Origin of the sequence: Microbacterium sp. LWH12-1.2 (assembly GCF_040675825.1) — a bacterium.
GTDB lineage: Bacteria > Actinomycetota > Actinomycetes > Actinomycetales > Microbacteriaceae > Microbacterium.
Genome location: NZ_JBEGIJ010000001.1, coordinates 3,835,641 through 3,890,540, shown reverse-complemented (window position 1 = coordinate 3,890,540; position 54,900 = coordinate 3,835,641). Strand labels below are relative to the sequence as shown.

The window sequence follows — 54,900 nt, the reverse complement described above, 5'->3', positions numbered from 1 at the left end:
CGGCTATTGCCCGGTTACGAACATATGGGCACGTCGAGGTTTCAGGTTCTGTCGAATCTGGGTTCTGCGAATCGTCGGGCCTGGGTAAACCATCTACGCAACCATGAGTCGGATCCTTGAGGATGTCGATTGCGTCTCGCTGGTGCTGGTTACAAGATTGGCTCTCCGAGGGCAGACGTTCTGGGCACCTTGCATCCGCTCTGTCTTCGGTTCGGTATTGAAAGCGGAGGCTGGCGGTATTCGGCATTCGAATGTTCAATGATCGACATTGCTTTCTTCTGTGGATTCGGGCGGCGACCGTCTGAGATGTTCGCGAGGGATGGCGGGCGTTTTCGGCCGACGCTCTTCAGAACGTGAAAGTCGGACACGGCTGCTGCGCTGTCCTGTTCTGTGAAGGGCTGTCCTAACGCGGAGGCTCAGGGGTCTTCGTACGATCAGGCGTTTGACCGAGCTGGGTATCACTGAGGTGCGGATGCGTGAAGCACTGTTGCGTTTTCTGCCGTGCGACGACTTCTACAAAGGCGATGGCTGATGGCAAACGGCATTGATGAGAACAACGCCTCTGACGCTTGAGGCGTACGCGGTACGAAACCGTGGGCGTCGAAGATCGCGATGCTGGCAAACGCGGTTGCGGGATGCGGCGATCGACCCCCCTTTCCCCTTTCCCCCTCCCTCCCCCCCCCCCCCCTCTCCCTCTCTCCCTTCCCCCCTCGTACTTCGGTAGGTGTTCCTTCTGAGTTGGCCGTGCTTCGGATGCGGTGACTGAGTTTGCCGGGTTCATGGGCGATCTTCTCCGACCGGTGCAGGGGATCAATTTGGATCTCGCGAACTCGTAGTGGTGCGATTGCTCTCACTGGCGGTGGCGGCTCTTCTGCGGTCCACGAAGATCGCAGAGTTCAAGATCGCGTTGCGGACTCTAACATTTCTATGCAGAAGGATGGCTGGGTCGGTGGCGGTGCGATCCTAGCGTGACGCGATGGTTACCGCGATTGGCGCAGCTGTGGCTTCAGCCCAGGCGGAAAGCTCGAGGCCAGGGCTGAGGGTATGGGACACGCTGAGGAGGGCACGCATCGAGTCATGAGGCGTCACGTGAAACTCATTGCACTACGCGATCACGACAAGGAAGAAAGACGTCTCAAACCTTGCGGGCTACGCCGTCGGAGTGGCGGGTCAAACAATCTGCTTGACTAAGCTCGCGGTATCTCCTCTGGCGTGCCTTGTGCGGAAGGCAAATCGAGGGATGACACGCGAACGCACCCTCGAGGAAACTGGACCGCCGAAGACTCAGCATGGCTCTCATCGTCGCCTACAACCGCTCTGCCGACCACAATTCAGCCAGCATCTCTGCGCGCTGTCGTCCGGCATCACGTCCCGCTTCGCCCAGCCGAGGTAGAGAAGGGAGACTGGCCCGCTCGTGGGTCAGGCCGCACACAGCTCGCTCGCGAGAGAGGCCGGCGAGGCCCCACATCGTGATTAGTTCGGACGGGAAAATGCCGGCTGGAATCCGCGGCTGAGGCGAACGTCATCAGGATGAGGCCGACTCGGTCAATGAACTGCACGACGAGCTGTCCATCACTGATTGACACGATCAATGAGGCGAACGGTGGTCGGCAGGATGCGATCTCTGCGAACGCCGGGTATCAGTCCGCGCTTGCTGGCATCTCGGACGAGGTTCAGCGACAGAGGAACGCCTACGAGGAAGCCAACGGAACCCTTGAGGGCTTACAGCAATCTCGCGGGACAGGACAACAGGACATCCGGTATCCGCCAATGAGGACATGCTGTCAGGTGTTGCCAGTGCGGCCAGGATGCTGCTGCTGCTCAGCTATCGAGCAGGACAAGGCAACGATGTTCATCCAAGGATGCGGCAGACAAGTCACTACGCGCACGTTGCAGAGTCAACGTGAGGCGTTCATCGAGTCTGCTACTGCGGCCGGGTTCAACCGTGAAGAGGTTTGTGAAGCTGGCGGATGAAGTCTTCAATTTGCCTGACGCAGAAGACGATGAAGATCATCGCCGAAACGGACACCGCTGAGGAGAAGCTGCGGCTACTGAAGCAGCGTCTTGACGCGATCCCCGACAACACCTATAAGCGGGTGACGTTGGAGTCGTTCACGGTGGGCAACAAGGACGTCTCTATTGCTCAGGCAAATGGCGGTGATGTACTCGAATGGCTGTGAAGGCGTTTGCGAACTCGGGATTTGAGCCGGGGATCTACTCGCACACGCCGGGTGGCATTCACAAGTTCGCTGAGGAGTACGGCGAGGCTTACATCTCTATGGACCCGGCACGTAGGCAACGGTCTGTGGGCGTATGGATGAAGTCGGGTCAGGAGCTTGGAATGTTCTCGGGGTCTGCGAAGTCTGCGGAACCCGTAAGCGTTTCGCTTGCTGGGGCCGTGTTCACGTTGATGGTTGATGGCAATCCGGTTCGTGCGATTGTTCAGAGAGCAGATTGTTGCTCACGACAATTCCGCCAATGCGTGGTCGAAGTATGGTGCACGGTCCTGACGGAGAAGCATATGGCTTTTGGTGCTTTCCGTCAGGACCGGTACTACCCGGATTTGTTTTCGCCGGGGCGTGACGCGATTCCGGCTGGTGATCAGTTGTATGAGGTTCAGGATCTCGTTGAAGCCGAACCGCTTCTGTATGCCTTCGATGCTGTCGCTTATGCGATCGGTTACGTGACGATCATTCCTTACAACGCGGAGGCTATCTGATGGCGATTACGTTGCTGACGAATGTGACCGCTGCACCGTTTGTTGAGGTGTTGATTGATGATCTGATTCCTGAGGCTGCAACGCTGGACGGTTTATCGCCTTGCGGCTGGCCGCGAGTTTCAGATGCGTGGTGCGGTTCGTGCGGCCACGGCAGGTGCGTTTACTCGGATCGACTTTGAGATTCCTTTCAACATCCTGGTGACGTATCGTGCCGAGTTGTTTGATGAGGCGGGTAATTCACTTGGGTTCACGGACTCGGCATCAGTGACGATCATCTGTGCGGATACGTGGATGCATAACCCGTTGAATCCGGCTGGTGGGGTGAAGGTGCAACTGGGTGGTGATTCTGCCGCGGTGATCCGTCGCCCGACTCCTGGTGTCGTGTCCAGGCCGCTGGGCCGTCGAGTTGGCGTGGTTCTGTCGGAGCCGCGTCATGGCGTCGTCGGTTTGAAGTTGGATGTTCGCACTGTTGATGACGAGGGCGCAGATGCCATTCAGGCAATGTGTGGCGATCTGAGTATGCCGCCAGTGGTGTGCATCCGGCTGGGGTCGACGCATCAGAAGATGCGCGTACCACAGCCGTTGTTCCTGTCGGTGCTTGACGTGGCCGAGGTTGACATCAATCACCAGTGGGGCGGCGGGGAGATTTCACACCAAGTTGACGGGGATGAAGTAGATCCCCCCGCGCCCGGTCTGTTCATCCCCCTGTTGACGAGGGCGGATATAAACGCTTTCTTCGCTACTCGAGCGGCCGTAAATGCTGGTGGGCTTACCCGCCTTGACATCAATCGTAGGTACGACCTCGCGGGCACTGCGGGATAAGAGGGGGCCACATGAGGCAGCACAGCGAGGCTCTTGAGGATGTGCTGACTGGTTCGTTTGAGCGCGAGCTGACGGTGAATGTGTTCAATGGTCCCGATCGGATGCTTGAGGGCATCCGGTTTGAGTCGTGGCAGTCGGATTCGGATCTTGGCCGGCGCGTGTGTTCGTCGGGGTCTGGTGCCGTGGTTCATGCGCCAGTAGACGGTTCGTCTCTTGTTCCCGTGGGTACGGAAGGGTTCCTGTCCCCGTTCCGCGCACGCGTCGAGCCGGTTATGACGATACGGGCGGGCGGGTTTTCTGAGTCCGTTTCATTGGGCATGTTCCGGGTCACGTCGGTCCCTTATGCGTCCGATTCGGTAGCGGCCGTTCAGGGCCGCGAGGTTGTGGTGGCTTCTCGCGTTGGGCTGAAGTTTGATTCCCTGGAAGCCGACATTGACCGTTGGGGTTTCAGTTCCCAGAACAGTCAGCGGCGGGCGCTTCGGCGTTTGATGAGATCCGCCGGCTGACCGGTATGCCGGTTGAGCAATCCGTTGCGGATGTGCCGTTGCCGTCTCTTAAGGTTTGGGAAGCGAAGCAGGGTGGCCGCTTGGATGCGGTGCTTGAGCTTGGGCGCGTCCTGGGTGGTTCGGCTGTGGTGAACAGTCGCGGCGCGTGGGTGATCATCTCGGATGTCGTAGGTGAGCCTGTTGCGACGCTGCGACTGGGGACGTCGGGGACTGTGCTTGATGTGGCAGACGAGATCGACACGGACACGGTTTACAACGAGGTGGTCGGGTCATTTGAGGATGAGGCTGGCCAGCCGTTCTATTCGGTGGCCCGCGTGACTACGGGGCCGCTTCGTGTTGATGGGCCTTATGGGGCGAACACTCGCTACTACTCGTCTGATCTCGTGACGACGCAGGGCCAGGGAGACACGGCGGTTCAGTCTGTTCTGGATCAGTCGATTGGTTCTCAGCAGTATGACGTACAGATTCAGTGCCACGTCAACCCGCTTGTTGAGGTGGGTGACGTGGTGGCGTTGGATGGCTGGAAGCGTCCACTGGTTGGCCAGCTTCGCAAGGTCGCCCTCTCGGGTGGCGCGTACATGAACGTGACGATGCGGGTTTCTCGGGAGCTGTCATGAGCAACGCTGAGACAGTTGCCCGACAGTTGGCGGCACGTGGGTCGGTGCGTTCGGAGACGGCGATCTTCGTCCGCATGGAGGGCCGGTTTGCGGTCGTCAACATTGGGACTTCAACGGTGACGATTCCGTGTGTCGGTTTCTACCCGCCTGCTGTGGGTATGGCGGTGCGCGTTGACTGGGTGAACGGTTCGCCTGCCGTCTCGGGGCCAGTGACACCCCTGAGTCCTTTGGGCACAATCACGGGCACAGGTTCACCCAAGGCGACCGTTTTGGTGGATGGCGTTGAGTACATGTTGTACTACCGCGATGGGTACACGCCCGTCGTTGGTGACCCGGTGGAAGTCAACTGGGCAACAGGTGTCATTCAGGGCAAGGTCACCGGGACTGATGCACCGGTCCCGCCCGGGACTGGCGGGGTCGGTTCGGGTCCATTTCAGGTGACGGTGCGGGCTACCAACAGTGGCCGTTACGAGTCTTCATGGTGGGGCAACGACCCTGGGCTTCTGCTCACAACGACGGCATCTGGGTGTATGGCGACACGGTTCGCGATGCGGTCGGGTCGGGGACGGTGACGGGCATCCAGATATATCTGCCGCTGGTGCAGCAGGTTGGCTCGGCGTCCATTGGTGTGCATCCGCATTGGGCCATTCCGGGCGGTCCCCCTTCTATCTCTTCCTTGATCGATCTCCCGCAGGGTAGCCGTGCCGGGTGGGTTTGGCTTCCGGTTGGGTTTGGAACCTATGTCGCGGCTGGCGGTCGCGGTATTGGGGTTGCGGATGGCGGTTACAACATCTGGCGCGGTACGGCCGGGGATGCGCTCTCCGGTGCCCTCCTGATCAGCGGTACGCGCTGAACCATTCCTATTTCTTGAACGCTCGCCTAAAGGGTGGGCGTTTTGTGTTTCTAAGGGGGCCGCATGGCTGTTGATTCTTATGATGCTACGACCGGGAGGCCCATCTTTCTGGATACGGGCGCGCCTGATACCGGTGTGGACCCGACCGCTGCTGGCATTTATGCCGCCGATGTGGGTAACCGTATTGTGCGGGCGAACCTGGCGGGTCTAGATGCGTACCCGTATGAGCGTGCGGGGCTTGCTGGCCACGCCTTGGACACCGACACGGATTATGTGCATGACGGTTCGGGCTGGCTTCGCATTCAGCGGGTACATGCGTTTTCTGCTGGGTCGGCTGCGATTGCCGCGTCGGGGATTACGACGGTGCCGCTTCCCGCGGGCAGGTTCTCTGTGCCTCCTGTCATCGTGGCGACGGTTATTGGTCACCCGAATGTGTGCGTTGTCCACTATGGGTCTCGGACAACGACGGGCTTCGATGTTCGGGTTTACACGCTTGGTGGCGGTCAGGTCGCGGCGGACATTCACTGGACGGCCGTGCAAATGCTGTCCGGTGCGGCGGCGGGATAGGGGTAACCGGCATGAGCTACCTAATTCCGGGGCCGTATACCGGCACGTCTTCTCGCGACGCGCACCTTCGCCGCAATCCGCCGTCGAGTGAGCCGGGGACGGATTACTACATGCCGACTGGGACGCCTCTGGGTGCACCAACGTATTGCCGGGTTGTTGACATTGGCGGCAACGTCGATTGGGCGACCGGGCGGTACATCACCCTTGACGATGGCACCCGTTGGATTCGCTACCTGCACAACTCGCGCATCGTCGCGTCGATTGGTCAGCAACTGGACCCCGGCGAAGTCTTTGCCATTTCGGGCGCGTCCGGTTACGGCTCCGAGTTCTTCGGTGAGCCGTACCGCAATGACGCTTTCTGGTCGAACACGGGCGGCGATCACGTACATGTGACCGCATTCCGTGGGCGCGGCTACACATTCGGATCGTCCGGGACGGTCGATTTCCATGCACTGACTGGCGGCACTGCTGCTGGTGGTTTCGCGTCTGAGGAGGACGACATGACACCTGAACAGGATCGGCGGCTCGAGGCCGTATACCAGGCGCTTTTTGGCCCGGCGAACGTCCCGGCCAACACGACGGGAAAGATCACGTGGGCTAAGCCGTATGGCGAGAAGCCTGGCGAGGCGTTCTACGGCCTTCTCGATGTCGCGATCTACTCGCAGCAGCTTTCTTCCCAGGTCGCGGGAGTCCTTGCCGCGTTGCAGGCCGCGGTTGCGCAGCTTTCCGCGGGGTCTGGTGTCGCTCTTGACATGAAGGCGATCGAGGATGCGGCCGAGCGGGGCGCGAGGGATGCCCTTGATGGCCTGACGCTCACCGCAAACACTGACGGCTGATGCCTCCGGAGGCGTGGGGCGCGTTGGGTGTCCTGGGTGGTGCTGTCATGACCGCGATAGTGGCGTGGGCGAATAGCAACCGTACATCGAAGGCTGATGCTGGCACGTTGGCGTTGTCGATGGTGACCCGGTTGGATGCGCGGGTTGAGGTTTTGGAGCGTGAACGGAATGCGTACCGGTCTTGGTCGCATGTTCTGTGGGCGCACATTTATGACGAGCAGGTGCCTCGTCTTCCTGGTCCTACTTGGCCGGAAGATTTGGCGCGTTGAAGGAGAAGCAAATGAGCAAGTACGCAAGCAAGGGTTTCTGGGTTGACGCGTTCGATCGGGCAGTGTCCACGGTCGCACAGGCGGCGGCGGCTGTTCTCACCGCGAACGTGACGGGCCTCCTGGATGTTGATTGGCCACAGATCGCATCCGTGGCTGGACTCGCTGGCCTGGTTTCTGTTCTCACTTCGGTCGCATTCCGAGGCAAGACTGATGAGCCTGCTGTTGAAGAGGTGCCGTACAGCGACATCAAGGATGCAGTCCTGTTCGCACACGCACAGCTCGGCCCGGATGAGCAGAACGCGGACATTCAGGCGGCAATCTCCCGCACCCATTGACACCAACAACATGAGAGGCGGGAGACGCGATGGCTAATCGTCTTGTTGCTGTAGATGACGCGGACTACCGCCTGCCGGAACCCGTGATCAACGCGCTCACTACCACGCTCGGAGGAACCTTCGTTGCGAGCATCATTATGGTCGGCGCGGGGATCGATACAACCGGAGTCGCAGACTCAACTACTGCCATCCAAAACCTGCTCAACGCCGCGCCATCTGGATCTACCGTCCACTTCCCGGCTGGTCACTACAAACTGACGGATGCCCTAGTGGCCAGTAAGCCTCTCACGATCACCGGATTCGGTGCCCGCATCACCCAGAGCGTGGGCGGAAAAGCGGGTCTCGAGATTACATCGAGTGATGTCACAGTGCGCGGCATCCGGTTCACGGGTGCACAGTTTGCGTCGCTTGTCTCTGGCGAAAGGGCGATCTACCCACACGGAAGCACGTCAGCGGCCCCAATCGAGAACGTCACAATCGAGCAGTGCGTGTTTGACACGTGGGGGCAGGGGGCACTGTGGGCACAGTACTGCGATGACATCCAGGTCACACGGTGTGTGGCATATGACATTCGGTACGCCGGCTTGATGTTCTTGTCCTGCACGGATGGGAAGGTCACGAAGAACAAGATCTCAAACGTGACCGCGACCCCGAACGCATACGGAATTGCGGTCAGCCATCTTGAAGTTGGGACACTGGCGGATAACCCCCGATCTACGGATTTCGTGATCGAGGGAAACGCGATCGATGGCGTACCGTTCTGGGAGGGCATTGACACCCACTCGGGTGAGCGCATCACTATCGCCAACAACACTGTGCGTAACGCGATGATTGGTATCGCTGCGGTCGGCTCCGGGTGGGGCGGCAACAAGTACGGCCCCCATGATGTGCAGATCGTGAGCAACACGATTACCCACCCGTCCACATCAGGATCGGGCGGCAGCGGAATCCTTTTCGCTGGCGAGAACACGTCGACGGGCGTTTCGGCCGACGCCGCGACCGGATCGATTATCGGGAACACTGTTCGCGGCATGGGGGTGGACACATTCGGGCTGGGTGGCATCCGGTTCAATGACACCGTGGGGTTGGTCGTCACGGGCAATACGATCGTGGAACCGACCCGCGAGGGCATTTCGATCTATCACGACAACCGCGGATTTGTTGTCACGGGTAACACGATCGTTGACCCGTGGACAAGCACGGCAGGACGCGCCGTTGGCGTTTTCGTCCAGTCGTCACACAATTACGGTGTCGTCATCGGAAACCATGTGCGGCGCGAGTCGAAGACTGCGACCAACGTTCTCAACTATGGCGTCGAGGTCACGAACGTCACCCCGAACACGATCACGATGCTGGGTAACGACTGGTCTGCTGGGGTTGACGGGACGATTCTGGATTCCGGCAACATCACCGCCGTTTCTTTTGACGCGTCACTGGTCACGGTGGGCAAGACTGGGGAGAAGGTGGGATTCTGGGGCGTCACCCCCGTGGTTCGCCCGACCGCTTACACGCAGACCTATTCAACGGCAAGCAAGACCCACGCGGCGTACACCGCTAATGACAAGTCTGCCGCCTTCACGGCAACCCCTGCGGCACTGGGGGACGCGGCCACGCTTGCCGACTTGAACGCCTTGCGTGTTGCAGTGGAGAATCTGCGACTTCACCACGAGTCGACAGCGAAAGTTGTGAACTCGGTCGTCGACGACCTACAGGCTACTGGTCTTGTCCAGTGACTCTTGAAACGCCCCCACCCGGGTTTCGGGTGGGGGCGTTTCTGCGTTGGGCGTGCGCGCAGAGATCACCCAGGCCGCGACGAGCAGCACCCACATCAGGCGGTTGTCGTTCACGTCGCCAGAGACCAACGAGTTCAGGAGAGTGAACACGAACAGAACCAGAAACGTCGCAGACTGCGCCGTACCGGAAACCTTCACGTACCGAGTGATTGCCATGCTCGCCAAAATGATGAAGGTGAGGCCCGCAGCCCAACCCGCCTCAAGCGTGATTTCAATGATGCTGTTGTGTGGGTAGGTTGCGGTAGTCGCAGTCGCGCCATCCCCGGCGAAAGCTTTGCCGAAGTAGCCCCACCCGCCACCAAGGGGGAGATTTGTCGCATGGGACACTGCAACGTCCCAGAAAGTTCCCCTCGCGCCAGCCGACGTATCCGTCTCCCCCTCAAGGAACGTCACAATGCGGGTTATCCCACCCGCGCCCCCCTGAGCGGCCAGGAGTACACCCCCAGTCGCCACCCCGGCCAACAACGTAATGGACCGGAGCCGGCGACGCCCAAAGGCGGGCGTTACCAGAAGTGCCACCGCCACGCCCGCGGCCGCAGCAATCGCGGGTCCACGCGAACCCGTGTTGAGCGCTGTGATGATCATGAACCCCGCTAGCACAAAAAGGCCGATACGGGTGGCTAGATTCCGATTTCCGATCATCGAGTAGAGAGCAACGGCGATGACCCCGGCAAGGATCATTCGCGAGGTGGCGATTGTGTTCGTTCCCGGGAGCATGACTACTGCACTCCACTCCGCGGGGCGCGCAGGCGACACGAAAACAAGGATGGCGACCACTGCGCCGATGGCACCGAGGGTGATCAGAAATGCGTTGCGTCGTCGCGGGGTGTCAAGCAGAAAGACTGCTGCGCACATGCCAAGCAGCGTGAGGGTGTAAAAGTAAGACGATTTGCTTTCGCCATACCCGGTTGACATGAGCGCCACGCCCGGAAGGGTGGACACGGCGAGCAACACCGGAACACCAATCGCTTTGGGGATGAAGCTTGATCGCAATGCGGTAGCCATCGAAACCAACGCCAGCAGGATGGCCAACGCAAAGGTGAGATCGAGTGGGAGCCACGCGAGCAACGGGTGTGACTTCAGCGACCCCGCGTTTACGAAAAGACCAAGCGCGACGGGGCCGATAACGCTCGAGCGGCTGTCCGATGTTGCGCTCGAGTTAGTCACGGGCGGCTAGTGCTCCGAGAAGAACCGACGCGGCTAGTGAGACCGCTGCACCAGATAAGCCAATGATGATCGTGAAGTCGTCACGTCCGAACACGGCGTGGAGCGCGAAGAAAGCGACCGAGACTGCCGCCACCCCGGCCCATTGGTTCATACCGCTCCGCATGTTCATAGCATACAGGGCGCATATCTCCGTGTCGGTGGCCTGGCGCACGCTAGATCACATGACTCCCGCCACGCTTCTCGCGTTCGAACGAGACAACCCCGGACACGCGACCACCAAATGGTTACGGATCCGCGATCAGCTCGGACTCACCGAAACGCGCTACTACCTCCTGTTGACCCGTGCTGCATCATCTGAGGCCGGAATAGCAGCAGACCCGGTGACCGCACGACTGGTACGCGATAGGGCTGCACGGAGGCGTGTGGAGCGTGAGAAGCGCATGTCCTCCACTCCCCCGGGCGGCTAGTTTTGACCGTGGGATACACCTGGGGATACACCTAGATGTCGTATTCTGTAGCAGGAGCGGGGCTTGAACCCGCGACCTCACGATTATGAGTCGTGCGCTCTAACCAGCTGAGCTACCCTGCCGCGAGGCATCCATCACGTGAGACGATGCTTTGCGAGCCCCGAGTCAGGATTGAACTGACGACCTCTTCCTTACCAAGGAAGTGCTCTACCACTGAGCTATCGGAGCGTGCTGCCCTCGCGGGGCAACCACACGAGACTACCATCACTGCGGCGTTCTCATGAAACCGAGGCGGTCAATACGAGGATCGACCCGCGTTCTCCTTCATCCACGGCATCGGGTCGATGGTGGACCCGTTGACGATGAGTTCGAAGTGCAAGTGCGCGCCGTAGGAGTTGCCGGTATCGCCGGTGAGACCGACGATGTCGCCGACCTTCACGGTGTCACCGGCCTTCACGCGCAGCGAGCCGTACTGCATGTGCGCGTAGTGGCTGGTGATGACGGCACCATCGATGATGTGGTCGATGTAGACGGTGACTCCATAGCCGCCGCCCTGCTCGGTCGCGGTGCGCACGGTGCCGTCGGCGATCGCCTGGATCGGAGCGCCGTTGCCGGGCACGAAGTCGATACCGGCGTGCAGCCGGCCGTCGCGCATGCCGTAGCCGTAGGTCATGCCGACGCCGACCAGGAAGGGCCACTGGATCGCCGCATCCGGATCGTTCGTGTAGACCTCGCCGGAGTACCGGATGCCCTGCTCGGCAGCGATGTCGAGATACGACACCGTCGAGAAGTCCTCTGCGCGCTCGAGCGATTCGTTCTGCACATCGGACGAAGCGACGTACGCCTGGATCTCGCCCTCGGGGGCGTCGTCCTTAGCCGTCTTGGAGGCGGTGACGAGCGACGTCACGGCTGCGGCCTGCGGAGCCTGAGCGGCGGCGACGGCCTCGGTCGGAAGCGTCATCGAGACGGCGAGGAGACCGGCGAGGCTCATCACGCCGACGGTCGCGCCGATCGTCACGAAACGACGGACCGAGTACGAACGGCGGGGCGCGACGTGGGGGATCGTCGGCTCTGCGAGGTGCTCTTCGGTGGCGCGAGGGACGGATGCCGCGGCATCCGCCGTCTGCTCACCGATACGGAAAGCGCGAGTCGCCTGCTCGAAGACGTCGACGTCCTCGTCGGACATCGTCTCGTCGGTGGGCGATTCGGCGGTGGGCGATTCGGCGGGCGACTCGACCGGAGCAGCGGGGGCGAGAAGCGGGGTGCTGGACGCGTCGACGCTCTGAACACTCACCTGCTGCCGCGCTGCGCGACGAGAGGTCAGAACGGTTGCCGACGGCGCTGTCGTGGCGGGAAGACTGTTCGGCGCGGCGAAGGCGGCTGCCGTCGTTCCCACCGCGGGGGCCTCGACGGCCTCGTTGCGGAGTCGGCTGGAACGGCGCGTGGGCGCAGGGGCAGCCTGGGGAGTTTCGAAGGGCAAAGCGGATTCTCTCGGGTCGTGCGTCAAGCTCGGGGGCGCTTACTCAACTCTCACCCGTTCGGGCGGATGAAAGTAACGATCGCATAAACACTATCCTGCTCCGCCTGAGAATGCCATGAGTTCGTCACCTTTTCGCCTGCGAAGACGGGTCGCCGATCAGGGCCAGCAGGCGGTCGTGCACACCAACGCCGCCGGCGATCACCATCGGCCGCGACGAGTCGGCGTCGATCCGGGAGAACTTTCCGCCCGCTTCGGTGACGAGCAGGGCACCTGCGGCGATGTCCCAGGGCGCCAGCCCTCGCTCGAAGTATCCGTCGAGTCGACCGGCGGCCACGTAGGCGAGATCGAGCGCGGCAGCCCCCATGCGCCGGAGGTCGCGCGCCATGGGCATGACGCTGCGTACCGTCGCCAGATCTCCTTCGTGCGTCGCCGGGTCGTAGCCGAACCCCGTGCCGAGCAGTGCGCCGGCTGCTGCCGAATCGGTCGTGACCGCGAGACGTGTGGAGCCCAACCAGGCGCCGTGTCCGCGCACGGCGGTGAAGAGCTCGTCGTGCACCGGTGCGAACACCGCTCCGGCGAGCGCCTCCCACGCGTCAGGATCGGCGCTGCCGCGGACGGCGGCGATGCTCACGTTGTACGCGGGAATGCCGTAGGCGTAGTTCACCGTTCCGTCGATCGGATCGACGACCCACGTGATGTCCGTGTCGCCGATCTCGGCCCCGGATTCCTCGCCGAGGAAGCCATCACCCGGGCGCTCGGCGCGCAATCGGGCGCGGATCAGCGCTTCGACCTCACGATCGGCGTCGGTGACGATGTCGGCCAGCGTCGACTTCGTCGCCGCGAGATGCACGCCCTCCTGGCGACGGCGCCGCGCGAGACCGCCGGCCTCGCGGGCGATGTCGGCGGCGAGCTCGCCGAGGTCGCGTTCCAGGCTCACTGCGGAGCCTGGGGACCCTGCGGAGCCGAGGGAGGAGGAGGCGGAAAAGCCATGTGATCGCCGGGAGCCGCCGGAGCCGGGGGCACCGGCGGAGTGGGAGGCACCGGCGGTGCCGGCGGAACCTCAGGGGCTGCCGGCACCTCGGGCGCTGCCGGCACCTCGGGCACCGACGGAGCCTGGACGCTCGGCGCCACTGCCGGCACGACGGGGAACTGCTCGGCCGATGCGAGGGCGAACGGCTGCTGCTGCGGCTGCTGAGCGGTCGGGTAGCCGGTGTAGTACGCGTTCCAGTCGGGCTGACCGTCGGCGAGAACGGGAAGCGGGGTGATGCCGTCTGCATAGGTCGGCCATGCCGGCGCCTGAGCCGGAGCGGCCGCGGCGAACGCCGGGCGCTTCTTCGGCGCGAACAGTGCGTTGAGCAGCGGAATGAGCGTGGTGCCCACGGCCGCCAGGATCGTGAGCGCCACGACGATGCGCCAGTACAGCTCGACGTAGTCGAACGAGTGCGGGAAGGTGAGGAAGAAGACGAGCATGCCGACCAGAGCCGTGAGGAAGACGACCGTCAGGATGTAGATCACGCGGGTGAATGTCGTCACGTGGCGCTGCGCGGCAGGCGTGAAGATGCGCACGTGCAGCAGCGCCAGCTGCAGGATGCCGACCACCAGCAGCAACTGGAAGAACCGCTCCGCTCCCCCGAAGTCGTCGCCATCTTCGGGGAGCCAGATCTTCACGGCGCCGACGAGAAGCGCGACGATCCACGTGACCATGCTGGACAGCGCCAGCCAGTCCGGCCGGTTCGGCGCGAGTCCTGCCTCGAGGATCGCGATCCCGGCGAAGCCGGCGAGCAGGAGGATCGTCAGGAATGCGCGGCCGATCAGACCGTCCTGATCTCCGATCAGCACCCAGATGACGCAGACGATGGCCGCAGCGATCAACGCGCCGATCGCGATCCAGATGGCGCCCCTGATGAGCAGGGACGTGTTCTTCTTCTCGGCCTTCGCGGTATCCGACTGGGACATGGCGATCCTCTCGTTGAGCGGCGGTGCCTTCATCCTCGCACGCACGGGCCGCGGAACCGAGGTCGCCGTCCCGCCTGTGGAAAGTTCCCCTGCGGCCGGATCAGCCCTGCCGGCTCAGCGGGCCTTGGCCGACGCCGCCGCGAAGGCGGTGATCCGCGCCTGCGCGTCGGCCGTCTCCATGAAGGCCCCGATCGATCGAGCCTCCTCGCTCAGCTGCTCGGCGAAGGTCCGCTGCGGCTGCGAGCGCACGAGCCACTTCGCCTGCCCGTAGGCATCGGCCGCGCCGGCCAGCCAGAATCGGGTGATCTCCTCAGCGCGCGCACGCACCTGCTCGGCCTCTGCCGCGGCATCCGTACCCGTGATGACCTCGGCGATCAGGCCCCACTGCTGCGCCTCGTCGGCGGTGAGGAGCCGGTCCTGCAGCACGAGCTGGAGTGCACGGCGCTCGCCAACGGCCCTCGCGAGCTGCGCGGAGACCGAGAGGTCGGGCGTCAGGCCGATGTTCGCGTACAGACTGCCGAGGCGGGAGCGCGAGCCGACAACGGCGTAGTCGCTGCAGAGCAGGATGCCGAGTCCGCCACCCGCGGTCGTGCCGTGTGCCGCCGCGACGACCGGGATCGTCGATTCGGTGAGCGAACGGATTCCGGCATTGATCACCTCGGCGAGCGCGGTGATGTCGGCGCCGGAGCCCATCGAGGTCGCCATGTCGATGACGTCGCCACCCGCGCAGAACGCGGGACCGGCGGCGTCGAGCAGGATCGCCTTGACGTCCGTCCTCGATGTCGCCTCGGCGGTGACGTCGCGCCAGGCATGTGCGAGATCTGCGTTGAACGCATTGAGCCGGGACGGACGGTTCAGCGTCAGTCGCGCCATCCCATCGGTCACCGAGAACAGGATGGCATCGCTCATGGCGTCTCCTTCGAGCACAGGACGGATGCCTCCAGCGTAACCGCGCTCACTCCTGCTCGAGCACGCGGGAGATGAACGCCTCCATCCGGCGTCGGGTGCCGTCGAGGCGGATGTCGACCTGGCCCGCCGCCCGGATCTCGTTCGGAGCGAGCGGATGCGCAAGCCGAACGCTCTCGTGGCAGGACAGGTCGGCGCAGAGATAGGTGCCGACGGAGTCGCCGCGTGCGCCCGCGTCACCGGCGCGGCCGGCGGAGAACAGCGCCACCTGGTTGCCCGGCTGCATCGTGTGACAGATATTGCACATGCCGGAGCGCCCGCGCCCGGGATCGGAGGCGCGCAGCACCACACCGACAACACGCCCCTCGTGCTCGATCAGCACGTATCCGCGGCGGACGGCGGCCGGATCACGCCACGCGAAGAAGTCGAGATAGTCCCAGTCGACGAGCATGAAGTCGTGCGGCATCGCCATGACGCGCAATTCGTCGGCATCCGCATTGACGAACGACGCACGGACGTCGGCTTCGGTGAGCGCTCGCATCGCTCCAGTCTAGGAACCCGGTCACCCTGACGTCGCCGCGGCGTCAACGGCCGCAGTCGAGCGATCGCGGATGAGGAAGCCGAACCCGAAGGCGATGAAGAACATGAGCACGCCGTAGACCGCGGCGGGAAGACTCAGCTCGACCGACCCGAGCACGGATTGGGCGATGACGATCGCGAGCGTGGCGTTGTGGATGCCGATCTCGAACGATGTGGCCACGGCCTGGCGTCTGCCGACCTTCAGCCAACGCGGGACGAAGAACCCGATCGACAGGCTGATCAGGCAGAAGAGCACCGTGATGAGCGCCAGCTGCGTGAAATTCGCGACGAGCAGCGCCCAGTTCGATGCCACGGCACCGGCGATCACGACGATGAGGATGACCACGGAGGCGATCCGCACCGGTTTGTCCATGCCGTCCGCGAAGGAGGGCCACAGGCGACGGATCAGCATTCCGACCGCAACCGGGAGCAGGACGATGGCGAAGACCTCGAGCGCCTTCGCCCACTGCAGCCCGAGCTGGTTGTCGAACGGCTGGAAGTACGCGATCGCGAAGTTCGTGATCAGCGGCAGGGTGATCACCGCGATCACCGAGTTCACCGCGGTCAGGGAGATGTTCAGCGCGATGTCACCGCGGAACAGGTGGCTGTAGAGGTTCGCCGTCGTGCCGCCAGGCGAGGCCGCGAGCATCATCATGCCCACCGCCAGAACCGGTGGCAGTTGGAACAGCAGCACGAGTCCGAAGCAGATGCCCGGCAGCAGGATGAGCTGGCAGATCAGCGCGACGATCACCGCTTTCGGCTGCTTCAGCACCCGCGCGAAGTCGGCGAGGGTGAGGCTGAGCCCGAGGCCCAGCATGATGATGCCCAGTGCCACAGGCAGTCCGATGGTGGTCAACGCTGATCCCATGGCACTCAGTGTGGCGGATGCAGGGTCTCGGTGTCACGCACCGTCGGTCGACACGCCGGATCGTAGCCGCCGCGGCGGCTACGCTCGATCCATGTCGATGGATCGCCGCACCGAGACGCGCCTGAGCAGCATGGGACGAGGGTTCGAGATCGTCCGCGCGCTGGGCGCGCTGTCGGACCGCGGCGACACCGCAACCGTGCAGAGCATCTCTCGAGAACTGGACCGCGACCGCTCACAGGTCTCTCGGACTCTGTCCGCCCTCTTGAACCTCGGATTCGTCGTCCGCGATGCCGACCTCGCGTACTCGCTGTCCTGGAACTGGTACGCGACCGCCCAGGAGCTCACCGATCAGCGTCTACAGACCGTCGGGATGACGACGCTGGATGCGCTCGCAGCCGACCTCGGTCAGGCGTGCTTCCTGAGTGTCCTGCAGGGCGACAGCACCGTGACGATTCTGGAGAGCATCCCGGCGGACTCCCGCATGATCGGCTCGTGGCGGGGGCGCGCCTACCCGGCGTTCTGCAGCGACGCGGGGCGCGCGGTGCTCTGGGATGCCACCGATCACGAGATCCGCGCGGTGTTCTCGGCCACAGAGTTCGTCAGCCCCGGACCGAACGCTCCCGCCTCCGTCGACGACTTCATCGACCGCCTGCGTCAGGATCAGGAGCGCGGATACACGATCGTCGATCAGGAGGCAGAGCCGGGACTGTACTCCGTGGCCGCGCCCGTCTGGGACTTCCGCGGCGAAGTCATCGCGGCGATTCAGGTCGTGGGCGAGCGGGAAGCATTGCGCGCGAGAACACCGGAATACGGTGCTTCCGTGCGGAGTGCAGCCGATGCCCTCTCACAGCGTCTCGGCGCAGCACTGCGGTGACGCGCGCGGCCGTCAGCGGCCGTCGGCCGCGGCACTCAGCTGCTGCGCGGCTTCGCTGAGGCGCGCTCGCACCTCACGGGACGCGCCTTTGTCTCGATGCGCACCGGCAAGGGCGAGTGAGGCGATGACCGCCCCGCCCCGCCGAATGGGGAGCGCGAACTCGTCCACGCCACCGACGTACTCCTGGCTCGCGGCGATGAATCCGTTGGCGCGGTCGCGGTCGAGTCGCGATTGCACCTCGGCGACCGAGCGGGCGGATGCCGGCCCGCCGACGCCGACGAACTGCACGTCGTCGAGCAGCTCCTGCAGGCCTTCTCGAGAGTGATCCCATAGCAGCGCCCGGCCGGCACCCGTGCACCAGATGGGTGCGACGAGTCCGGGCCGGAGCGAGCGGTCGGCCGCGGCGATCGCCTGCTCATACCGAAGAAGCACCGCTCGGGGACCGTCGGCGACCGCGATCACGGCCGTCATCCGCAGGTGCGACGCAAGAAACCTCAGAACCTCACGGGAGCCCTTCAGCCACGCGGTGTTCAGCGTCGCCGCGGTGCGGAAGTACTCCGGCCCCGCGGCGAGCAACGCGGATTCGCTGCGTTCCAGGTACTCCAGTTCCCGCAGCTCCTGGGTCAGTCGCGAGACGCGACTCCGCTCGATGCCCGTCGCATCCGCGAGTCGGGACGCGTTGTGGCCCAGGCGGCGCAGTCGCTCCTGGCTGATCGCGGCATCCAGCAACGCCAGACCTTGCGTGAGAGAGGATGCACTCATCTGCTGCGCACTCCCCTCTCCCCTACGAGCTCGTCCGGTCGGCTCATCCTATCCAGCGGTCGGCGCGGGACTCTCGGCAGGAGTCGCCCCCAGGCTGTGTAGAGGTCAGCGGCGATCTGACCCGTGAACCGCTCGATATCGACAGCCGTGATGGCGTCACGACCCTGCGCACCGTAGGCGACGACCTCGTCGCCGACACGCACCTCGGGGATGTGCGACACGTCGGCGAGAAATGTGTTCATCGCGAGCTGGTCGACCACCGGTGCTCGCCGCCCGTGCACGAGGACCTCGGCCCGGCCGCCGAGACTCCGGTGGTATCCGTCGGCGTATCCCAGGGGCACGACGGCGAGTGTCGCCTCCTCGTGCAGGCGGTGGCGGCGTTCGTATCCTGCGGTGCTCCCGCCCGGGTAGGTGTTGAGGGCCGCGATCGAGGAGACGAGGCGCATGGCCGGGCGCAGCTCTCCGCCGAGCGCATCGGTATCGCCGTAGAGCGCGGCTCCGATGCGGACCAGATCGAACCGCGTGCCCGGCTCGTAGAGCGCAGCGTAGGTGGTGGCGCAGTGACGCTGCGGCGACGATGCGGGATCGAGGCGGCCGACGAGCTCACGAGACTCCCGGTCGAACCTCGCTGCTCCTTGGCGAACGTCTGCACGATCCTCGCAGGGGAAGTGCGAGCAGACTCCGACGACATCGAAGGCCGGATGCCGCAGGACGCTCTGCACGACTTCATCGGAGAGTCCACCGCCCGCCTCGATGCCGTCACGGCTCAGACCGGTGGAGTTGAGGGAGATATGAACTCGGATCCGCCGCGCTCGTTCTCGGGCCACGTTCGCGATCACGCGCGCGTGCTCGACGCCGCCGACCCACTCTTCGATCCCGTACCCCACACCTTCGTCGATCTCCTCGCGAACCCCGGCTCGCAGACGCAGCAGACGGCCGGTGAATCCGAACGAACGGGTGAGCCGCGCCTCGTCATTCGATGTCACGCCGATCATGGTGACGCGATTCGCGATCAAGAGGGGCACGACGAGATCGACACCGTGCCCGTACGCGTCTGCTTTCACGACCGCGCAGAACTCGACGTGGTCGCCGAGTTCTGCGCGGATCGTGCGAAGGTTGTGGCCGATCGCCTCGGTGTCGACTTCGACCCATCCCGCTGACGCGGGTCGCGTCACTCAGACGCTCCGGCGCCGACCGGCGCCGCCGAGGCGTCATCCGCCTGGCGCTTGCGGCCATGTCGCCACCAGAAGTACAGGTAGCACGCTCCGACGAACGGCACCCCGAAGTACAGCGCCGCGACCTGATTCGGGTCGAACGCGATCGCCACGATCGAGATGAACAGAAGCGCGAAGGCCACGATCGGCAGAGCGGGGTAGAGCGGCGTCCGGTATGCCAGCGTCTTGATATCGCCGCCGTCTCGCACGAAAGCGCGCCGGTGGAAGAACTGCGACGCCACGATCGACATCCACACGGCCACGACCGCGAACCCCGCGATCGAGACGAGCACCAGATACACCGTTCCCGGCGCGATGATGCTCGTGAGCAGGGAGACGAGTCCGATGAGGATGCTCACGGTGAGCGCGACGATCGGAACTCCGCGCTTGGTGAGGTACGCGAGACGCTGGGGCGCATGCCCCTCCTCCGCCAGCGAGAACAGCATGCGCGCGCAGGAGAAGAGTCCGCTGTTGCCGGCGGAGAGAAGTGCGGTGATGATGACGAAGTTCATGATGTCGGCCGCGAAAGGCACGCCCACGTACTCGAAGACGTCCACGAACGGGCTGCTGGTCACGCTGGCCTGCTCGTAAGGAAGGATCGCGGCGACGACGGCGATCGCACCGACGAACAGGACCACGAGGCGCAGGACCGTCGAGCGGAGGGCCTTCGGGATGTTCTTGGCAGGGTCCTTCGTCTCACCGGCCGCGACGCCGATGAGCTCCGAGCCGCTGAAGGCGTAGAAGACGGCGAGCGCGGTGACGATCACGCCGCTGAAGCCGCCGGGGAACAGACCGTCGGGTGTCTCGAAGTTGCTGAACAGGATCGCCGGCGGGTGTTCTGCGGACAGCGGCGTGATGCCGAAGATCGCGGCGCCGCCCAGCACGATGAGACCGACGATGGCGACGACCTTGATGAGCGAGAACCAGAACTCGGCCTCGCCGAAGACGCGCGCCGAGATGGCGTTGAGCAGGAACAGCACCGCCGCGAAGATCAGGCACCACAGCCACACCGGAACTGCGGGGAACCAGCGCTGCATCAGGATTCCCGATGCGGTGAACTCCGAGCCGAGCGCGACGACCCAGCACAGCCAGTACAGCCAGGCCGTGGTGAAGCCGGTCGCGGGGCCGATCGAGCGGGCCGCGTAGATGTGGAAGGCACCGGAGACGGGATACGCGATCGCCAGTTCACCGAGACAGGCCATCACGAGATAGACGACGAGCGCGCCGATCAGATAGGCGATGATCGCGCCGAGGGGGCCGGCCTGCGAGATCGTGTATCCGGAGCTGAGGAACAGCCCCGACCCGATCACACCGCCGAGGGCGATCATGATCAGGTGCCGCGCGTCCATCGACCGTTGCAAGCGGCGCAACGGTACCTGTGTCGCGGTCGTGTGAGGCAGGGCGTTGGGGAGTTCTTTCTCCCCGGCTACAGGAGCCATGCAGTCTCTCAATCCAAGCATTGGCGTGCGTTATCGACACGCTGTTGTGTCGATCTTGCACGGATTCGGGTATGGCGGGACGCTACATGCCGTCGGCTTCCACCGCAACCCCGGTCACCGAAAACGACAACCGCAGCCGTCGGGATTGCGATTCTGACACCGCGACGGCCGTTCTGGCAGGTCGGTGTGCCGTTCTGGAAGGCGCGGACTGACAGGGCTCCATCCGACGATGGATGCCTACCCGTTTTGACGAAGGAGCACCCGTGAACCACCATGATCTCGCCCTCATCGGCTTCGGAGGCGTCAACCGCGCTCTCGCCGAGATCATCCGCGATCGAGGCGAGGCGCTCGCCGATGAACTCGGATTCACACTTCGCGTCGTCGCCATCACCGATCTCCGATTCGGTTCGCTCATGCAGTCCGACGGCATCGATCTGGACCACGTGCTGAAGATGCCCTCGAACGCGAGTTTCGAGGGCATGGCGGGAGGCGCGGCGATGCCGAACAACGATCACGTCATCCGGCAGTCATCCGCCGACATCATCGTCGAGGCCACCTTCACGAACCCGGTCGACGGGGAGCCGGCGATCTCCCACGTCCGCGCGGCCCTCGAAAGCGGCAAGAGCGTCACAACGACCAACAAGGGACCGGTCGCCATCGCGCGCGCCGCGCTCAACCGCCTCGCCGACGAGAACGGCGTCCGGTTCGAGTACGAAGGATCAGTGATGAGCGGCACGCCCGTGCTGCGGTTCGGCCGCGAGACCATGAGCGGCCTGAGGATCAACGCGATCCAGGGCATCCTGAACGGCACCAGCAACTACGTCCTGGGCAAGATGGAGGGCGGGATGACTCTGCAGGCCGCCGTCGCCGAGGCGCAGGAACTCGGATACGCCGAGGCCGATCCGACTGCGGACATCGAAGGATCCGATGTGCAGCTGAAGGTCGTCATCCTCGCCAACGAGCTGCTCGGCGCCGACCTCACGACCGCAGACGTCGAGCGCCGCGGGATCAGCTCGCTCAGCGCCGCCGACATCGTGCAGGCCGCGGCCGAAGGGAAGCGCTGGAAGCTCGTCGGATCGGTGACGCGCGACGCGTCAGGCACGGTGACCGCAGCGGTGGAGCCGATGGCACTGGCGCCGGAGCATCCGCTGGCCGGAATCTCGGGTGCCACCAACGCGATCGCGTTCAGCACCGACCTGCTCGGAACGGTCACCGTCTCCGGGCCCGGCGCGGGCCGCTGGGAGACCGCGTACGCCCTGCTCTCCGACATCATCGCCATCGACGCCCACCAGCGCGCGCTCGTCGGGGCCGGGCTGTGACCGCCGTGCTCGCACCCGCCGAGCTCGCCGCCGATCGACTGTCGGTGTTCGACCCGTTCACCGGCGAGCAGCTCGGACAGGTACCGCTGAGCACGCCGGCCGATGCGGACGCGATCATGGAGCGCGCGCGCATCGGTGCGTCACTCTCGCGCGATCTGTCCAAGTTCGCACGTCACCGCATCCTCGATCGAGCCACGCGCCTCCTCGGCGAGCGCGCCGAGGAGGCCGCCTCGCTCGTCATGCGCGAGGCAGGGAAGACGATCACCCAGGCGAAGAAGGAAGTGCAGCGAGCCATCACGACGATGTCCCTCTCCGCAGAGGCTGCGCGTGCCGCCGATGGTGAGGTGATCCCGTTCGATGCCTACGAGGGATCGGAGAACCGGCGCGGGTGGTTCACGCGCGAGCCGCTCGGCGTCATCGTGGCGATCACGCCGTACAACGACGCGCTCAACCTCGTCGCCCACAAGATCGGTCCGGCCATCGCCGGGGGGAACTCCGTCATCCTCAAGCCGTCGCAGTTCACGCCGCTCACGGCCCAGCTGCTCGTCGACGTGCTCATCGACGCCGGGTTGCCGGACGAGATCGTCACTGTCGTCCATGGCGACCGACACCTCGCGCAGGCTCTGATCGGAATCCGGGACGTGCGCATGGTGTCTTTCACCGGCGGATTCGCGACGGGCGAGGCCATCGCCCGAGGCGCAGGGCTCAAGAAGCTCGCGATGGAGCTCGGCGGCAACGCCCCGGTGCTGGTCTTCGCGGATGCCGACATCGACGCCGCCGTCGACGCCTGTGTCTCCGGTGCGTTCTGGGCCGCCGGGCAGAACTGCGTCGGCGCGCAGCGCATCCTCGTCGAGCGGAGTGTCTACGTGGAGTTCCGCGACCGATTCGTCGCCAGGACGTCGGCGCTGCGCGTCGGCGATCCCGCCGACCCCCGCACCGATGTCGGCGCGATGATCTCAACCGACTCGGCGATGCGCGTCGAGCGCATGGTCGACGATGCCGTGAGCGCCGGGGCCAACGTCCTCACCGGTCATCGCCGCGAGGGATCGGTGTACTGGCCGACCGTCGTGGAGAACGCGGCGTTGAGCTGCGAACTGTGGCGCGAGGAGGCTTTCGCGCCCGTCGTCGCTCTGACCGCATTCGATACCGAAGACGAGGCGATCGCGCAGGCGAACGACATCGAGTACGCACTGCATGCGGCAGCTTTCACGTCAGAACTCGGACGCGCGCTTCGCGTGGCAGAGCGTCTCGAGGCCGGCGGCGTCATGATCAACGACTCCTCCGACTACCGCATCGACAGCATGCCGTTCGGCGGCGCCAAGTACGGGAGCATGGGCCGCGAGGGCGTTCGGTTCGCCTACGACGAGATGACCCAGCCGAAGGTCATCTGCATCAACACCTGAGGACTTCCCTGGCGCGCGTCAACGTCGGTCGACGACGCGCGTCAGGGAGACCGAGGTCACGGTGTCGGCCACACCGGGCAATGCGGCGATGAACTCCCAGACCTCGCCGATCCGATCCATGGAATCCGCCTCGAGCGTCACCAGCAGATCGAAGTCCCCGCTGAGGATGTCGCACCGGCGCACTTCGGGGATCTGGGCGATCTCGGAGATCACGCCCCCACCGCGCATCCGATCGGCCCGATAGACCATCACGATCGCCGAGACTCCCGTTGCAGCGCTTTTCCCGCGGACGACGGTGTAGCCGGCGATCGTGCCCTGACGCTCCATCCGCTCGATCCGCTGCTTCACGGCGTTGCGAGAAAGATGCACGCGCGCCGCGAGCGCAACGAGAGGCGTTCGCGCGTCGTCAGCCAGTTGCGACAGGATCTGCCGATCGACCTCGTCGAGAGGAAGTCGCTCCATCACGTCTCCAATGTGCGGTATCAGCAATTGCTTGTGTCTATTATGCACACTAAGCTGAACGGCATCCACTGTTCGGTGAACTGTCTTCGCCGCACGGACACACCCGGAGGAGACTTCATGAGCACACGTCCAGACCGCACGGACCCGTCGACGCTGTCCGACATGAGCGCCGCGGTGCACCTCGGCAATCGACTCGACTCGACCAAGGCGCTCCGCACACCGCTCGTGATGGCCAATTCGTACGAGCTTCCTGACGACCCGAGCGAGATCAGTTGGTCGGCCACTGCGCCGGGCCTCTACACGCGGAACACGGGCGTGAACCAGGCAGCGCTCGAGCACAAGCTGGCCGCTCTCGACGGCGCTGAAGATGCGGTCGCTCTCGCCTCCGGTGTGGCCGCCCTTCATGCCGTCTTCTTCACGCACGTCCGCGTCGGAGACCACGTCGTCGTCAGCGATGTGACCTACGAAGCGACCTGGAGGTTGTGGACGGAGCTCCTCCCCGGTCGCTACGGCATCGAGGCGACCTTCGTCGACATCGGCGACCTCGACGCCGTCCGCGCGGCGATGCGTCCGGAGACCAAGCTGGTCTGCATCGAGGCGATCGCGAACCCGACGACCAAGATCGCGGACGTGCGCGCGATCGCCGAAATCGCGCATGCGGCCGGCGCGATCCTGATGGTCGACTCGACGTTCACCCCGCCGCCGTTCTACCGCCCCCTCGCCGACGGAGCCGATCTCGTCGTGCATTCACTGACCAAGTACATCAACGGCCACGGCGATGCGATGGGCGGTTCCGTGGCGGGGCGTCACGAACTGATCCAGCCGATCAAGGCGGATGCGATGGTCGACGTCGGCGGGATCATCTCCCCGTTCAACGCCTGGCAGATCCAGCGAGGCTCAGTGACGCTCCCCCTGCGCCTGCAGCAGCACTTCCGCTCCGCCGAGCGGATCGCGCACTTCCTCGCCGCCGACCCTCGCGTGGAGTACATCTACTACCCCGGCCTTCCCTCGCATCCGGAGCATGAACTCGCCGAGCGCCAGTTCGGCGGCCGCGGCTTCGGAGGGATGATCGCGTTCGCGGTGAAGGGCGACGCCGATCGACAGAACCGGTTCGTCGCCAATCTGCGGCTGATCACCTCGGGGTTCTCCCTGGGACACGACGACTCGCTCATCGTGCACACGGGCACCGAGGGCGGACGCGTGGCCACCTACCCCGAACCGTTCCGGGTGCACGGCCATCTTCGGCTGTCCGTGGGGCTCGAGGATGCGGATGACCTCCTCGAAGATCTCCGCGCGGCGCTGGATGCGACGTTCGGCGCCGAAGACGGCTAGAGACTCGGACCCGCCGAGACGGCAGGCGATTGCATCTCCCCGATGAAGTTCGAGGCAAGTGCGCTTCTCATCGTCGAGGCATCCAGATACTTGCCTGCGAGATAGCCGAGCTTGCCCAGCGCGGCTTCCACGGTCATATCGCCGCCGCTCAAGACTCCGACGCGGGCCAGCGCAGACCCGACCGCGTATCGCGAGAGGTCGACGGAGCCGGTCTGGCACTGCGTGACAGCGACCACGGTGGTTCCCCCATCGATCGCCGCACCCAAGTCGTCGAGGATGCCTGGGGTGCTGACCGGTGCAGTTCCCGCGCCATAGCATTCGAGGATCAGACCGTCGGGGTAGCACGCAAGAGCGGCCCGCACCTGTTCGGAGGCCATGCCCGGGAACACGCTCAGGACGCCGACTTTTCGAATGGCACTGACCTCGGCCTCTGTGAAGCGATCGGCGACCGCGTACGCCAGCGACGAGTCGACCACCGGCGCGAGAGCCCGAGGGGAGGCGAATCCTGACCTGCTCTCGCTGGAGTACTTGCTCACACGGACGGCCGGATGCAGCTGGTGGTCGAATGCCACCCACGTACCGCCGGTGATGGTGCCGGAAAGCACATCCAGTGCGAACTCGAAGTTCGACGGCGCGTCGCTGCCCGGGAGATGAAGCGGGAGCTGAGATCCCGTGAAGACGATGGGAACCCGGAGGTCAGCAAGCTCGAATGCCATCCGAGCCGCCGTGTAGGCCAGGGTATCCGTGCCGTGGATGACGAGCACACCCGTGTATGTCTCCTCACAGTCCGCGGACTCGAGCTTCATCCGGATCTCGGCAGCCCAGTCGACCATCGTCTGCTGGGTCGCTTCTGCGCTGTCGATGACGCACTCCGACTTCACGAACGCCCAGCGAGATCTCGTGCGGCGCTGCGCGTCATACCCAGCGACGAGAGAGGCGATCTCCGCTCCGAGGTCATCTGTCGCCTCCAACCCGGACCCCAGGTCCCGCATGCCGAAGGTGCCGCCGGTGTACACGACGAGCAGGCGCCTCTCATTCACGAGATTCCTCACCGGCGGGCAGGTCGCTCGCGTCTCCCAGCTCGATCATCGCATCGGGGTTGATCCGATCGCGGATGACGAACCAGCCGATGATCAGTGCCACGACGATGAGCGCGAAGACCGCCAGGGTCAGCCTTCCGACGTTCGCATCCATCGCCATCAGCACCACGACCATGACGAGGAAGACGAGGGTCACGATATTCGTCACAGGGGCCAGCGGCAGGCGGAACGTCGGGCGCTCCACTTCTCCCCGCTTGACCTTCCGCAGGAACAGCCAATGGCAGATCATGATCGACATCCAGGTGCCGACGATGCCGATTCCGGCGAGGTTGAGCACGATCTCGAATGCCCGTTCCGGTACGAAGAAGTTCAGAATCACCCCGGCGACGCCGATCGAGGCGGTGATGAGGATTCCTCCGTAGGGGACACCGGCCTTGTTCAATCGCCTCGCGAATTTCGGTCCCGTTCCCGCCATCGCCATGGAACGCAGCGTTCGTCCCGTCGCGTAGAGGCCGGCGTTGAGGCTCGACATCGCAGCTGTCAGCACGACGACGTTCATGATGTCGCCCGCGCCAGGGATACCGATCGCGTTCATCACGGTGACGAACGGGCTCTCCCCCGCCGAGTAGGCCGTCCAGGGCATCAGCAGAGTGAACAGGACGACGGAGCCGGCGTAGAAGAGGATGATCCGCCACATGATGGAATTGACGGCTTTCGGGATCACGGCCCGAGGATTCTCCGACTCTCCGGCGGCCACTCCCACCAGCTCTGTCCCGCCGAATGCGAAGACGACCCCGAGCGCGATGATGAACATCGGCGCGATTCCCATCGGGAACAGCCCGCCGTTGTCCGCAATCAAGGCGATGCCGGGCGTGTGACCGTCGATCTCGGTTCCCGTGACGATCAGGAAGATGCCGATGATCCCGAACAGAACGATCGCGCCCACCTTGATGAGGGCGAACCAGTACTCCATCTCGCCGAAGACCTTCACCGAGATGACGTTCATGGCGACGACGATCGCCAGGGCGATCAACGCCAGCACCCACTGCGGGAAGGCGACGAACATCGACCAGAAATGCACATACAGGGCGACGGCGGTGATGTCGGCGACCACGGTCGTCGACCAGTTCAGAAAGTACAACCACCCGACGGTGTAGGCGCCCTTCTCCCCCATGAACTCCCGGGCATACGAGACGAACGCGCCCGACGAGGGGCGGTACATGACGAGCTCGCCGAGGGCACGCACGACGAAGAACGCGAACGCGCCGCAGACGATGTACACGATTGCCAGCGACGGCCCCGCGAGTTCCATCCGGCCGCTCGCACCCAGGAAGAGCCCCGTGCCGATGGAACCGCCGATGGCGATCATGTGCATGTGCCGACGCTTGAGTCCCTTGGTGTATCCGGCGTCACCGATGTCGACGTGCCGCGATGTCGGGCTCTTGAGTTGTAGAACGTCTTCGTTCTCGGCCATGACGTGCCTTTCGATTCATGAGCAGATCAATGCATCCACCTCATCGCGGATGCACTCGACCCACCGGTCACGTGCTGTCTGGCTGTCAGACAGGTTTGTTCGGATCAGTGTAGGCGGGCTCGATCGCGAGCACAAGCACGACGTACGGTCCACCGCTCCGTATCAGCACGAAGCCGCCCCCTCGGGGCAGCCATATAGTGGTGGGATGAGTGCGCCAGGTGAGCCGACGAAGCCGGGCCTTGAGAGGATCAGCGCGACTGAGGCGGCATTCAGAGCGCTCAACGCGATGATCCGAGGCGACGACTACGAGATCGGCGACCGCCTTCCGTCCGAGTTGACTCTCGCCGGCGAATTCGGAGTCAGTCGTTCGGTTGTGCGCGAAGCGCTGCACGCATGCGCGACGCTGGGGCTCACCGAGACCCGCACAGGAAGCGGCACCTTCGTCGTCAAGAAGAGTCCGGCGTCTCAGCTCGTCTTCGGCGAGTTCAGCGCCCAGGACCTCATCGAGGCCCGACAGCATGTCGAAGTGCCCACCGCCGGCTATGCGGCCGAACGGCACACTCCGGCCCAGCTCGAGAACCTGCATCGGATTCTCGCCGCACTCGACGCCGCAGCGGACCTCCGGGCCTGGGTGGCATTGGACGGTGAGCTGCATGTGGCGATCGCGGAAGCGAGCCGGAACCCCGTACTCATCTCGGTGGTCGCGTCGACTCGTCAGGCGCTCGATCTCCAGTCCGAGTTCTTGAACGTCACTCAAGCGCGGCAACGGGCATCGAACATCGAACACGCCCAGATCGTGGACGCGATCGCATCAGGCTCCCCCGTGAAAGCCCGAGAAGCGATGGCCAATCATGTCGGCCAAGTCGCGCTGGCCGTGCAGAACGTCGCCACCGCCTCGTACTGACCCCGAGGTGTGAGCGCGGAGCATCCGCTCGTACACCGAGAATGCAAGAAGGGCCCCGCGATGCGGGGCCCTTCTTCTGTCTGTGGGGTGTTCGCATAACTCCTTGCGCCCCGTAATCCTGGGAGCCTTCTCCCCGCAGTTTCGCAGCGATCCTCTGGACCTGGCGAGTTAATCCTCCAGACACCTGGATTGCCACGGCACGCATTGTGCGCGCGGTCTTCGCTTCCTTCCGACCGTCTCATCCGCGGCGTGCCGACACTCTTTGAGGCACGAGCCGGCTTGCTTGATCTCGGCGCGAACCTCCGCGATGCTGTACCGGCACCGCGGAGGTCACACGCGACGGTCAGGCGGCAGAGATCGGAGCGACGCGCCATCCGCGCACAGAGAGACCGGGCACGAAGTCCCACTCCGACGTGCACGTCCGGCATATGATCGTCACATCGTGCTCCCGGAAGCCGGGCACGTTGTCGTGCTCTTCGACAATCGCGCCGTCGCCGCACGGGCAACGGAACTCATAGCGTTCCACATCCCCGCCGCCCGCGCCCCAACCACCGTGGTCAGATCGATGTCGATCCACGAGCTCCGTCCGAATCCCGTTCGACAGGGGTGAGGTCCTCGCCCAGTCGACAATCGCGTCACGAGCCATGTCGAAGAAGTCGTCGTCCGCTCCCACTCGGCGGAGGATCGTCAGAAGCTCTTCGGGCTTTCGAGCAACGCCGTGGTCGCCATCCCGCACCCCCGCAGCGTAGTCACCGGCAAGACGCTCGCGGGATCCCCGCGCACCTCGCGCTCCTGAGGGATCAGCCTGCACGGAGAGCCACTCGTGGAAGGCGCTCGTGAGCGGCTCGGCGTGTTCGTCGACGCCATCCCACCGTCCGGGCGCCTCACCTGTGTCTCGGTAGTGCTGCAGAGCCTGCTGGAGGAACAGATATCCGGGTGGGCGGTGGTGGTGAGCGCGAACGGCGATACGGGTTGCGCCCGACGTGCGACGCATCCGCCGTGCATACTCGACTTGCTCGGGCATCAGGCCGAAGTCGGCGTTCAGGGAGAACTCGCCGGGATTGCTCTCTGCGAGGGGAATGCCGAGAGCCGCAGCAGCCCAGATCGCCTGCCCGTTCGCGATATACGCGTGATCACCGAGGTGCTCACCGAGGAACTCTTCCACGGTGTGCTTCAGGTTGTAACTGTATGCCTCGCTCCGCGGTTCAGCGGTGGGGGTGAACGCTCGCAGTACCTCAGCGGTCAGCACTAGCTCGACGTAGTCGTGCTCCGTCGCCGAGGACAGTGCACGATTTTCCGCGGCGTACAGGCCGCTGTCACCCAGGTGGGTGACTCGCTCATTGGTCTCGATCTCGCGGCCTTCGCTGTCTGTCTCCCAGATCGGCTCGGACAGCACGGGGAGTTCAGTCAGCACGCGGATCAGGTCTCGGGCGCAGATACGGTCACCGAGGATGCCCTGCGCGAGCGGATGCTCCATCGCGCGGAGCGCCTGGGTGTACTTCATGCCGGAGAACTTGCTCCAGGCGCGAGCGTCTCTTTCAACCTCGCGCGAGCGCGCGGGTGTGGCTGGGTTGTTGGTCATCTCAATCTCCATCGATGCCATCGCTCGCGTCCCACGTCCGCAGAGCCGGCATCTATGAAGAGAGTGCTCAACAGAAGGGCACTGCATCTGGATCCGCCACGGTTGTCCTTCGAGGCCAAGATCACGTGGGGATCCCGACTCGGAGATAAGCAGACCAGTCTGCTCACGACAACCATACCGTTCGCACCCGGCGTCTGTCGCTCATGGCAACGTCGGATCGGGGGGGGGCGAGAGCCCCGACACGACGGGGTACGGACGTTACTCGATTCCAGCGAGAGCTCTCGCCGCGAGACAAATACGATGAGGGCATGCTTCACACTCCCCTGCATCAGCTGCTCGGCGTCGGGCCTGGTCCGATCACGGAACAGATGATCGACGCTGCAATCGCCGAAGGAATGGTCGAGTCAGATCAGTTGGACTGGAAGCGGCACCTGCCACCGGAGCGAGAATTCAAGACTTCTGGCATCGTCAAGGACATCGCGGCGTTCGCGAACAGCGGCGGCGGCGTTCTCGTCTTCGGTGTTACGGAAACGCAGAAAGCCGCGTCGGGGCGAGCGGACGCAGGGGATCTCGACGAGAGCTACGAGCGCACGATCCAGTCGGTGAGTTACAGTGCCATCTCGCCTCCCGTGCTGGGGGTACGATCACACAAGATTCCTGTCGCGGGCAACGACAATCTCGCGGCCATCGTGGTCCCGGCGAGCGTAGACGGCCCTCACTTGACCTTCGACGGCAACAAACAGGCGTTCAGCGCGCCCCTCCGCGTCAACGCTGATACGCACTGGATGAACGAACGACTCCTGGAAGCAAGCTACCGAACCCGTTTCGAGTCCGCACGACGTGGACGCGAACAGCTTGAGGACTTGTTCCACGACATGGCGCACTCATTCAATCCTCGACGGAACGCTGTTCTCGTGGGCGCCGCGCGACCGCGGACGCCGAACCCTGCAGCGCAACATCGCGAGCAGCACGAGATCGCTGAGCTCACAAACCAAGCGCAGGCCAACGCGTGGCACTGGCTCGGTCAATCGGACTACCACCCACTGACCGACGTTGCCGGCTATGGCGCTCGGCCCGGACTGCGTGGCTGGATCGCGCCACCAACAGGGAGCGTCTCATGGCGACAAGCTCGCGCTGCCGTCTACGACAACGGAGCGGTCGGTCTCGCGTGGGAAGCGGGCGGCCACCGTTATGGTGCCACTGGCACGACTTTGCCGGCACATCATGTTCCGGCTGACGCTGTCGAAGGGTTCGTGGCGGCTCTTCTCGCTCTGATCAAGACGGTCACTAATGACGCCCCCGCAGGGGACGTGGAGCTCATCGTGGGCGTGGAATGGGAGCCGTCTGAGTACACACCCGCAGGCGACGAACGGCTGAACTTTGAAGCTCACCACAACGTCAGCGGCGGGGGTTCCACGACAACGTTGGGCGGCAACTACCGCCCCGTATACCGCGTCGTCGATCCGAGCCAGGAGGAGACGTTATTCATCCGGACCGTCGTCGATGTCGCAACCGATTGCCTCAACCAGGCAGGCATACGACGTCTCGCGAAGCTCACCACCGAACTGCCACCGCGTAGCTAGTCGGAGTCAAGCGCCAGTCGCAGCACGGACCTCCGCAATCGGCGCTCGCAGGTTGACTCCACCTTAGGGTCGCTGTCTGTTCGGGCGGTCGCAGTGAAAGACCGTCTGCCGGGACGCGGCCAACGGTCCGGCCGACCGGCGCAGTTCGACCTGTTGGCCAGACGGGCTCCGCTTCCTTGCTTTCCCACTGACGCCGTTCGACCCGCCGCCCGGACGCCTAACTGGGACCCGGTACGGTCTCAGACTCGTCATGAGGAGTCAAGTCCACGCGGACCTCGTACCCGGTGATTCGCGACCTGTACCCGCTCTTCCGCCAGGACAGCAGAATCCGAACCACCCGTACCGTAAAGGTGAGGAACACCGCAAGGAGCACAACAGAGATGCCACCCAGGAGCACTGCCGACAGTTGAAGCGGAGAAGTCAGAAGTTGCTGGGCGATGGCCCACCCGGTGGCCTGTGGGTCGATCTTCCGCTGGTCGGCGACGAACTCAAGGATCGCAGGGATCGCGGGCACGGCCGCCACGGCGGCCACGGCCAGACCAACGACGGCTATCAAGTTCGCTGTTCGCGCGGCACGCTCGCTCGCTCGCGTCGATGCGCGCTCTCCGAGCATCGTCATGCCCCGTCCGATGGTCTCTAAAGTCGCGGGAACCCCTAGCGCCTGTAGCACGTGCGCAGCGATGTCCCGCGCGGTTCCGGCTCGGATGTGCACTCCCCGCGCTTCCTTTTCCAGGTCCAAAGCGGTTCGATACTTCGCGCCAACTACGCGCGTGCGGCCGCGGAAAGAGGACAGGGTTCGTTCGAACGCGCGTACACGAACATTAAGGAGCACCAGCCGCTCATAGAGAAGGGTGTGATGAAGGTCAGTGATGTTCGCCCGCCATGCTCGAAGCTGGAGCACCAACGCAGACCCGAGCGTCGCATGGATTCGGGCGCCTGAGACGACCCCGAAATTCGGTCCTGGCCCGAGAAGCAACTGCTCGCCGGTCAGGGGAACCGTTCCGGCCGCCACTTGGGCAATGTCGTGCTCATGCTCAACCACCCAGTTCGTGCAGCAGTCTCCCGTTTCCGCGATGATCACGGGGTAGACATGCATCGGCCCTTCGCGGTGCGCCCGGATGAGATGCAGGACGCGACCGACGGCGACCTCAAACCACTCGTCCACAGTTGCCGGCTCGTCGTGCTCTATCTGGCGCATTCGGACGCCAGCATCCAGCTCCTTCGCCCATTCTCCGCCTACCCACTGGGATTCCGCTGACGCATAGGGCTCCGGAATGTCCGAACGCGTGACCAGTGGCGTGCGGGGGTGTCCAGCCTTCACGAGCTGAGTGGTTGCAAGTCCGGACGGCAGTTGAACGCCGACCGTGAGTTGTACGACGCCGTCCTGGTGCAGCAGCAGGCGTGGCTCCATCACGAACTGGGATTCGAGATCGTCGATGGCAATGGTGTGGTAGCTGCCGCGCAGGTGCAGGCGTACATGGGTGTTCTCGAACGCGATGTCCCGCCCGAACAGGTCGTTATCAAAGTCTCGTTCCAGGATCACCAACGACTGCCGGTCGAAGAGATTTTTCTCGATCTGCGCCATGGTCGCGTCCCGCCGACGTCCTGCCTCGGGGTCCGGATCCGCAGGCTCTTCGCTGCCGCGAAACCCGATCCGCAAGATTCGTCCAACGAAGATCGGATGACGGAGCAGAAGACGAAACGTTGTCGGCCAGTCAGGGTCTGACATCCACGCATGCACACGCTTCAGCCGGATGGCGTCCCGATCAATCGCCGCCAGGGACGGGGCCACACGAACTGTGCGTTCGCTCGGCCATGCGGCGGCGCGTGCGAGCTCCGAGGCCAATAGCCGCTTCACGGCGCGTCCGAGCACGAGCGGGCGATGAGTGGGGGTCGTGTGTATGAAATACACGGTGGCGTTTCCCCATCGCGCTTCGTGAGCGCCGGCCAGCACCTCTTGCGCCTGAGGCGCAGGCGCGGAGCAGCGCGAGCGCTTTCTGGATTTCAACCATCGGTGCAGCATGATCACAGCCTAGAGTCGCGCACGGTTCCCTGACTGCTGCGAGTTCCCGGACCCGCCCTGTGGGGTGCGGAGGTCATCCGCAATCGAATCAGTAGCATCAGATTCATGACGACGGATGCGCCACAGCCGACCGAGACCGCGAGCACATCGCCCAGCACCCGTACTGGAACGACCCCGACGCCCTTCTGTGGCCAGGGAGGCGCAAGGGTGGGGCTCCCGGCGCTCGGGCACCACTGAGCTACGACGTGCCCTTCCGCCACGACTCGGTGCACCGTAGTTGCGTGGTCCCGGCGATGGAGGCTGTGGGGGTCCAGCCGGTTGTCTGGCACGCCTTCCGGCACTACTTCGCGAGCGCCTGCGCGGCGGCGGGTTACAACATCCATGACGTAGCGAAGTGGATGGGGCACTCGAATATCAACGTGAAGTACAGCACTTATATGCACCTGTTCGCTGGAACGCACGATATGGCGGGTCTTGACGTTCTCGCTGACGCGGCACCCGTGCGTCCTATCTCTCAGATTGGCAACGGTTGACGCGAACGCTCAATGTCCGGGGCTTGTCCTAGGGTTCAGAATGGGCCAAGAATGCGGCAATCAGGAGAGTAGAACGAAAGCGTTGCCGTTCGCGCTTGTTCAAGTCGTCAAGGTGCCGCACATCGACATACGAGTGGCCAGGTGGCGGGTTTGGCGGCGGCGCAGGCTGAAGAACTGAGTCATCTACGACACGGGAGCCAGCTGCCTTCACCACTCCGACGGACACACCCCAGGTGCCTTTTGACGGCTTCTTCACAACCGTCGTGCGATGCAGATAGGCAGCCTCAGCACTAGCCTTCCTGGATCGCGCGCCGGACATCTTGCCCTTGTCGGCGTCAGTTGCTCGGAACACGCGATCGGTGGGCCGCTTGTTGTCTTCGTCGTAGTCGCATGGCGCGCATTGCCGCCAGTAAATTTCAGCGTCATCCGTCAGCTCGACCTCGCCGTCGACCAGCTCCATCATCGGACTAGGCACTGATGTACCCGTGGATGAAATTGAGTGCGGCCTCGGCACCGACTACGGCGTCGGCGTCGCTCTCCTCGCCGGTAGCAACGTTCAGGTGGTATGCCGAGAAGACGGCATCATTGTTTACGCTGAGGACGCTATGCGAAACCGATGTCAACCACTCCAGTCGGACGCCCCCGTCCTCTTCCGCGAATATGGAGGGCTTGGCGAGTGACTGCTCCGACACAGAGTTCAGGATCGAGAGCGCCGCTTCCAAAGCGGCAAGGTCCGCCGGTTCGCCTTCGCCATCTAGCCAACCGCGGCGGTATGTAGCGATCTTGGCCAATCTCTGCGCCCACTCGTTGTCGCTCTTGGCAAAGAGTCCGGCCTGCCTCACGTCCAGAATCTTCTTGACAGCCTCGTCCTGATCAAGCACGTACTGGCAGTCGAGCCAGATGAGGTCAGCGTCGTCCTTGCGCGTCAGCACGTGCAACAGATCATCGAAAATCGCGGCAGTCGAGAAAGCCCCGTGTACCTTTCGTCCGAGCCCGTCCTCGATCGTGAACTCGTTCCCCGCGTCGAGCATTCGAATCTTGCCTATCAGCGTGCCCTGGGCCGCTTCTGGCTCGCCGAGGGACGAAAGGAACGCCTTGCGCTTCTTCTGGTCGTAGCGGATGGGCGTCGCACTGTGGGCGCGGAAGACGGCTTCCTCTTTGGCTCGTAGCGAGCCGCCGAACCCCTTGAGCAGCTTCTTGGTTTCGTCAGAGGCATCGGTCGGCATCTCTAAGTCTGCGACGATCCGGGTGAATGCTTCATCGATGTACGCGATCGACAGGTCAAGCAAGTCAGCCATCCCCGGCAACGCGATGGCAGCTTCGCGCTCCAGCGTGGGAACGACGCTGCCCTCACGGATGGAGGTCAACCGCAGCCGCACCCGCTCATCGAACCTTGCTGGCAGCCGCAGCCGATCGGGATGCTTCGCCCACCAAATCTGTTTCGCGACCTCGACTACCAGCCGCTGATACTTCTGCAACTCGTCGATGCCGTCTAGCGGATAGCCCTTGCCCTCGAACCGACCACCGGAGAACTTGAGATCGGCGACATCGCGCTTCTTGCGCCCTCGCTGACCTGTCATGCAGAAATACTATAGGCAGCCTGCGACGCTCCCATGCGGAGGGGTTCCGGAGGGGATGTCCTGAGCACCCTCATTCAACGAGAGAAGCCCGGACCTCGCGATTGCTGCGAGATTCCGGGCTTCTTCTGTGCTGTGGCGAGTGAGGGATTCGAACCCCCGAAGGCTGAGCCGTCTGATTTACAGTCAGATCCCTTTGGCCGCTAGGGTAACTCGCCAATGCGCACCCGTCCGACTTGAACAGCCAACCGGGGGCACGAAGAATAATCATACCGGCGATCGGCCAGCGCATGAAATCGAAGCCTCAGCTTCCGTAGACGCCGCGTTCCGCCTCGGCCAGCGACTCCGGAGTGCGCAGCAAACCGCCCTCGGCGCGGCAGGTCGCGGCGGCGATGTCCATGGCGCGGCGCAGCAGCGCGTCCCACTCGTCCGTCGTGCGCGGCGCCGATCCGACCAGCCCAGCCACCACCGCGGCGAGGGTCGAGTCCCCCGCCCCGACCGTGTCGACGACCGGACCAGGGAGCGTCGAGATCGGAGCAGCCACGATGCCGGCGTCCGCTTCGATGATCGCGCCATCCACCCCGGCGGTGGCGAGCACCGCACCGACGCCCAGCCCTCTCAGACGAGCGCGGAGCGCATCGAGATCCCCGTCGTAGAGGAGCGCTGCGTCGTCCGTTCCGACCTTCACGATCTCCGCCCGTGCAGCGAGGCTTTCGAAACCGCGAACGAACTCGTCCCGATCGCTCAGCATCCCGGCACGGGGGTTCGGATCGATCGCGAGGCGTGCACCGTCCAGCGCCGCAGCAAAGGCCTCCACTTCGGCAGGAACGTCGAACGGGAAGCAGCTGATCGCGACGAGGCCGGCCTCCGAGATCGCCTGCCGCGCCTCGGCGGAATAGCGGATGCTGCGCCGCTTCGCCGCCTCGTTGAAGACGTACTCCGGCTCACCGCTCGCCGAGCGCTGCACGATCGCCCGAGAAGATCCGTGCGGGCTCGGACTCGATACCAGCGCCACGTCGTGATCGCGGAGATACTCGCGAATGTGATCGCCGGCCTCATCATCGCCGACCATCGCGATCAAGGTCGTGGGCACGCCGAGTCTGCGCAGGCCGACGGCGACGTTCAACGCCGCTCCCCCTACGAGTTCTCGCACGCCGGCGTGGTCGTGGATCTCATCGATCAGTGCATCGCCGACGACGACGACCGATCCGGCGGAGGAAAAAGCTGTGCTCACTCGCCGACACTATCGCGGTGCGGTGTTTCCCCCTATCCCCGGCGTTCCGCGAGCGATACGGTGTGGCCATGAATGCACGACTCGTCGCCGGCGCGGCCGCGCTGCTGCTCGCCACCGTTCTCTCAGCCTGCGCGTCCGAGTCGCCGGATGCGGGCTCCCCGAGCGCGTCAACGAGCCCCGGCACCAGCGAATCGCCGACCCCTGACGAGACGAAGTCGCCGACTGCCTCGCCGAGCCCGACACCGACGAAGGGGATCGCGTTGCCGACGGATTGCCGAGCGATCCTCTCCGATGACGTGCTCGCCCAGCTCGAGGACGTGCCGCTGAACGACGCCGCCTTCGGACCCACAGGAGTACAGGATGACGGTTCGCTCATCTGCGCCTGGGCCGATCCGCGTGCGGACACCACCCGTCTCGTCACGACGATCTCGGCGATGAATCGCGGCCCCGCACTCGACATGCTCAATGCCCTTGCGAACACCGAGGGCTTCACATGCTTCACGCCCGACGGCGGCACACGCTGCGAGAAGACCTGGCCGAACACGCAGTACCCGGTGACCGACGGACGCACGCTGTTCTGGCGCGACGACATCCTCATCGACACCCGCTTCTCGAACCTGGCGCCGAGCGGCTACACCTCGAGCATCGTCGAGCACCTCTTCGGCTGAGCTTCCGGGCCGCGCCGGCAAGGGCGGCGGCCCGGTGTCAGCCGTCCGGCGTCAGCCGTCCGGCGTCAGCCGTCCGGCGTCAGCCGTCCGGCGTCAGCCGTCCGGTGTCAGCCGTCCGGCGTCAGCCGCGAGGCGTGGCCTCATCGTCACCGCTGAGCACGAGCACGAGCTCGCCGTCGCCGTCGTCCGGCTCGTCGGTCCCGAGTCGCTTGCTTTCGCGCTGCATCCGTCGTTCCTCGCGCTTGGCGATCCGGCGATCACGTGCGCGTTCGAGGAGCAGATACAGGATCGGCACGAGCATCAGCGTCAGGAGCGTAGAGCTGATCAGCCCGCCGATGACGACGACGGCGAGCGGCCTCGAGATGAACACCCCGCCGCCGGTGATCCCCAGCGACATCGGCAACAGGGCGAAGATCGTCGCCGTCGCTGTCATCAGGATCGGCCGCAAGCGCAGGCGGGTTCCGTGATACACCGCCTCGTCGAGATCGGCGCCTCCGGCCCTCAGCTTGTTCACCAGGTCGAGCAGCACGATGGCATTCGTCACCACGATGCCGATCAGCATCAGGAGCCCGATGAGGGCAGGCAGACCGAGCGGCGTCCCCGTGAACAGGAGCGCGAGGATCGCTCCGGTGGCCGCGAAGGGCACAGCGATCAGCAGGATCGTCGGCTGACGCAGGTTGCGGAAGGTCATCACCATGACCAGCAGCACGAGCGCGATCGCAGCGAGCATCGCAAGGCCGAGCTGCCCGAACGCGTCATCCTGCTCGGCGGCGACTCCGCCCACTTCGTAGCGCACACCGGCCGGAAGCTCGACCTTCGCCGTCGCCGCATCGACGGCGCTTGTCGCTGCATCGAGCTGGCCGCTCTTCGGCGTGACCGAGATCGAGACGACGCGTTCGCCGTCGATGCGTGAGATCGACGGAGCGGTCTTCGCTTCGGTCACGGTCGCGACGTCGGCGACCCGAACCGCGGTGCCGCGGATCTCGCTCGCTGCCTTCTGCGCCTGCGCCATCCGGTCGGCCTCTGCCTGCTGCGCGGCAGACTCCGTCTGGCTCTCACGAAGCTGCTCGAGCTGCGCATCGGCGGACTCGATGCCGGCCTGCGTCTGCTCGATCGCGGACATCATCGCCGCGATCTGCTCCTGCCGCTCGCGCTCCGCGTCGATCGCTGCCTGCTCCTCCGGTGTATTCGGTGCAGGCACGGCGGGAGCGGATGCCTCCAACTGCGCGAGCTGGGACCGCAGGGTGCCGAGCTGGTCGCGGAGGTCGGATCGCTGCGATGCCGTGTCGTCGATCTGCTGGTTCAGCTCGCGTTCCGCCTCCTCCTTCTGCTCCTGCGCCTTCTGCTTCTGCTCGGCCTCGAGCTGATCGGCCGCCGCCTTCTGCGCGTCGGTGGTCTGCTTCGGCGTGATGGGGAGCACCATGCCGGCCACCGCGTCCACGCCGCCGCTGACGGAGGCGGTGCGGATGACGATATCCCGCTCCTCCCCATCCAGAACCACGCTGCCCGCCGGAGTTCCGTTCAGCGCGGCCGCGATCGCGGTGGCGATCTGCTGCTGGTCGAAGCCGAGCGCCGCCGCCTTCAGGGGATCGACGGAGACCTGCACGATCGGCTGCTCACCGCTGATGTCGCTGGTGGCCTTCTGCACGCCCCGCGCATCCTCGAGAGCGGTGACCAGAGACTCGCTCGCAGCCGCCAGCGCCTTCGGATCGTTTCCGATCACACGCAGTTCGATGCCGCCTCCCGCGCCGCTCGAATCGGCGGTCAGCACGTCGAACTGCTTCGGGTTTCCGAGCGTGGCGAGCTTCTTGTCGATGGCGACCTGCACGTCCGCCGCCTTCGCACCCTTCTCGAGTGTGACCTCGAAGGTGTTGACGTTCTCCTCCCCTGCACGCGTCGCACCTCCGGGGATCGTCGATCGCACGCTCTCGACCCCCGTGACGCTCTGAAGCGCGCGCTCGACCGGTTCGGCCGCTTCGAGGCGCGCTTCCACGTCTGCGGCCTCACCGGGCTTCTGCGTCACGGTGATGCTCTGCTGGCCGGATTCTCCGAGGAAGTCCGTCGGAATCTGCGTGGCGAGGAAGAAGGTCCCGAGCAGCACGACGGTCGATCCGGCGAGCGTGATGACGGGCCGTCGATGCGTCGCGCCGAGGAACGACATGAAGGTGCGCTGCAGGCGGTCTTCAGGGGCGCTCATCTCGGCTCGGGCGAACTCGCCGGCATCCATCACCGTCTCGGTCTCCGCGACCGGCTCCCCTTCTGTCTGCTGGGCCGCCGCACGTCGCAGCGCCCGCGGCCGCAGGAAGAGGTACGCCAGGACAGGAACGACGGTCAATGCGACCACCAGCGAAGCGGCCAACGCGATCGTCACCGTGATCGAGAACGGCCGGAACAACTGCCCTGTGACGCCGGACACGAAGGCGATCGGCAGGAACACGGCGATCGTCGTGGCCGTCGAGGCGATGATCGCGCCTGCCACCTGTTTGACCGAGGCGACGATATCCGCCGCCGTGGGCACGCGTCTCTCCGCGTGCCGGTTGATGTTCTCGATGACGACGATCGAGTCATCCACGACGCGTCCGATCGCGATGGTGAGCGCGGCGAGCGTGAAGATGTTGAGGGTGTTGTTCGACCAGAGCAGTCCGACCATCGTGATCAGAAGCGAGAGCGGAATCGAGACCGCCGCGATGACGGTCGAACGCCAGGACCGCAGGAACGCGAAGATGATGATGACCGCGAACAGGAGGCCGAGGCCGCCCTCGGTCGAGAGGTCTTCAATCGACTGCTCGATGTACGGCGCCTGGTCGAAGATCGGAACGAATTCGGCGTCCAGCGAGGCAGCGGCCTCGTCGAGGATCGCGGTCACCCCGTGAGAGATCTCGACCGCGTTCGCACCGGCGGCGGGCAGGACCTGGATCGTGAGCGCGTCCTTCCCATTGACCCGGGAGATGGAACCCACCGGTTCGGGCTTCAGGGCGACATCCGCGAAGTCCTGGATCTGGACGACGCTGTCTTGCACCTGGACCGGGAGCGCGCCGATGGCTTCGACGCTCTCGACGCCCGGGCCGACGTTCACGGCGACCTCGCCCGCGTCGGTGCCGATCTGCCCCGCGGACAGCACGGCGACATTGCTCTGCAGGGTGGCCAGGACCACGGCGGGATCGACCTTCAGACGCTCCACGTCTGCCGGTCGGAGTGAGATCTCGAGCTGCTGCGACTCACGGCCCTGCAGCGTGGCCTCGCGCACGCCCGTCACCGCGCGGATCTTGGGCAGGATGCTCTGTTCGAGCGCGTCTGCGAAGGTGTTGGGGTCTTTCGTCGAACCGGCGCTGAGGACCATCGCCGGCAGGTCGGCTGCCGACCCCGACTGCACGACCACACCGGAATCCTTCGGCAGCGCGGACTTCACCGCATCGACGGCTGCCTTGATCGCACGAAGAGTCTCGTCGGCGTCGAGCTCGAACGGCCACGTGACCGCGACCTGCGCGCTGCCGGTCTGCGTCGTCGAGCTGATCGACGTGAGTCCGTTCACGCCCTTCAGAGCGTCCTCGACGGGCTCCGTGGCGAGCTGAACCATCTGGTCCGGTGCGAGCCCACTGGAATCCACCGAGATGTACGCTCCCGGCTGCTTGATCGACGGCATCAGCTCCTGGCGGAGCGATGTCATCGCGAAGAGGCCGAAGACCGCGACGGCGATCGTGATCAGGCAGACGATGGCACGGTTCGCGAGGCTGGCGCGCGTGAAGAATGTCATGTGTGTGGTGAGTTTCGTTCGGTACGACCGGAGCAGAGACGTCGCGCTCCCGGGCCCTGGCCGCAGTGGAGCAACGATCTCTCTCAGCAAACCGTGTGCGGCTTCTCCTGCCATCCGCCGCTGGTACCGGCCGCGTCGTACCACGGCACGATTCATTCACCACCGCAGGCGTTGGTCACACGGCGATCGAAGCGCCCGATGCCGCTCTCAGCAGCCGAGTCGGTCCAGCGCCACGTCGAGGTTGGCTCGCGCCGTGGTCTCGCACCAGATCGCGTACTCGCCCTCGTACGCGCGAATCGTCACCTCGGTGACGAGCAGGAGGGCGTAGTACATCCGGCACAGCTGCAGTCGAGCCTGCCCGGCCTCGGTCGCGAGGAGGCCTGTCAGGACACCCCCGGCCGCGGCATCGCCGGCGAGGATGTCCGGATCCGGCGGAGCCGCGGAGAACTGCTCGGCGCCGGCCAGATCGAGCAGCGGATCCGCCCATACCGTCCGTTCGGTGTCGATGATTCCGACGATGCGCAGCGCGCCCTCATCGACGAAGACGTTGCCCGCCCACAGATCCGCGTGCACGACGGCCGGCGAGACCACCTCGTCCAGCCGCGTCGCATGGGCTGCCATTGCCGCGCGGACGCGGTCTCCCGGCAGCGCCACGTCCCAGTGCTCGCCGTCTGCCAGCACCGCATCGACCATCCGCCCGAACGCCTCGCGCCACGTCGCGCCGGAGAGTCCGGATTCGGGCGCTGGATACCCGAAGTACGGTGCCGTGACCCGATGGGCGGATGCCATGACCGCACCCAGTTCCCGCCGCAGAGCGTGCTGCGCGTCGTCATCGAGAGAGAGGTCGTTCCAGACCGCACCAGGCAGATGCTCGGTCACCACCACGTCGGCCGCGAGCCGGGTGCGCGTGAAGTCCGTCAGCTGCACCCGAGGCACGGGCACCCCGCTGCCGGCGAGCATGCCGAAGATGCGTGCCTCGGTGCCGAGGATCCCCTTCTCATAAGTGCTCATCCGGCCGGTGTCGGCCGCCACCATCTTGACGACCGATCGCGAACCGTCAGCGAACGTCGCGTGCACCGCGGTGGCGAAGAGTCCGCCACCGAGATTCTCAAGGGTCTCCACCTCGCCAAGTGGGGCGAGAAGGTCTCTGAGGATCGCCGGATCAGCGTCGTATCGTCCCGTCACACGATGAGTATGGCGGGCCGCTCGATCGGCGACAAGCGCGATGACACGAAGAAGGCCCCGGGGCGAACCCCGGGGCCTTCTTTCACTCAGTCACACCTCAGTTGTACGTACCGGGGGTGATGTCGTCCGTCGAGAACGCGTCGAAGTCGACGTAGCCGAAGTCGCCGTCCGCGTACGCGCCGTCGGATGCGAAGATCCGGTTCGGGTAGCGCTCGCTCTTGGCTTCTTCCGTCGCCTCGACCGTGACGTTGCGGTACTTCGCAAGTCCGGTTCCCGCGGGGATGAGCTTTCCGATGATGACATTCTCCTTGAGACCGACCAGCGGGTCGCGCTTGCCCTCCATGGCGGCCTGCGTGAGCACGCGGGTCGTCTCCTGGAAGGATGCGGCCGACAGCCACGACTCGGTCGCGAGCGACGCCTTCGTGATACCCATCAGCTCCGGACGACCCGACGCCGGGCGCTTGCCCTCGGCGACAGCCTCGCGGTTGATCGCCTGGTAGCGCTTGAGGTCGACCATCTCACCCGGAAGCAGGGTCGTGTCGGCGTGATCGACGACGGTGACCTTGCGGAGCATCTGACGAACGATGACCTCGATGTGCTTGTCGTGGATCGGCACACCCTGCGAGCGGTAAACGCCCTGCACGCCGCCGACGAGGTAACGCTGAACCTCACGGGCGCCCATGACACGCATGACCTCCTTGGGGTCGAGCGTGCCGACGAGGATCGGCTGACCGACGGTGACGTGCTGGCCGTCCTCGACGAGAAGCGTCGCACGCTTCAGCACCGGGTAGACCACTGCCTCGTCGCCGTTGTCGGGCGTGAGGATGACCTTCTTGGCCTTGTCGGTCTCGTCGATCGTGATGCGGCCATCGGCCTCGGCGATCGGAGAAGCCGCCTTCGGCGTACGAGCCTCGAAGAGCTCCTGCACACGGGGCAGACCCTGGGTGATGTCATCCGCCGATGCCGAACCACCGGTGTGGAACGTACGCATCGTCAGCTGGGTACCGGGCTCACCGATCGACTGCGCCGCGATGATGCCGACGGCCTCGCCGATGTCGACGGTCTTGCCCGTCGCCAGCGAACGGCCGTAGCACTGCGCGCAGACACCGACGGCGGAGTCGCAGGTCAGCACGGAGCGGACCTTGATGCTCTCCACGCCGAGTCCGACGAGCTTGTCGATGAGCACGTCGCCCACGTCGTCATGTGCAGAGGCGAGGATCTCGCCCTTGCTGTCGACCACGTCGGAGGCCAGGGTACGAGCGAACACCGAGTTCTCGACGTTCGCATCGCGCACGAGCTCGCCCTGCGAGTTCGGAGCGGCGATCGGGAGCTCGAGGCCCTTCGACGTGCCGCAGTCCTCTTCGCGGATGATGACGTCCTGCGAGACATCCACCAGACGACGGGTCAGGTAACCCGAGTCGGCGGTACGCAGAGCGGTGTCTGCCAGACCCTTACGGGTACCGTGCGTCGCGATGAAGTACTCGGCAACCGACAGCCCCTCGCGGTACGAGGAGATGATCGGGCGAGGGATGATCTCACCCTTCGGGTTGTTCACCAGGCCTCGCATACCGGCGATGTTCCGGATCTGCAGCCAGTTACCACGAGCACCAGAGGTCACCATGCGGTTGATGGTGTTGTCCTCGGGGAAGTAGGCCTTCATCGCGGCCTGCACCTCGTCGGTCGCTTCGGTCCAGATCTTGATGAGCTCCTGGCGACGCTCCGAGTCGGTCGTGAGACCCTTCTCGTACTGCGACTGGACCTTCGCGGCCTGCTTCTCGTAGCCGGCGACGATCTCCGCCTTGTTCGGCGGGGTGAGGATGTCGCTCAGGGCGACGGTCACACCGGAGCGCGTTGCCCAGTAGAAACCGGCGTCCTTGATGCGGTCCAGCGTCGCAGCCGTCTCGGTCTTGGGGTACTCCTCGGCCAGCTTGTTGACGATCTGCGACAGCTTGCCCTTGTCTGCCTGCTCGCGGACGAACGGGTAGCCCTTCGGGAGAGTGTCGTTGAAGATCGCCTGACCCAGCGACGCGTCGACGAGGCCGTGGCGCTCGTAGCCCTCGGGAGCTTCGCCCTCGAGGAACGTCAGGCCGTGGATGCGGATGCGAGCCTTGGCCTGCAGGTCGAGGGTGCCCTCGTCCTTCGCCAGGATCGCCTCGGAGACCGAGCCGAACGCGCGACCTTCACCCTTGGCGCCGGCCTTGACCGTCGTCAGGTGGTGCAGACCGATGATCATGTCCTGCGAAGGAAGGGTCACCGGGCGGCCGTCGGACGGCTTCAGGATGTTGTTCGATGCGAGCATCAGCACGCGGGCCTCGGCCTGAGCCTCGACCGAAAGCGGCAGATGCACAGCCATCTGGTCACCGTCGAAGTCGGCGTTGAACGCCGCGCAGACGAGCGGGTGGAGCTGGATGGCCTTGCCCTCGACGAGCTGCGGCTCGAACGCCTGGATGCCGAGACGGTGCAGCGTGGGCGCACGGTTCAGCAGCACCGGACGCTCGCGGATGATCTCCTCGAGCACGTCCCAGACCTCGGGACGGGTGCGCTCGACGGCACGCTTGGCGGCCTTGATGTTCTGCGAGTGACCGAGGTCGATCAGGCGCTTGATCACGAACGGCTTGAAGAGCTCCAGAGCCATCTGCTTGGGCAGACCGCACTGGTGCAGCTTCAGCTGCGGGCCGACGACGATGACCGAACGGCCGGAGTAGTCGACGCGCTTGCCGAGCAGGTTCTGACGGAAACGACCCTGCTTGCCCTTGAGCATGTCGCTGAGCGACTTCAGGGCGCGGTTTCCGGTACCGGTGACGGGGCGACCACGGCGACCGTTGTCGAACAGAGCGTCGACGGCCTCCTGCAGCATCCGCTTCTCGTTGTTGACGATGATCTCGGGGGCACCGAGGTCGATCAGACGACGAAGACGGTTGTTGCGGTTGATCACGCGGCGGTACAGGTCGTTGAGGTCGGAGGTCGCGAAGCGGCCACCGTCGAGCTGCACCATCGGACGCAGCTCCGGCGGGATCACCGGGACGACGTCGAGCACCATGGCGGCCGGGCTCATGCCGGTCTCCAGGAACGAGTTGACGACCTTCAGACGCTTGATCGCGCGGATCTTGCGCTGACCCTTGCCCTCAGAGATCTGCAGGTGCAGGTTCTCGGCTTCGGCCTTCAGGTCGAATGCCGCGAGGCGACGCTGGATCGACTCGGCGCCCATGTAGGCCTCGAAGTACTGTCCGAAGCGGTCCTGCAGCTCGTGGAAGACGTCGTCCTCCGGGCGGAGCGCGCCGACCTCGAGCGTGCGGAAGTCTTCCCACACGCGCTCGAGCTTGGCGATCTGTTCGTCTGCACCCTTGCGGATGAGCGACATCTCCTTCTCGGCGGCGTCCTTGACCTTCTTCTTGGCGTCGGCCTTGGCACCCTCGGCCTCGAGAGAAGCGAGCTCCTCCTCGAGGCGAGCCAGGCGCTCAGCGATCTTCGCGTCGCGACGATCGCCGAGCGTCTTCAGCTCGAGGCGGATGTTGTTCTCCTGCGTGCCGAGGTCACGGTGACGAGCATCCTCGTCGACCGAGATGACCATGTACGCGGCGAAGTAGATGACCTTCTCGAGGTCCTTCGGCGCCATGTCGAGCAGGTAGCCGAGACGCGAGGGGACACCCTTGAAGTACCAGATGTGCGTGACGGGGGCGGCGAGCTCGATGTGGCCCATGCGCTCACGACGGACGGAGCTCTTGGTGACCTCCACGCCGCAGCGCTCGCAGACGATGCCCTTGAAGCGGACACGCTTGTACTTGCCGCAGGCGCACTCCCAGTCGCGGGAGGGTCCGAAGATCTGCTCACCGAAGAGGCCGTCCTTCTCCGGCTTCAGTGTGCGGTAGTTGATGGTCTCAGGCTTCTTGACCTCGCCGTACGACCACGCACGGATGTGGTCGGCAGTGGCCAGGCCGATGCGAAGCTCATCGAAAGTGTTTGACTCGAGCACTAGTTCTCCTGTGTCGGAAATTCTTTTTGAGAAGTCTGGCTTCGGCGGCTCAGGGAATCAGATCCCTGAGCCGCCGAAGGATTAGATCTCGTCGATCGAGGCAGCCTCGAAGCGGCTGGAGATGTTGATCCCGAGCTCTTCTGCTGCGCGGAAGGCCTCGTCGTCGGTGTCGCGGAGGTTGACCAGCGTGCCGTCGGCCGAGAGAACCTCGACGTTCAGGCAGAGCGACTGCATCTCCTTCATGAGCACCTTGAACGATTCCGGGATGCCGGGCTCCTGGATGTTCTCGCCCTTGACGATCGCCTCGTACACCTTGACGCGGCCGAGGATGTCGTCGGACTTGATCGTGAGGAGCTCCTGCAGCGCGTAAGCGGCACCGTAGGCCTCGAGGGCCCACACTTCCATCTCACCGAAGCGCTGACCACCGAACTGCGCCTTACCACCGAGCGGCTGCTGGGTGATCATCGAGTACGGACCAGTGGAGCGTGCGTGGATCTTGTCGTCGACCAGGTGGTGGAGCTTCAGGATGTACATGTAGCCCACCGAGATCGGCGCCGGGAACGGCTCGCCGGAGCGGCCGTCGAACAGCTGCGTCTTGCCGGTCGAGTCGACCAGGCGCACACCGTCACGCGTCTTCAGCGTCACGTCGAGGAGACCTGCGATCTCCTCCTCGCTCGCGCCGTCGAACACCGGGGTGGCGACCTTGGTGCCGGGGGCTGCCTCGAAGGCATCCTTCGGCAGCTTGGTTGCCCACTCGGGGTTGCCCTCGACCTTCCAGCCCTGCTTGGCGATCCACCCGAGGTGGGTCTCCAGCACCTGGCCGAAGTTCATTCGACCCGGGATGCCGAGCGGGTTCAGGACGATGTCGACCGGAGTTCCGTCCGCGAGGAACGGCATGTCCTCGATCGGGAGGATCTTCGCGATGACGCCCTTGTTGCCGTGACGGCCGGCGAGCTTGTCGCCCTCGGTGATCTTGCGCTTCTGGGCGATGTAGACCACGACGCGGCGGTTGACGCCCGAGCCGAGCTCGTCGTCGCCATCTTCGGCGTTGAACTCCTTGACGGCGATGATCGTGCCCTGCTCGCCGTGCGGAACCTTCAGCGACGTGTCGCGAACCTCGCGGCTCTTCTCGTTGAAGATCGCGCGGAGCAGGCGCTCCTCAGCCGACAGCTCGGTCTCGCCCTTCGGCGTGACCTTGCCGACGAGGATGTCACCGGGGCGAACCTCGGCGCCGATGCGGATGATGCCGCGCTCGTCGAGATCCTTCAGGAGCTCCGGGCTGACGTTGGGGAGGTCACGGGTGATCTCCTCCTTGCCGAGCTTCGTGTCGCGGGCGTCGACCTCGTACTCCTCGATGTGGATCGAGGAGAGGGTGTCGTCCTTGACGAGGTCCTGGCTGAGGATGATCGCATCCTCGAAGTTGTAGCCTTCCCAGGTCATGAACGCCACGAGGAGGTTCTTACCGAGCGCAAGCTCGCCGTTCTCGGTGGCAGGTCCGTCGGCGATGACCTCGCCGACCTCGACACGCTCACCGGCCGAGACGACGACCTTCTGGTTGTACGACGTGCCCTGGTTGGAGCGGTCGAACTTGCGCAGGTAGTACTCCTTGGTGCCACCCTCGTCGAGCATGAGGACGACGCGGTCTGCGGAGACCTCGGTGACGACACCGGCCTTCTCGGCGGTGATCACGTCACCGGCATCGATGGCGGTGTAGCCCTCCATACCGGTTCCGACCAGCGGCGAGTCGCTGCGCAGCAGCGGCACAGCCTGACGCTGCATGTTGGCACCCATGAGGGCGCGCTGTGCGTCGTCGTGCTCGAGGAACGGCACCAGCGAGGTCGCGACCGACACCATCTGGCGCGGCGAGACGTCCATGTAGCCGACCTCTTCCGGGTGGAACAGGTCGACCTCGCCGCCGGGACGGCGGGCGAGGACGCGGTCCTCGCGGAAGTGCCCGTCCTTCTTCAGCGGAGCGTTGGCCTGAGCGACGATGAAGTCGCTCTCCTCAGAAGCCGTGAGGTAGTCGATCTCGTCAGTGACCTGACCGTCGACGACCCGGCGGTACGGCGTCTCGATGAAGCCGAAGGAGTTGATGCGCGCGAACGTCGCGAGCGCACCGATCAGGCCGATGTTCGGGCCTTCCGGGGTCTCGATCGGGCACATGCGGCCGTAGTGGGACGGGTGGACGTCACGGACCTCGACGCCTGCGCGGTCACGGCTCAGGCCACCGGGGCCGAGCGCGGACAGGCGGCGCTTGTTGGTCAGACCCGCGAGCGGGTTGTTCTGGTCCATGAACTGCGACAGCTGAGACGTTCCGAAGAACTCCTTGATCGCGGCGACGACGGGGCGCACGTTGATCAGGGTCTGCGGGGTGATCGCCTCGATGTCCTGCGTGGTCATGCGCTCGCGGACGACGCGCTCCATGCGGGACAGACCGGTGCGGACCTGGTTCTGGATCAGCTCGCCGACCGCGCGGATGCGACGGTTGCCGAAGTTGTCGATGTCGTCGGTGGACAGACGGATCTCGGCCTTCTTACCGGCGCGGATCCCTTCGAACGTCTCGACACCGGCGTGGATGCGCACGAGGTACTTGATCGTCTCGACGATGTCCTGGACCGTCAGCACGGAGGCGGAGAGCGGTGCTTCCAGACCCAGCTTCTGGTTGATCTTGTAACGACCGACCTTCGCGAGGTCGTAGCGCTTCGGGTTGAAGTAGAAGTTGTCCAGCAGAGCGCGGGCAGCCTCGGCGGCGACCTGCTCGCCCGGACGCAGCTTGCGGTAGATGTCGCGGAGGGCATCTTCCTTCGTGACGATGGTGTCCTTCGCCAGGGTCTCCTCGATGGAGGGGAAGCCGGCGAACTCGACGAGGATCTCCTCACTGGTCATACCCAGCGCCTTGAGGAACACCGTGACCGACTGCTTGCGCTTGCGGTCGATGCGCACGCCGACCTGGTCGCGCTTGTCGATCTCGAACTCGAGCCATGCACCACGGCTCGGGATGACGCGAGCGGAGACGATGTCCTTGTCAGACGTCTTGTCCGGGGTCTTGTCGAAGTAGACACCAGGCGAACGCACGAGCTGCGACACGACGACGCGCTCGGAACCGTTGATGATGAACGTGCCCTTGCCGGTCTGCAGCGGGAAGTCGCCCATGAAGACCGTCTGGGTCTTGATCTCACCGGTGAGGTGGTTCATGAACTCGGCCTCGACGTACAGCGGAGCGGCGTAGGTCTTGCCACGCTCCTTGCACTCCTCGATCGAGTACTTCTCCGGCTCGAGGTACGGGTTCGTGAACGACAGCTGCATCGTCTCGCCGAGGTCCTCGATCGGGGAGATCTCCTCGAAGATCTCGCCGAGACCCGAGATCTCGTTGACGTCGTTGCGGCCGGCCTTCTTGGCCTCGGCCACGCGGGCCTTCCAGTCGTCATTGCCGACGAGCCAACCGAAGGACTCGGTCTGCAGAGCCAGAAGGTCTGGGACCGTCAGGGTGTCGGAGATCTTGGCGAACGAAAGACGGGAAGCTCCGCGTCCGTTCTTAGTGGTGGTGGATGTGGATGCGTTGCGAGCAGCAGCCAAGGGAATAACCTCCGTGAGCCCCGCAGGGCTTCTGATTCCTTTGTCGTCAGGTGGGGTTGCGCGCCCGAATGCTCAACTTCTGCCGACCACCATATGAGGGCAGGGAGAAACGAGCGCAACTACCAACTATACGTACGAATCCACGACATGGCAAGTTCAATCCTTGACCAATTACGGATGCTGCGGTAAAAGCATCCGCATCCACCTTCTTCGACTGCTACTCCTCGTGCGGGATGTTGCCGCGGCACGCTTCGCCCGGGCTCGGCACCGCTCCCTTCATGTCTGCACGCACGTACATCCCGTAGGACTGGACCTCCCCGCCGGTGACCGCGTCATCGTCGAGGAACGGGAACGGATTGCCCTCAACACCATCGGGCAGATCGCGCCCTGAGTAGTGGCAGGCGGAGTGCGCTCCGTCGCCGCCGCGGACGTCACCGCCCTGTCCGTTGTACTCGCCGGCCATCGCGGTGCCGCCGCTGCCGAGCACCAGGCCCAGCGCGAGCGCGCACCCCCACATCATCTTCTTCATGGTCTTCCCTAACCCCAGAGGAAACACCGGGTCGTCGCCCACGGCGACTCGGGCGCGACGATGTCGCACGAGAGTGAAGCTAGTCCTCTCCCCCGCGACGCACAAGACCTCTGCGCGCGGGGGAAACGGTCAGGACGCGATGTTCAGTTCGTTGCCGGGGATGGATGCCAGGAGGCGGCGCGTGTACGGATCGCGCGGGTTCGTGAAGATCTCCTCGGAGGATGCCGCCTCGACGAGTGCGCCGTCCTTCATCACGCACACATAGTCACTGATCAGTCGCACCACCGCGAGGTCGTGCGAGATGAACAGGTACGACAATCCGTACTCCGACTGCAGGTCGCGCAGGAGCTTGAGCACCTGATCCTGCACGAGCACGTCCAGCGCAGAGACCGGCTCGTCGCACACGATCAGTTCCGGCGACAGCGCCAGCGCCCTCGCGATCGCGACGCGCTGGCGCTGACCGCCCGACAGCTCGGAGGGGTAGCGACGAAGCATCGACTGGGGCAGGGCGACGTCGTCGAGGAGCTGCCGCACACGCTTGCGGCGATCGGCGCTGCTTCCTCGCTTGTAGAAGTCCAGGGGTTCCCCGATCAGCCGCTCGATGGTGAACATCGGGTTCAGGCTCGAGTAGGGGTCCTGGAAGATCGGCTGCACCTTCTGCCGGAAGTTCTTGGCCTCCGCCTTGCTCAGCGACGAGATGTCCTGGCCCTCGTATCGGATCAGGCCACTGGTCGGCTCGATGAGCTTCAGCAGCATCCGCGCGGTGGTGGTCTTCCCCGACCCCGACTCCCCGACGATCGCGACCGTCTCGCCGCGCGGGATCGAGAGCGACACGTCGTTGACGGCGACGAAGTCCTCGTGGCGACCGCGCACCGGATACACCTTCGTCAGGTTCTCGATCTCGACGATGTTGTCGACGGGTTTCGCCTCGTCGGTCGCCTCGGCCTCCGCGCGCTCCTCGACCCGGAACGCCTCCGGACGCAGGCGCGCAGCGGCGACGGACGGAGCCGCGGCGACGAGCGACTGGGTGTATGGATGCTGCGGAGCCTCCAGGATCTGCCGTGCCGGCCCCTGCTCGACGACCTTGCCGCGGTGCATGACGATGACCCGCTCTGCACGCTCTGCGGCGAGACCGAGGTCGTGCGTGATGAGCAGCACGGCCGTGCCCAGCTCGCGCGTCATCGCGCCGATCTGATCGAGGATCGTCTGCTGCACGGTGACGTCGAGGGCGCTCGTCGGCTCGTCCGCGATTAGCAACCGCGGCTTGCAGGCGAGTCCGATCGCGATCAGCGCGCGCTGACGCATGCCGCCGGAGAACTCGTGCGGGTACTGCTTGGCCCGCGCTTCCGGATTGGGCAGGCCGGCGGCGGTGAGCGCCTCGACGACCTTCTCCTGCACGTTCTGGCGGTTCGCCAGCCCGTGCGCGAGCAGAGTCTCGGCGACCTGGGTGCCGATCTTCGCCACCGGGTTGAGGTTCGACATCGGATCCTGCGGCACGAGACCGATGTCGCGGCCGCGGATCATTCGCAGCTCATGCTCGGAGGCGTGCGCGATCTCGCGTCCATCGAGGCGGATGCTGCCCGCAGCGACCCGTCCGCCACCGGCCAGCAGGCCGATGATCGCCATCGCCGTGGTGGATTTGCCGGAACCGGACTCCCCCACGATCGCGACGGTCTCACCGGCGGCGATCTCCAGGTCGACGGCCTCGACCGCGTGGACGACCCCGTCCATGGTCGAGAAGTCCACCGCGAGGCCTTCCACGGAAAGCAGCGGAGCGCCTGACATCTGATTCTCCTTCGAGGCGCTCATCGCGCCCTCGTCCTCGGGTCCATGGCCTCGCGCAACGCCTCACCGAACAACGTGAAGCCGAGCGCCGTGATCGCGATGCAGATACCGGGAAGGAACGCCAGCTGCGGCGCGATCGCCAGTTCCGACTGCGCGTAGGTCAGCATCCGCCCCCACTCCGCCGTCTCGGGGCGACCGCCGCCGAGGCCGAGGAACGACAGCGCCGCGGCGTCGATGACCGCGGTCGCGAGAGTCAGTGTTCCCTGCACGATCACCGGTCCGATCGCGTTCGGCAGCACGTGCGACATCGTGATCTGGCCGCGCCCGAGACCGAGCGTCTGGGCCGAGAGCACGTAGTCGGCTGAGCGCTGCTGGAGCATCGACGCGCGCAGCAGACGCGCGAAGATCGGCACGTTCGACGCACCGATCGCGATCATCACCGCGAACGGCGTCTGCCCGAGGATCGCGGCGATGGACACCGCGAGCAGCAGGTTCGGCACCGAGAGGATGATGTCAACGAAGCGCATGATGAGCGTGTCGACCCAGCCGCCGAAAGTACCGGCGAGGAGGCCGAGCAGCATGCCGCCGGCGAGGCCGAGCGCCGTGGAGATGACTCCCACCAGGAGCGACGCCTGCGCGCCCCAGATGAGCTTGGAGAGCACGTCGCCGCCGAAGCGATCGAGTCCCAGCGGGAACTGGGCGAGCTCGCCCGGCCCTGGGATGTGCGTCGGCGTGATGAATTTCGCACCGGGCAGCGCCGTCTCCGGGTAGGGCGCCAACAGGGGCGCCAAGCCTGCGACCAGCAGGAACAGCAGCACGATCGCGGCGCCGACCCATGCGGTGGGGTTGCGGCGGAGCCGTCGGAAGACGTCTCGCCAGAAACCGCCGGGCCCTTCGTTGAGGCCGGCCTGGGCGATGGCCACCGTGTCGATGACCCCGCCGCCCTGTGCGGGAGGGAGTGCGACGCTCATGAGGCGGACTCCTTTCGAGCGGTCGTGCGAGCGGTTTTCGGAGCTGTCGGAAGGAGCATCACTGCACCCTCACTCTCGGATCGATGAAGCTGTATGAGACGTCGACGGCGAGATTGATCAGCGCGTAGGCGATCGCGATGAAGATGATGAACCCCTGGAGGACGGGGAAGTCCCTGGCGAAGATCGCTCTGGCGAGGAACGACCCGATACCGGGGAAAGCGAACACCGTCTCGGTGAGCACCGCGCCCGAGATCAGCAGTCCGGTCTGCAGACCGATCGTCGTGATCACCGGGAGCATCGCGTTGCGCAGGATGAATCGGTTGCGCAGCGTCGAGCCGGCGACGCCCTTCGCGCGACCGGTGCGGACGTAGTCGGCGTTCTGCACCTCGAGCACGCTCGCTCTGGTGATGCGCACGATGATCGCGAGCGGGATCGTGCCGAGTGCGAGCGCCGGCAGGATGAGATGCACGATCGCATCCCATGACGCGTCGAATTCGCCGGTGATGATGCCGTCCCAGACGTAGAAGCCGGTCGGATGCGTGGCGTCGATCCGCGCGTCCTGCCTGCCGTCGGACGGTAGCCAGCCCAGCTCCACCGCGAAGATGTACTTCAGGATGAAGGCCAGGAAGAACACCGGAATGGTGATTCCGATCAGGCTCAGAACCACCGAGGCGTGATCCGTGAGCTTCCCGTGGCGACGGGCTGCCCAGTAGCCGAGCGGAATACCGACGCCGATCGCGAAGATCAGCGCCATCACGCTCAGCTCGAGAGTCGCGGGGAACCGCCGGAAGAACTCTTCGACGACGGGGCGGGACGTGACGATCGATGAGCCGAAGTCACCCTGGAGGAGTCGCCCCATCCAGATGAAGTACTGCTCGAGGAGCGGTCGATTGAAGCCGTAGAGCTCGTTGACGCGCTCGATGGCCTCGGGGGTCGCCTTCTCGCCGAGGAGGGCGATGGCCGG

At 64.8% G+C, this 54,900-nt stretch carries 44 protein-coding genes and 3 tRNA genes (1 of these 47 cut by a window edge); 18 read left to right on the top strand and 29 right to left on the bottom strand.

Annotation, left to right across the window (positions count from 1 at the left end; all coding sequences use genetic code 11):
* The first annotated feature begins 1,970 nt into the window (after positions 1-1,970).
* The 9 genes from MRBLWH12_RS18475 to MRBLWH12_RS18435 all read left to right on the top strand — a co-directional run bounded on the left by MRBLWH12_RS18475 (position 1,971) and on the right by MRBLWH12_RS18435 (position 9,257).
* Entirely contained in the window at positions 1,971-2,180 is a 210-nt protein-coding gene (locus MRBLWH12_RS18475; protein ID WP_363551268.1) for a hypothetical protein, read from the top strand.
* The gene (locus tag MRBLWH12_RS18470; protein ID WP_363551266.1) at positions 2,171-2,719 is read left to right on the top strand and encodes a hypothetical protein; all 549 of its coding nucleotides are present in this window, start codon (positions 2,171-2,173) and stop codon (positions 2,717-2,719) included. The genes MRBLWH12_RS18475 and MRBLWH12_RS18470 overlap by 10 nt, the downstream gene beginning before the upstream one ends.
* A 123-nt stretch (positions 2,720-2,842) precedes the next feature.
* Entirely contained in the window at positions 2,843-3,541 is a 699-nt protein-coding gene (locus tag MRBLWH12_RS18465) for a hypothetical protein (RefSeq protein WP_363551264.1), read from the top strand.
* 11 nt (positions 3,542-3,552) lie between these two features.
* On the top strand, positions 3,553-4,047 hold the full coding sequence (locus MRBLWH12_RS18460) for a hypothetical protein (protein ID WP_363551263.1): 495 nt from the start codon (positions 3,553-3,555) through the stop codon (positions 4,045-4,047).
* An 80-nt stretch (positions 4,048-4,127) separates the two neighbouring features.
* Positions 4,128-4,664 (top strand): hypothetical protein, encoded by a 537-nt coding sequence (locus MRBLWH12_RS18455; RefSeq protein ID WP_363551261.1) that lies wholly within the window; start codon positions 4,128-4,130, stop codon positions 4,662-4,664.
* Between the two features lie 916 nt (positions 4,665-5,580).
* Entirely contained in the window at positions 5,581-6,084 is a 504-nt protein-coding gene (locus tag MRBLWH12_RS18450) for a hypothetical protein (RefSeq protein WP_363551259.1), read from the top strand.
* Between the two features lie 11 nt (positions 6,085-6,095).
* Positions 6,096-6,920, top strand: a complete 825-nt coding sequence (locus MRBLWH12_RS18445; RefSeq protein WP_363551258.1) for a M23 family metallopeptidase — start codon at positions 6,096-6,098, stop codon at positions 6,918-6,920.
* A 280-nt stretch (positions 6,921-7,200) separates the two neighbouring features.
* Positions 7,201-7,524 (top strand): holin, encoded by a 324-nt coding sequence (locus MRBLWH12_RS18440; RefSeq protein ID WP_363551256.1) that lies wholly within the window; start codon positions 7,201-7,203, stop codon positions 7,522-7,524.
* A gap of 29 nt (positions 7,525-7,553) precedes the next feature.
* A complete protein-coding gene (locus MRBLWH12_RS18435) occupies positions 7,554-9,257 on the top strand; it encodes a right-handed parallel beta-helix repeat-containing protein (protein ID WP_363551254.1) in 1,704 nt (567 codons plus the stop codon).
* On the opposite strand, the gene MRBLWH12_RS18430 is transcribed toward MRBLWH12_RS18435, so the two are convergent.
* On the bottom strand, positions 9,231-10,484 hold the full coding sequence (locus tag MRBLWH12_RS18430) for an O-antigen ligase family protein (protein WP_363551252.1): 1,254 nt from the start codon (positions 10,482-10,484) through the stop codon (positions 9,231-9,233). The genes MRBLWH12_RS18435 and MRBLWH12_RS18430 overlap by 27 nt on opposite strands.
* Positions 10,485-10,546: 62 nt before the next feature.
* Between MRBLWH12_RS18430 and MRBLWH12_RS18425 the strand changes: the two genes are divergently transcribed.
* Positions 10,547-10,951, top strand: a complete 405-nt coding sequence (locus MRBLWH12_RS18425) for a DUF3263 domain-containing protein (protein ID WP_363551250.1) — start codon at positions 10,547-10,549, stop codon at positions 10,949-10,951.
* Between the two features lie 48 nt (positions 10,952-10,999).
* Here MRBLWH12_RS18425 and MRBLWH12_RS18420 read toward each other — a convergent pair.
* From MRBLWH12_RS18420 to MRBLWH12_RS18385, 8 genes are all read right to left on the bottom strand, one after another.
* Positions 11,000-11,073 (bottom strand) — tRNA-Met (locus MRBLWH12_RS18420).
* A gap of 34 nt (positions 11,074-11,107) precedes the next feature.
* Positions 11,108-11,179 (bottom strand) — tRNA-Thr (locus MRBLWH12_RS18415).
* A 67-nt stretch (positions 11,180-11,246) separates the two neighbouring features.
* Entirely contained in the window at positions 11,247-12,431 is a 1,185-nt protein-coding gene (locus tag MRBLWH12_RS18410) for a peptidoglycan DD-metalloendopeptidase family protein (RefSeq protein WP_363551248.1), read from the bottom strand.
* Positions 12,432-12,555: 124 nt separating this feature from the next.
* Entirely contained in the window at positions 12,556-13,368 is an 813-nt protein-coding gene (locus MRBLWH12_RS18405; protein ID WP_363551247.1) for an inositol monophosphatase family protein, read from the bottom strand.
* Positions 13,365-14,387: a hypothetical protein gene (locus tag MRBLWH12_RS18400; protein WP_363551245.1), complete on the bottom strand. Its 1,023-nt coding sequence runs from the start codon at positions 14,385-14,387 to the stop codon at positions 13,365-13,367. Before MRBLWH12_RS18400 ends, MRBLWH12_RS18405 begins: the two co-directional genes overlap by 4 nt.
* 114 nt (positions 14,388-14,501) lie before the next feature.
* Positions 14,502-15,296 (bottom strand): enoyl-CoA hydratase/isomerase family protein, encoded by a 795-nt coding sequence (locus MRBLWH12_RS18395; protein WP_363551243.1) that lies wholly within the window; start codon positions 15,294-15,296, stop codon positions 14,502-14,504.
* A 46-nt stretch (positions 15,297-15,342) separates the two neighbouring features.
* Positions 15,343-15,834: an FBP domain-containing protein gene (locus MRBLWH12_RS18390; protein ID WP_363551242.1), complete on the bottom strand. Its 492-nt coding sequence runs from the start codon at positions 15,832-15,834 to the stop codon at positions 15,343-15,345.
* 21 nt (positions 15,835-15,855) lie between these two features.
* A complete protein-coding gene (locus MRBLWH12_RS18385) occupies positions 15,856-16,740 on the bottom strand; it encodes a bile acid:sodium symporter family protein (RefSeq protein ID WP_363551241.1) in 885 nt (294 codons plus the stop codon).
* 91 nt (positions 16,741-16,831) lie between these two features.
* Here MRBLWH12_RS18385 and MRBLWH12_RS18380 point away from each other — a divergent pair, with 91 nt between their 5' ends.
* Positions 16,832-17,614 (top strand): IclR family transcriptional regulator, encoded by a 783-nt coding sequence (locus MRBLWH12_RS18380; protein ID WP_363551239.1) that lies wholly within the window; start codon positions 16,832-16,834, stop codon positions 17,612-17,614.
* Between the two features lie 12 nt (positions 17,615-17,626).
* On the opposite strand, the gene MRBLWH12_RS18375 is transcribed toward MRBLWH12_RS18380, so the two are convergent.
* From MRBLWH12_RS18375 to MRBLWH12_RS18365, 3 genes are read right to left on the bottom strand one after another with little or no spacing between them, the layout of a single operon-like run.
* Positions 17,627-18,376, bottom strand: coding sequence for an IclR family transcriptional regulator domain-containing protein (locus MRBLWH12_RS18375; RefSeq protein WP_363551237.1), 750 nt, complete (start codon positions 18,374-18,376; stop codon positions 17,627-17,629).
* The gene (gene alr, locus MRBLWH12_RS18370) at positions 18,373-19,551 is read right to left on the bottom strand and encodes an alanine racemase (protein ID WP_363551235.1); all 1,179 of its coding nucleotides are present in this window, start codon (positions 19,549-19,551) and stop codon (positions 18,373-18,375) included. The genes MRBLWH12_RS18375 and alr overlap by 4 nt, the downstream gene beginning before the upstream one ends.
* Complete coding sequence (locus MRBLWH12_RS18365) at positions 19,548-21,029, bottom strand: amino acid permease (protein WP_363551233.1); 1,482 nt, start codon at positions 21,027-21,029, stop codon at positions 19,548-19,550. Before MRBLWH12_RS18365 ends, alr begins: the two co-directional genes overlap by 4 nt.
* Before the next feature lie 263 nt (positions 21,030-21,292).
* Here MRBLWH12_RS18365 and MRBLWH12_RS18360 point away from each other — a divergent pair, with 263 nt between their 5' ends.
* Together MRBLWH12_RS18360 and MRBLWH12_RS18355 are read left to right on the top strand one after the other, a co-directional pair.
* Positions 21,293-22,348 (top strand): homoserine dehydrogenase, encoded by a 1,056-nt coding sequence (locus MRBLWH12_RS18360; RefSeq protein WP_363551231.1) that lies wholly within the window; start codon positions 21,293-21,295, stop codon positions 22,346-22,348.
* On the top strand, positions 22,345-23,751 hold the full coding sequence (locus MRBLWH12_RS18355) for an aldehyde dehydrogenase family protein (RefSeq protein ID WP_363551230.1): 1,407 nt from the start codon (positions 22,345-22,347) through the stop codon (positions 23,749-23,751). The genes MRBLWH12_RS18360 and MRBLWH12_RS18355 overlap by 4 nt, the downstream gene beginning before the upstream one ends.
* A gap of 18 nt (positions 23,752-23,769) precedes the next feature.
* Here MRBLWH12_RS18355 and MRBLWH12_RS18350 read toward each other — a convergent pair whose 3' ends face one another.
* Complete coding sequence (locus tag MRBLWH12_RS18350; protein ID WP_363551228.1) at positions 23,770-24,213, bottom strand: Lrp/AsnC family transcriptional regulator; 444 nt, start codon at positions 24,211-24,213, stop codon at positions 23,770-23,772.
* A gap of 117 nt (positions 24,214-24,330) precedes the next feature.
* On the opposite strand from MRBLWH12_RS18350, the gene MRBLWH12_RS18345 reads away from it, so the two are divergent.
* A complete protein-coding gene (locus MRBLWH12_RS18345) occupies positions 24,331-25,545 on the top strand; it encodes a trans-sulfuration enzyme family protein (RefSeq protein ID WP_363551227.1) in 1,215 nt (404 codons plus the stop codon).
* Here MRBLWH12_RS18345 and MRBLWH12_RS18340 read toward each other — a convergent pair.
* On the bottom strand, positions 25,542-26,585 hold the full coding sequence (locus tag MRBLWH12_RS18340; protein WP_363551226.1) for an asparaginase: 1,044 nt from the start codon (positions 26,583-26,585) through the stop codon (positions 25,542-25,544). The genes MRBLWH12_RS18345 and MRBLWH12_RS18340 overlap by 4 nt on opposite strands.
* Positions 26,578-28,059 (bottom strand): amino acid permease, encoded by a 1,482-nt coding sequence (locus MRBLWH12_RS18335; RefSeq protein WP_363551225.1) that lies wholly within the window; start codon positions 28,057-28,059, stop codon positions 26,578-26,580. Before MRBLWH12_RS18335 ends, MRBLWH12_RS18340 begins: the two co-directional genes overlap by 8 nt.
* A 205-nt stretch (positions 28,060-28,264) precedes the next feature.
* Here MRBLWH12_RS18335 and MRBLWH12_RS18330 point away from each other — a divergent pair, with 205 nt between their 5' ends.
* Positions 28,265-28,963 carry a FadR/GntR family transcriptional regulator gene (locus MRBLWH12_RS18330; RefSeq protein ID WP_363551224.1) on the top strand — a complete coding sequence of 233 codons (699 nt, stop codon included), beginning with the start codon at positions 28,265-28,267 and terminating at the stop codon, positions 28,961-28,963.
* A 343-nt stretch (positions 28,964-29,306) separates the two neighbouring features.
* Here the strand turns inward: MRBLWH12_RS18330 and MRBLWH12_RS18325 are convergent, their stop codons facing one another.
* Positions 29,307-30,545, bottom strand: a complete 1,239-nt coding sequence (locus MRBLWH12_RS18325) for a hypothetical protein (RefSeq protein WP_363551222.1) — start codon at positions 30,543-30,545, stop codon at positions 29,307-29,309.
* A gap of 308 nt (positions 30,546-30,853) precedes the next feature.
* Here MRBLWH12_RS18325 and MRBLWH12_RS18320 point away from each other — a divergent pair, with 308 nt between their 5' ends.
* Entirely contained in the window at positions 30,854-32,128 is a 1,275-nt protein-coding gene (locus tag MRBLWH12_RS18320) for a helix-turn-helix domain-containing protein (protein WP_363551220.1), read from the top strand.
* Between the two features lie 217 nt (positions 32,129-32,345).
* Here the strand turns inward: MRBLWH12_RS18320 and MRBLWH12_RS18315 are convergent, their stop codons facing one another.
* Entirely contained in the window at positions 32,346-34,151 is a 1,806-nt protein-coding gene (locus MRBLWH12_RS18315) for a hypothetical protein (protein WP_363551219.1), read from the bottom strand.
* A gap of 293 nt (positions 34,152-34,444) precedes the next feature.
* Here MRBLWH12_RS18315 and MRBLWH12_RS18310 point away from each other — a divergent pair, with 293 nt between their 5' ends.
* Positions 34,445-34,684, top strand: coding sequence for a tyrosine-type recombinase/integrase (locus MRBLWH12_RS18310; protein WP_363551404.1), 240 nt, complete (start codon positions 34,445-34,447; stop codon positions 34,682-34,684).
* A 28-nt stretch (positions 34,685-34,712) separates the two neighbouring features.
* Here MRBLWH12_RS18310 and MRBLWH12_RS18305 read toward each other — a convergent pair whose 3' ends face one another.
* The 4 genes from MRBLWH12_RS18305 to MRBLWH12_RS18290 form a co-directional block, all read right to left on the bottom strand.
* Positions 34,713-35,147: a hypothetical protein gene (locus tag MRBLWH12_RS18305; RefSeq protein WP_363551217.1), complete on the bottom strand. Its 435-nt coding sequence runs from the start codon at positions 35,145-35,147 to the stop codon at positions 34,713-34,715.
* 4 nt (positions 35,148-35,151) lie between these two features.
* Complete coding sequence (locus MRBLWH12_RS18300) at positions 35,152-36,264, bottom strand: hypothetical protein (RefSeq protein ID WP_363551216.1); 1,113 nt, start codon at positions 36,262-36,264, stop codon at positions 35,152-35,154.
* Between the two features lie 133 nt (positions 36,265-36,397).
* Positions 36,398-36,479, bottom strand: a tRNA-Tyr gene (locus tag MRBLWH12_RS18295).
* A gap of 86 nt (positions 36,480-36,565) precedes the next feature.
* Positions 36,566-37,495 carry a PfkB family carbohydrate kinase gene (locus MRBLWH12_RS18290; RefSeq protein ID WP_363551214.1) on the bottom strand — a complete coding sequence of 310 codons (930 nt, stop codon included), beginning with the start codon at positions 37,493-37,495 and terminating at the stop codon, positions 36,566-36,568.
* A 68-nt stretch (positions 37,496-37,563) separates the two neighbouring features.
* Here MRBLWH12_RS18290 and MRBLWH12_RS18285 point away from each other — a divergent pair, with 68 nt between their 5' ends.
* Complete coding sequence (locus tag MRBLWH12_RS18285) at positions 37,564-38,163, top strand: hypothetical protein (RefSeq protein ID WP_363551213.1); 600 nt, start codon at positions 37,564-37,566, stop codon at positions 38,161-38,163.
* 121 nt (positions 38,164-38,284) lie between these two features.
* Here the strand turns inward: MRBLWH12_RS18285 and MRBLWH12_RS18280 are convergent, their stop codons facing one another.
* The 8 genes from MRBLWH12_RS18280 to MRBLWH12_RS18245 form a co-directional block, all read right to left on the bottom strand.
* Complete coding sequence (locus MRBLWH12_RS18280) at positions 38,285-41,917, bottom strand: efflux RND transporter permease subunit (RefSeq protein WP_363551212.1); 3,633 nt, start codon at positions 41,915-41,917, stop codon at positions 38,285-38,287.
* A gap of 207 nt (positions 41,918-42,124) precedes the next feature.
* A complete protein-coding gene (locus tag MRBLWH12_RS18275; protein WP_363551211.1) occupies positions 42,125-43,102 on the bottom strand; it encodes a phosphotransferase family protein in 978 nt (325 codons plus the stop codon).
* A 97-nt stretch (positions 43,103-43,199) separates the two neighbouring features.
* Positions 43,200-47,075 (bottom strand): DNA-directed RNA polymerase subunit beta', encoded by a 3,876-nt coding sequence (rpoC, locus tag MRBLWH12_RS18270; protein WP_341975818.1) that lies wholly within the window; start codon positions 47,073-47,075, stop codon positions 43,200-43,202.
* A gap of 81 nt (positions 47,076-47,156) precedes the next feature.
* The gene (locus MRBLWH12_RS18265) at positions 47,157-50,651 is read right to left on the bottom strand and encodes a DNA-directed RNA polymerase subunit beta (protein ID WP_363551210.1); all 3,495 of its coding nucleotides are present in this window, start codon (positions 50,649-50,651) and stop codon (positions 47,157-47,159) included.
* A gap of 217 nt (positions 50,652-50,868) precedes the next feature.
* Positions 50,869-51,180 carry a hypothetical protein gene (locus tag MRBLWH12_RS18260; RefSeq protein WP_363551208.1) on the bottom strand — a complete coding sequence of 104 codons (312 nt, stop codon included), beginning with the start codon at positions 51,178-51,180 and terminating at the stop codon, positions 50,869-50,871.
* A 129-nt stretch (positions 51,181-51,309) separates the two neighbouring features.
* Complete coding sequence (locus tag MRBLWH12_RS18255) at positions 51,310-52,965, bottom strand: ABC transporter ATP-binding protein (RefSeq protein WP_363551207.1); 1,656 nt, start codon at positions 52,963-52,965, stop codon at positions 51,310-51,312.
* A 20-nt stretch (positions 52,966-52,985) separates the two neighbouring features.
* Positions 52,986-53,936 (bottom strand): ABC transporter permease, encoded by a 951-nt coding sequence (locus MRBLWH12_RS18250; protein ID WP_341975822.1) that lies wholly within the window; start codon positions 53,934-53,936, stop codon positions 52,986-52,988.
* Between the two features lie 58 nt (positions 53,937-53,994).
* Positions 53,995-54,900, bottom strand: the 3' portion of a protein-coding gene (locus MRBLWH12_RS18245) for an ABC transporter permease (RefSeq protein WP_341975823.1). 99 nt of this gene lie beyond the right edge of the window; only the last 906 of its 1,005 coding nucleotides appear in the window; its start codon lies beyond the right edge, outside the window; it ends in the stop codon at positions 53,995-53,997.

Coding starts and splice junctions, on each gene's coding strand:
- MRBLWH12_RS18475 (WP_363551268.1), top strand. CDS start 1,971: ATGAAGTCTTCAATTTGCCTGACGCAGAAGACGATGAAGATCATCGCC.
- MRBLWH12_RS18470 (WP_363551266.1), top strand. CDS start 2,171: ATGGCTGTGAAGGCGTTTGCGAACTCGGGATTTGAGCCGGGGATCTAC.
- MRBLWH12_RS18465 (WP_363551264.1), top strand. CDS start 2,843: ATGCGTGGTGCGGTTCGTGCGGCCACGGCAGGTGCGTTTACTCGGATC.
- MRBLWH12_RS18460 (WP_363551263.1), top strand. CDS start 3,553: ATGAGGCAGCACAGCGAGGCTCTTGAGGATGTGCTGACTGGTTCGTTT.
- MRBLWH12_RS18450 (WP_363551259.1), top strand. CDS start 5,581: ATGGCTGTTGATTCTTATGATGCTACGACCGGGAGGCCCATCTTTCTG.
- MRBLWH12_RS18445 (WP_363551258.1), top strand. CDS start 6,096: ATGAGCTACCTAATTCCGGGGCCGTATACCGGCACGTCTTCTCGCGAC.
- MRBLWH12_RS18440 (WP_363551256.1), top strand. CDS start 7,201: ATGAGCAAGTACGCAAGCAAGGGTTTCTGGGTTGACGCGTTCGATCGG.
- MRBLWH12_RS18435 (WP_363551254.1), top strand. CDS start 7,554: ATGGCTAATCGTCTTGTTGCTGTAGATGACGCGGACTACCGCCTGCCG.
- MRBLWH12_RS18425 (WP_363551250.1), top strand. CDS start 10,547: ATGATGATCGTGAAGTCGTCACGTCCGAACACGGCGTGGAGCGCGAAG.
- MRBLWH12_RS18400 (WP_363551245.1), bottom strand. CDS start 14,387: ATGTCCCAGTCGGATACCGCGAAGGCCGAGAAGAAGAACACGTCCCTG.
- MRBLWH12_RS18395 (WP_363551243.1), bottom strand. CDS start 15,296: ATGAGCGATGCCATCCTGTTCTCGGTGACCGATGGGATGGCGCGACTG.
- MRBLWH12_RS18390 (WP_363551242.1), bottom strand. CDS start 15,834: ATGCGAGCGCTCACCGAAGCCGACGTCCGTGCGTCGTTCGTCAATGCG.
- MRBLWH12_RS18385 (WP_363551241.1), bottom strand. CDS start 16,740: ATGGGATCAGCGTTGACCACCATCGGACTGCCTGTGGCACTGGGCATC.
- MRBLWH12_RS18380 (WP_363551239.1), top strand. CDS start 16,832: ATGTCGATGGATCGCCGCACCGAGACGCGCCTGAGCAGCATGGGACGA.
- MRBLWH12_RS18375 (WP_363551237.1), bottom strand. CDS start 18,376: ATGAGTGCATCCTCTCTCACGCAAGGTCTGGCGTTGCTGGATGCCGCG.
- MRBLWH12_RS18365 (WP_363551233.1), bottom strand. CDS start 21,029: ATGGCTCCTGTAGCCGGGGAGAAAGAACTCCCCAACGCCCTGCCTCAC.
- MRBLWH12_RS18350 (WP_363551228.1), bottom strand. CDS start 24,213: ATGGAGCGACTTCCTCTCGACGAGGTCGATCGGCAGATCCTGTCGCAA.
- MRBLWH12_RS18345 (WP_363551227.1), top strand. CDS start 24,331: ATGAGCACACGTCCAGACCGCACGGACCCGTCGACGCTGTCCGACATG.
- MRBLWH12_RS18335 (WP_363551225.1), bottom strand. CDS start 28,059: ATGGCCGAGAACGAAGACGTTCTACAACTCAAGAGCCCGACATCGCGG.
- MRBLWH12_RS18330 (WP_363551224.1), top strand. CDS start 28,265: ATGAGTGCGCCAGGTGAGCCGACGAAGCCGGGCCTTGAGAGGATCAGC.
- MRBLWH12_RS18325 (WP_363551222.1), bottom strand. CDS start 30,545: ATGACCAACAACCCAGCCACACCCGCGCGCTCGCGCGAGGTTGAAAGA.
- MRBLWH12_RS18320 (WP_363551220.1), top strand. CDS start 30,854: ATGCTTCACACTCCCCTGCATCAGCTGCTCGGCGTCGGGCCTGGTCCG.
- MRBLWH12_RS18315 (WP_363551219.1), bottom strand. CDS start 34,151: ATGCTGCACCGATGGTTGAAATCCAGAAAGCGCTCGCGCTGCTCCGCG.
- MRBLWH12_RS18310 (WP_363551404.1), top strand. CDS start 34,445: ATGGAGGCTGTGGGGGTCCAGCCGGTTGTCTGGCACGCCTTCCGGCAC.
- MRBLWH12_RS18305 (WP_363551217.1), bottom strand. CDS start 35,147: ATGATGGAGCTGGTCGACGGCGAGGTCGAGCTGACGGATGACGCTGAA.
- MRBLWH12_RS18300 (WP_363551216.1), bottom strand. CDS start 36,264: ATGACAGGTCAGCGAGGGCGCAAGAAGCGCGATGTCGCCGATCTCAAG.
- MRBLWH12_RS18285 (WP_363551213.1), top strand. CDS start 37,564: ATGAATGCACGACTCGTCGCCGGCGCGGCCGCGCTGCTGCTCGCCACC.
- MRBLWH12_RS18280 (WP_363551212.1), bottom strand. CDS start 41,917: ATGACATTCTTCACGCGCGCCAGCCTCGCGAACCGTGCCATCGTCTGC.
- MRBLWH12_RS18260 (WP_363551208.1), bottom strand. CDS start 51,180: ATGAAGAAGATGATGTGGGGGTGCGCGCTCGCGCTGGGCCTGGTGCTC.
- MRBLWH12_RS18255 (WP_363551207.1), bottom strand. CDS start 52,965: ATGTCAGGCGCTCCGCTGCTTTCCGTGGAAGGCCTCGCGGTGGACTTC.
- MRBLWH12_RS18250 (WP_341975822.1), bottom strand. CDS start 53,936: ATGAGCGTCGCACTCCCTCCCGCACAGGGCGGCGGGGTCATCGACACG.